We start from the raw sequence: 57,671 nt of genomic DNA, 5'->3' as shown, positions 1-57,671 counted from the left end.
GATTCACAGTCAACAGGAGGTTGCTGTCGTTTTTGGTCGAGAAGACCGTGGACTGACCAATGAAGAACTTGCACTAGCAAACTACCATGTCACAATTCCTGTGAATAGTGATTATGGCGTATTGAATGTCGCTCAAGCTATTCAGGTGATCTGCTATGAAATGCGTATGGCGACCTTGGCACTGGCAGAGAAAACTGTTGATACGCAAGCCGTGATGCAAGTAACAGACTCAACTGATATGCACTGGGATGAACCACTGGTCACACATGAACAGATGGAACAATTTTATCCACACATCGAAAAAATGTTGGCTGAAATTGAATTTTTAGACCCTAAAAACCCACGTCTTCTTCCTTTACGGTTGCGTCGATTATTTGGGCGTATACAATTAGATAAGATGGAATATCATTTATTAAGGGGCATTTTTAGCCGAGTTCAAGCCCTAAATAATGGTACATGGAAAAAGTCAAAACATGAGGATCAAAACTAATGCTAAAACAGCTTAAAGAAGACATCCAAGCTGTATTTGCGCGAGATCCTGCTGCGCGAAATACATTTGAAGTTTTAACCACATACCCAGGCATACATGCATTAATTATGCATCGTATCGCTCATGAATTATGGGAAAAAGATTGTAAAACTTCAGCCAGAATTTTGTCTTCTTTCAGTCGTTTTGCAACAGGAATTGAAATTCATCCCGGTGCTAAGATCGGCAAACGTTTCTTTATCGATCATGGCATGGGTGTGGTTATTGGTGAAACTGCTGAAATTGGAGACGATGTCACCTTGTATCATGGCGTTACGCTCGGTGGTACAACATGGAATACTGGTAAGCGCCACCCAACACTTGCCGATGGTGTAGTCGTAGGTGCCGGAGCAAAAATCCTGGGTCCATTTGTGGTAGGTAAAAATGCCAAGGTTGGTTCAAATGCGGTAGTTACTAAAGCAGTTCCTGATGGTGCAACAGCCGTAGGTAACCCTGCTCGCTTTATTACTAAAGACAAAGAAGTTATTACAACCGCAGAACTGCGTTGTCCTGAGCAAATTGCCAATACCGTTGAAAATACTGAGTTCCAAGCCTATGCAGCGACTCAAGAACAACCCGACCCAATGCTTGAAGGTATGCGTGTGTTGTTAGATCGGCTTGAACAAAACGAACAACGTATCCATAGTTTATGTACACGCCTATCGATTTTAGATCCAACATTTAACTTACAACAAACGATAGAACAACCTTTAAGCGATGAAGAAATCAAAATCATTGAAGAAGTTAGACGTGAATGTGAAGCGCAAAAAACGTCTTCAAAAGCTTAGGTATATTGATATTTTCTAATCTGTTGATGTTGGCTAAATGGTTTACGTTGTAGTCTAAAATTCAGCATAAAATAACGAAATACTAGCGTTGTTTTTAAATTTCATGACGAATTGACAACAAATCCTCATGTATAATTTTTAATAATACGAACTAAATCAAGTTGCATGTTCAGACGTCTTTTCATAGACTGATGCGCATGCAGTTTTTTTAATATAAATTAATGGAAGAAACACATGACGATTAAGCCTTTGGCATATGCATTGCTCGCAACATCATTACTTACTGCGTGTTCTATTACACCGACCAAACAAAGTAACAAAATAGATGCAAATGAGCCTTTCATTTATACTGAACCAGAATTATCACCACCCTTTTATGCATTAAATCCATTCAACTACACGCAACCACCTGTTTTTGAACTGGAATTGAAAAAAGCTGCTGCCCAACCTGTCAATAAACTAGAAGTGACTGATCCAGCGAATCCAAATCAAAAAATTGTACTGGATACCAATAAATTAATTGTACCTACAGTGAATAGCTCGCAACGTGCTATGAAATATGCTGTTTTAGCAGGTAGCAATGAAATTGACATTACGGCGATTGATGATTTCTTGCAAATGGTTGAAGGTAAAGCACGTCATTACCCACCACAATTTAGCGACCGTAAAGAACGTAAAGGTTTTGAAGGCAAATTAAAAGAAGTGTCTACTCAACTCGACCAACTTGCTGCTGCACCGAATGCTTCTTTTGATATTCTGATTCGTGCATTTAAAGCCAGTATTCTCGGGCGTAACCTTGACCTTGGTTCTTCTTATACAACCAAATCATTGGATTATGCACAACGTATCCTGAAGATCAATAAAGAAGACCCAGAGGCAAACTTATGGTTTGGTTTCTCTTTATCTGAAGGTGGCGGTCAAAAAGAAGCAATGCCATATTTAGACAAAGCAATGAAGGCTGGTGTTCAAGAGGCTTATCTATCTTCTGCCAATAATTATATTGGTATGGAACAAAAGAAAAATGCTGTCCAAACTTTGAAAAACTATAAAGTGAAGTACCCAGAAGAAGCAGAAGTTGCTGATCGCTTGATTCAAGAAATTGAAAAACAAGGTCGTTATAATGTTTGGCAAGTGATGAAAAACCCAGCACTCGCGAAATAATTTCTAGGCTGAAAAAATAGACTGAGCATTCAGTCTATTTTTTTGCTTATAAATTGAAATTCTAGAAAACTATCGTATTATTCAGAAAAGATTGATCTCGTTAATGTTTATGCAAAACTCAAAAAATAAAATTTTGCTCTATGTTTTAGCCATCAGCCCATTGATTTTCTCTGGATGTCAGGTTGTAAGTGTAAAAAATCAAAAGGTTAATGTTACGATCGCCAATGAGCGTGATAGCATTTTAACACGCTCCAAAATGAGTGAGGCAAGTTTAAATGTGCTCTCCATGACGGGTCGTGAAGCAAAATCATGTGCAGAAGAACCTGAAAAATGTGTTGCAGATTTGGCTAAAATCCCACAGATTCAAGATGAACAATTGCTGTCTACAGCCAGCGAAATCTATCTGACTAAAGCAATTAATTTAGCTGACTCATCCAATTGTAAAATCAGCGTATTTTCTAAGCATCAATCTACAGAAAAGCAGCAAAGCACCCAGAAAAATTATGAACAATGTTTAGACCAACAAATGGTCATGTTGGATAACAGCATTCGTTATAGTTATGCTTATTTATTTAAGACAGAACGCCAACCCCAAGATCGTATTTTCAATAACCGACAGGTTCAAATACGTGATTTTTACAATCAGGCATTGGCAAAGCTCATTTCCACCTATGCGACACGACATAAAAATCAGAAAGTCGCCAAACAAATCAAAGTGGGAACAAGTACATACCGCATCAATTTTAATGGCTATCCTGCAATTGCCAATACAGAGTTAGAAGATCTCGTCTCCAGTTACAATCTAAACTTTTCAGGTTTACGCTCGATCAACCGTAGAGATGGTTTCGGTGCAGAGTTTGTTGCGATTTTACCGAAAACTGATGCCCCTGAAGAAAACAAATATATTGTCAATCCGTTTGAATACCAATATAAACATGGCATAAATCCCAATATTCACCAACCACGTTATTTATCGGTGAGCATTGCAGCTCAACCTGAAAATGCCAATGAATCATTGCAGAACATCTTGCATAGCCCAAATTTCCAGTTAAATATTTATGATCCATATAGTGTCGAAAATATTAAAATTGGTGGTAAACAATACCCGCTTGCAGCTAATTTTTCTGCACCATATGGTTTATGGCTTGCACAAAATAATTTAGGAATCGCTGCATATCTTAGCTTAATTGATCGCGATCAAAGCTTGACCATGCCACACTTATACATGCTTGAACCCTATAACCCCAATAAGAAAGTCATTGTATTGGTGCATGGTTTAGCCAGTAGCCCAGAAGCATGGATTCGACTAACCAACGATATTATGGGAGACAATGTCCTCCGCGAACATTATCAGGTTTGGCAAATTTTCTATTCAACCAATATGCCGATTTTAGAAAGTCGTTATCAAATCAATGCGATCATCAATCAAAGCTTTGCCTCAATTGACCAAAAATCAGCCTCAGCAAAAGATGCCGTATTGATTGGACACAGTATGGGTGGCATTATCGCACGCCTATTGGTCAGTGATGCTGATCTCACTCAGCCTGCATTAAAAATGCTGAATAACCGTAAGTTTGATAAATTCAAAGATGATCCGATCTTTAAAGCACGTTTAACCATTCAATCAGTACCTAACTTTGATCGTGCCATTTTTATTTCAGCACCTCACCGTGGTACAGCATTTGCTGACCGATGGTTTACATTGGCTGCTCGGCGTATCATCAAACTACCAGGCGCGTTTCTCGGCGCTTTAGCGGACTCGATTGATGAACGTGATCTAAATGCGAAAAACTTTCTAAAAGATGTAGGTCATGGAATTATTCAGAATGGACCAAGTGATCTAAGCCATAATTCCAAATTTACCCAATTAACTGAAAATGTAATGCCTAAAAAAGCAATGGTCTATCATTCAATCATGGGCAATATTACGGACAGTAAAGACCCCAAAGTCATGACTGATGGTGTCGTTCCTTATACCAGTTCACACCTTGATGGTGCCGCTTCTGAAGTAATCATCAAAGGTGGACATTCAATTCAAGAGACACCTGAAGCAGTATTAGAACTTCGCCGTATTTTAAGATTACATCTGATTGAACTTGGTATATATAAACCCTAAGAAACATAGTAAAACGCCAGTCAAATTGACTGGCGTTTTTAACGAGTATGCGTTTAAAATTTTCTTTGACGAAAACAAACAACAAAAAAATTATTCACCATTTCCTGTAAATAAGGCGACAACATCAGCCTCAGTCAGCTTTTTAGTTTGATTTTCAAAATTATAAAAAGCGGGTTTATTGTCGATATAAATTTCCATATCAAAATGAATATCTTGTGGTTGTTCATCTAAAGCAAAAGCATTGATATTACAGTAGCTTTGATCTTTAGTACGCCAAAATAAATTGGTCCCACAAGCATTGCAAAAACCACGCTCGCCCCATTCTGACGAATCATAAATACTTAAATGATCATTGTTAATAAAGTTTAATCCGCCCTGTTCGACATCAATGGTCATGATCACACCGCTGGTTTGTCTGCGACAAATTGAGCAATGACAAGCATGTACATCATGATTTTTTAATTCCACATTGAATGTTGTTTTCCCACAGACACATTGCCCTTTCATAGATATATCCTTGTTTTTAGAAATTTCCAGTTACGGTACTATATTTAACTGTTGATGTTATGGTGAAGCATAGATTTTTTATACAAATCTGAATTTTGTAATCTAATTATAATTGAAAACTAACATAATTAGCTCTAGATTAATAATCACTACAATTTAAATAGAATAGTTGGAAAACTATGCGTTATAAGATTATAGATGTTTATAAGCTTCATCATATTCAACGGTATATTGCAAAATGTCTAAAAACTCAATCACCACAGTTTATTGTGATTGAAAGCCATCAGACCTTGTGTAAAGAATTAGATATTATTGATGTGGATTTAAGTCAATCGGTTGCAACATGGGCAACAGGTGAAAAAATAGCGTTAAAAATACTGCACCAATCCGATCATATCGAAAAATTTTACGATATCGAATACTAAAAAATTATTCCTTTTTCCAAAAATATTTGACAGCCATCATCAAGCATTTTATTTTAATATTTAAGTTCCTTTTTAGAACTTTAATAATAGGACAAAGTGATGAAACAGCTACAAGAAATGACTGGACTAGAATTTTTACAAGCCATGGCAAATGGGGATATTCCAAGAGCATCCATCAGTGAAACAATACCGATGGATTTACATGAAATCGCCCCAGGTTATGCCTGTTTTAAAGTCAAAGCGGATCAACGCCATTTAAATCCTTTAGGTGGCGTACATGGTGGTTTTGCCGCTACCGCATTAGATTCAGCAACAGGTTGTGCGATACATACCACATTGGAGGCAGGTGTTGGTTATGGCACCATCGACTTAAATGTAAAAATGTGCCGCCCTGTCCCAAAAGACAAAGAATTACTTGCCACTGGTCAAGTCATTAATTCAAGTAAAAATCTGGCAATTTCTGAAGCAAAACTGGTTGATGAAGATGGCAAGTTATATGCACATGCCACAGCGACCTGTATGATTATTCGTCCATAAACGAATCAGTTGTGCTATTCATCATGAATAGCACTTATTCTGTATCAGCCTGCTTCTCTATCAATTGGATTTTACCCATTTTAAGTTGCTTAGATGCATCATCCCATTCTAAATTACGTTTACACATAATTGCTTCGGCTCGACTCATTTCATCCATATTTTGACCGCAATAGCCACCACCCACTTCGATTTGCACGATCGCCTTGGGTTGATGCTCTAAAACTTGATATGAAAAAACAGTGCTGTTAAAAATCTCTTGAATGCTTTTACCATCTTTAGATTGATAGATCACCAGTTGATCACCACCATGACCTCTAAATACCCCATCCTCAATACAATAAATTGAATCAGGTTCATAGATATATTCTGGTTGTTCATCCCCCATTAAATCGACTATCTTTATGATACTGTTCAAATCTTGTTTTTCAGGTGTTTGACAGCGTTGTTCTGCCTCAGTCACTTGTTTAATCAAGGCTTCTGGATAAGTAATAGTTGAAGTATTGGCGTTCTTTTTAGGCTCTGAAACAGTCGGTGGGATTTCTACTTCAGGTTCGCTTTTCACTTGGCTTGCGACTGCTCGAGAATCAATCGACTGCTGTTGTGTTTTTACATCTTCTTGAGATTGCTTATGTTTCTGACAAGCCGTCAAAAATAAGATACTGCTCAGTACAACAAGATTTAAAATTTTCAAAATATTCTCTCATTCAGTGTTTCTATATATTTGATATTGAATAAAGATGCCGAATCGCAATTTACGTTGACAATATCATTTTGATTTTTTGACATATCATTTTTTAACAATAAGCCATTATTTATAAAGATGATAAAGATTTAGATAAATTCATTTTAGCACTTTCTTCCAAATGCGCTCTAAAATATTCAGTCTGATACAAAGGTTGCATGAGATAAAAATGCTGTAGCACTTCTGCCCTTTTTACTTGATAAAGCTCTTGTTCTACCCATGCATACTCTAATCGAATCTGCTGTTCATATTGCAGAAAACGTGCCTCAGAGCTCCCCAAAATCGCCAGATCAATATCCAATAAATAATTAAGATCATCTTCTTGAGAGGGCTGATGCTTTTGAGTTGCAATAATCCATTGATACGCTTTTTCAACAACAGCCTGTTTAAACGTATTCTGACAGCGCTTTAACATAAGTTCAGCACTTTGCACTTCATTGTCTATGGCTTGAGGGTTATACACCACATCATGGAACCAAATCGCCAACTCAACAGCCGTAGGATCGTCTAAGTAAGCCTTCACTTGATGAAATAAATTCAGACATTCCACAATATGTTGCAGTGTATGATAATGCCGTTGAGGCTCAGTATAAGCACGTAATAAAACTTCATACAAAAGATTATCTTGTACTTTAGACATCTCAGCTTTTTGGGTAAACTCAAGCCAATATTTACGGAATAAATTGACGATATTTTCAGTGCTATCTATGATCATATGTATTGGATACATGCTACTTTTATCTATTAATACAACATTTTTGACTGTAATCACATGATCAATAAATCAAAATTTTCAGCACCTACACATTTAAATCATTTTGTCACTTATCAACATGAGGCTTATTTTAATGACCTAATGGAGATCGAATGGCGAGGACAAATACAATCTTCTACACAGAATAAGCGCTTTAAGATTAAATATTATGGTGAGCTGTTTGAAGAATATCAGCTCATTTGTGGGACAGATTTTGCACCTGAATTGATATACGCGGTCGATATTGAAAGCAATGAAGAAATATTACTTTTTGATGGTGCAAAACATGGTTACGATCCAATGTTTTGTGATGAATTTACATCTGAACAACTTACTCATCGCCCAGTCATTCATGAATTCATAGATCAAGATCAGCAAGACACCTTTGAAGTGATTGTAAAGGTTTATCACAATATTGACTATGAAGATGATGATGAAATGGAGAGTTTAACCAATGCAGTTGGTGAGATTGAACTCATTTCAGGGGAAATTATTTCTATTGAACAACTCAAAGCAAATGCATTTGATTTTATTCAAATCATGGTAATGAATTCTTTAGGTAATGAATATCGTATTTTTGAACGTGAATTGGCTTAATGCTAAGCCAATTCTCAAAATAAATGGTCTTTTAAGCAGCTTGCTCATCACGCTTGAATACAAGCTCACCTTTCAATGAACTTTCAGCATCAAAATAATAACCGTCCAGATTAAATGATTTTAAATCATCTAATTTTTCCAATTGATTTTGTATGATATAGCGTGCCATTAAGCCACGTGCTTTTTTGGCATAGAAGCTAATCACTTTATACTGACCATTTTTCTGATCTAAAAATACAGGTTTAATGATATCTGCCTGAATTTTTGCTTCCTTAACTGATTTATAATATTCATCAGAAGCGATATTCACCAACAACTTTGAATTACTTTGCTGCAAGTCTTCATTGATGAGTTGAGTGATGCGTTCTCCCCAAAAATCATAAAGATTATGACCACGCTCATTGGCAAGTTTAATCCCCATTTCTAAACGATATGGCATCATTAAATCCAATGGACGCAATAAACCATATAATCCTGAAAGACTACGCAAATGATCTTGTGCAAACTTTAAATCATCTTGCGACAAACTATAAGCATCTAGCCCAGTGTATACATCGCCTTTAAATGCAAAAATGGCTTGTCGTGCATTAGAAAAATCAAAATCAGCATTCCAATCACGGAAACGTTCAACATTTAAATTGGCAATCTTCTCACTAACATGCATTAAACGAGCAATATCGGATGCAGATAGTTTACGACTTAGGTCTATAAGCTGTTGAGATTGGTCTAATAGTCTTGGTAAAGTGTGGCTATCAGTCGGCAGTGCGGTTTCGTAATCGAGCGTCTTAGCAGGGGAAATTAAGGCGAGCATGGTCTTCCTGATCAAAAAATAACTAATCAAACTATAACAGTCGGAATATTTTAATTCCAATTCATGTTTTCTGTGAGCAGAATCGGTAAACTATATCACTTCCCTGCTTTATGATCGTTTAAATTATGTCCGAACAACTGTTCATTCAAGGTTCGGTTGGCAAAATCGAAGTTTTTGTTGACTATCCTGTGGGCGAAGTAAAAGGATTTGCTGTCGTTTGTCATCCTCACCCACTTCAAGGTGGTACCCCTCAACATAAAGTTCCAGCTTTACTTGCACAAATTCTCAACGAACAAGGTTGTGTCGTTTATCGTCCAAGCTTTCGAGGTTCAGGACAAAGTGATGGTGTCCATGATGAAGGTTTTGCCGAAACTGAAGACATTTTAGATGTCATCAAATACGTTAGACAATTACACAAAAGTCTACCTTTCTATGTTGGCGGATTTAGTTTTGGTGCGCATGTGATGGCAAAAGCCTATCATGCCTTACCTGACGAAATTAAACCCAAACAAGTGATTTTATGTGGTTTGCCAACCTCTACAGTTGATGGTCTACGCCATTATGTTACACCACCGATCAAAGGCGATATTCTCTTTGTTCATGGTGAGGCAGACCCGACCACTAAACTCAGTGATTTAATTGAATGGGCAAAACCACAACGCCATTTGATCACCGTACTTCCGGGCGCTAACCATTTCTTTACAGGTTATTTAAAACAATTGCGTGTTGCAATTTCACGTTTCTTATTAGTGCCTTAAAGCAGTATTACAGAAAAAATGAAATCAATAAGGTGGTTCACTCACCTTATTGATATGTTTATATCATCCCACTGTAACCCAAATTTCGCTAAATACTTTTTCACACGATCACTGTCATTGGTACTTTGCCTCTGCTCACGTGACACAGAAAATAATCGCCGCCCTGCATCTGCCATGGATTTCGACTTTTGGCATATTTCGATAACCCCTTGTAACTGAATGCGATCAAACTCGTCAATTTGCGCTATTTGTTCATGGGTTAGAATATCCGTCAATATAGATGGCTTGTTGTCCTTTTCTTGCTCAGAGATGCTCCAAATACGTTGAAGCCGTTGGATTTCAGTATTTACTTCGTTTAAGCCAATCCGCTCTCCATTTGCCAGTGTCGCCATTCGAGTCACACTTGCAGTAAGATCTCGAAAGTTGCCTTGCCAAATTGCCTCTACTGATTGAGCAAATTTTAAGTATTTTTCAAGTGCATCACTATGAAAGCGCAATTGTCGCTGATGTGCAGTAGCAAAGCGCTGTAATTCAAATGCGATATTTGGTTCAATATCTTCAACACGATCTTTTAGACTGGGTAAGAAGAATGTCCATGTATTTAAGCGTGCCCATAAATCTTCTCGAAAGCGACCTGCTCTAACTTCTTCACGTAAATCTCGATTAGTCCCAGCAATCAATTGAAAATCAGCTTGAACTTCTTTATCACTTCCCACGGGGAAGAAAGATTTATCTTCCAGTGCCTTAAGTAACATTGCTTGTTCATCCAGTCCTAATTCACCAATTTCATCGAGAAATAAGATGCCTTTATCCGCACTTTTTAAATAACCAGTACGTGCTGCAATCGCCCCGGTAAATGCGCCTTTGTGATGACCAAATAAAGTGGACATTGCACTATCACCCACCAAAGTTGCACAGTTCACGTCAATAAATCGACCAGCGAGATGAAATTTTTCCTTTTTCAGTTGATAAATTTGCTTGGCCAAATGTGATTTGCCCACACCAGTTGCACCCATAATTAAAATCGGTGCGCTTGAACGGGTGGCAACCAATTCAACCTCTTGAATGAGTTGATTAAAACCTTTATTTTTTGTCGCAATATTGGCTTTTAACTGTTGCCAATTTTCGGATTGCTCATGTTCAAAACGCTGTGTTAATGCTGCATACCGCGACAAGTCCAAATCAATGATGCGATATTCACCTTCAGGTTGCTGTTTCCCTGTGGGTGAGCTTTGAATGAGTTTTGCAGGCAAATAATGCGCATCAATCAAGAGATACCAGCAGATCTGAGCGACATGTGTACCTGTCGTAATATGCAGTAAATAATGATTATTATCGGTATCAAAAGGATAGGATTTTACAAAATCGTAGAGTGCTCCATACATATCCGAGAAATCCCAAGGATCTCGAATATTGACTTTGTGTCCTGTCATTTTGGTCTGTGGGGAAATTTCAAAGGCGTCTTGCTGTAAATGCGCAATCAAGACGGCATTACGTCGATCATGTAATAGCACCAACTCATCAACAACTAAATCATCATGCATCAACAAACTTATCGTAGGACGCCATCGTTGCCATCGTTCGGGCTTTTTTCCTTGATCTAAGGTAGAACCAACAAAACCAATTACAACTGTTTTTTTAAATTTTTGCATATTTCTATAAATCTATAAAAATTTATATATCTTGTCTAAATCATAGTTTTATTTTATCAATAAGCAAATATTATTCGCTGTATTGAGCCTAATATTTTTTAAAAATCACTATTTATTTTCATATATATGATCATGCTATACTACTGACGTACAAAGTTTTTACTTATTTTCCTCCATCTTTGTCTGATTCGACACTTCTTTTGATGGAACTGCCTTGCTTTGTCACAACAATAACCACAGATAAGACTCAGGGTCTGTTGGCATTTCATAAATAGTTTGCGTTGTAGATTAAAATTGAGCAGGCAAGGCATGAAATGAAGAAAATAGCGAGACTATTTTCAAGTTTCATAACGCAGGCTGAGATAATTTTAATCACAACCCTGAGCAAAAACAAAGCATGGCTTTGTTTGCAGCGCAAAGCGCAGCGGGGGACCAGAGTGTTTTTTATCGCTACATCATTCCCTTGCGAAACAATGTTTCTCATCATTTAAAGTGACTAAATTTTATATTTCGTGCCTCGTATCTATTAAAAAACACACCTAGTCGCAAACATAGACGAATTGTCAACAGACCCTTATTCTACAGGCATAAATTTCCCATGTTAGAATTTACTTTTTTAGGGACATCTTCAGGTGTACCCACATTAACACGCAATGTTTCAGGCTTAGCCATTCATTATGGCAAAACTAAAGATTGGATTCTTGTCGATGCCGGTGAAGGAACACAGCATAGAGTTCAACAAGCCAAACTATCCTTACAGCACTTAAAAGCAATTTGCATTACTCATGTTCACGGCGATCATTGTTATGGCTTGATGGGCTTGCTCGCAAGTGCAGGCATGAACGGACGTAAAGATCCTATCACCATCATTGCACCTAAAGAGATTCAAGACTGGTTGGAAGCAACTCGTCATTTAACTGAGTTGTTTCTACCCTACCCGCTTCATTTTATTGACTCCCATACATTCAATAGCAGTTTTGAATTGGATGAAAAACTTTCGATTGAGGTTCACTCCTTACATCATCGTGTACCTAGTTATGCTTATGCTTTTAAAGCAACATCATTTCAGCGCAAACTGGATCATCAACGATTAGTTCAATTAGAAATTCCGAAAGGTAAGCTTTGGGGCTATTTGCAACAAGGACTAACTATTGAGTGGAATGGACAACTTCTTCATGGAAAAGATTTTGTAATTGAAAATACACAGCATGTATCTGCAATTGTCAGTGGAGATAACGACCAGCCTGAATTATTGAAAGATGCGTGTAGAAATGCGGCGCTGTTAATTCATGAAACCACCTACACACAAGCGGTATTAGATAAAGTTGGTTCTGGTCCAATGCACAGCTCTGCAAAAATAGTCGCAGAATTTGCGCAAATGATGAGCTTGCCGAATTTGATTGCCACGCATCTCAGTGCGCGTTATCACGATGCTGATGGTATTCAAAAAATTCATGATGAAATTGCAGAGTATTATCATGGTCATTTTTATATTGCTGATGATTTCCATCGCTATACACTTAGTGCGAGCGGCGAACTCACGCTTATTAAATAACTTTAGCCTTGGGGAAAGTGATTTTCCCAAGACTTCTTTAATGCTATATTCGTTTTAAATATCCGTCTATAAAAGATAAATAGCTCACATTAAAAAACTTTTAGAATTCATATGTATCCTCTGGATTGTATTAAGCTTGTTATTTATTCTCATCATTGTTCTTGGTTTGATCAGCTGTGGATAGGATTCATCAAGAATTCCGAGGTGTGTAAAAAAAAGCCACTAACCATAGTCAATCTGTTGAAAAATTCATACAGTAGAATATCATTTCTGTTGATCAATAAAATTAAAGCGATCAATATATTGTTTGATGATATAAAGCTTGCACTGCCACGCTTTAGCTCTAGAGTTTAAATTGTTTTGCGTAGGCGATACTTTACTTTTCAGAGATGAAAAGTAACAAAAATCTTCTGTTGAGCGAGGGGTACATCCTAATACCCCCGCTCAACATGGCGACATCCATGTCGCCTCGTGATAGCAAGACTGTTTATGATTCAAAAGTACAAAATAAATGAATCATCCAAATCACTTTTATGAATAATCAGACGGTTTGACTATATTTATTTACCGCATGATTTGTCTTGGCTATTTGATTGGATCATCTATTTAGAAAATATGCTACACCGCTCAAAATGAATTTTTTTCTGTAGTCTTTACAATTTGGAATTTTCGACCCACTTTTTCTATATTTTTATATTCCGCGAGTAAGACTATTTTCTCTCTAGGTGCTGGTTATCTCTTTTTTTATTTACACAACATTAGAGACTCTAATTTTTAATTATAAAAAAATAGAAAAAAAGATAAAATTATATAAATAAAGATATTAAATTTATATTCTAAACCATTAAAAAGTTGAAAATTAAATTTTATAAAATAATTTTATCTTATAAAAATCAAAAATTTAAAAATATATTTCACCTTAAAAAGCAAACTTGGCACACTCTCTGCAATATAACAATCAAGATATTAAAGTTTACTTGAGGATGCTGTCATGGCGAACAAGACAATTTTTGCCTCGAAACAACAGGCAAAGCCAAAAACCATTGAATATAATGAAGCTGGTGGGCGTGCATATACATTAAAATCTCGTGCCGCATTAGCACAACTCACAGCGACAGGTACACTGAATCAGACTTTTTATCAAAATGCACAAATACAACTTGATCATATTCTCAACCTCGCACTTGAAGTAGAGCCTGCATTTGTTGCTAAAACTGCAATTTATGCACGTCAAAAAGCACAGATGAAAGATACACCTGTCGTATTATTGGCATTACTGTCTGAGCTAGATACGGACCTCTTTAAGCAAATCTTTCCATTAATTATTGATAATGGAAAACAGCTTAGAAATTTTGTACAAATCATGCGTTCAGGAATGATCGGTCGTAAGTCTTTAGGTTCATTACCAAAACGCATGGTAAACGAATGGATTCTCTCTACATCTGCTCAACAATTGCTTGCTGCCAATATTGGGAACAGCCCTTCACTTGCTGATGTACTAAAAATGACGCATCCAAAACCCAAGACTGTTGAACAAGATGCATTTTTTGCTTATGTATTAGGCAAAGAATATCAGTTTGAACAGCTCCCTGCCCAAGTACAGGCATTGGAAAAGTTTCGATCAGGTGTAAGCACAGAATTGCCCAAAGTACCTATGCAACTTTTAACCCATCTGAATCTTACTACACAGCAGTGGGCGGAAATTGCCTGTCATGGTTCTTGGCAAATGCTTCGTATGAACTTAAATACATTTTTACGTCACGATGTCTTCAAAATCAAAGGAATGACTAAAATCATTGCTGACAAATTGATGGATGAACAAGCGATTAAAAAAAGTCGTGTATTCCCCTATCAATTGATGATGGCATGGTCTGCACTTGCTGAAGGTATGCCACCTGAAATTGCCAAAGCATTAAAGTTTGCGGTGCAATGTTCAATTTCAAATGTACCTAAACTCCAAGGTAATGTTGTGATTGCGATTGATGTTTCTGGTTCGATGTCAAGTTCCATCACTGGTTACCGTCAGGGAGCAACCTCACAATTGCGTTGTGTGGATGTAGCAGCATTATTTGCGAGTGCATTTAAATATGTAAATCCAAATATTCGCTTGATGGCTTTTGATACAGAAGTACGTCAGTTATCCAATTTAAGCAAAGTGCAAGAATATTTGAAAAGAAAAAATCTGATGAAACAGCCAAATTTAGAAATTGATATTTTTGCTCTGGCAAAAAAATTTGCCAATATGTGTGGTGGAGGAACGGATTGTTCTAAGCCATTAGCACTATTGGTCAAAGAAAATGCCAAAGTCGATATGGTGATTTATTTCTCGGACAATGAATCTTGGGCAGATCAAATCCCAAGAGCGCATCGCCAAACAGGGATGATGCATTATTGGAAACAGTTAAAACAACTTAATCCTGATGCAAAACTGGTATGTGTTGATTTACAACCTTATGCGACAACTCAACTCCCCGAGCAAAAAGATGTCATGAACATTGGCGGGTTTTCAGATAACGTATTTAAATTGATTGAAAGCTTTGCCAATAATGAAATGCATGTAAATCATTGGATAAGTGAAATCGAAAACATAGACTTAACGCAAATTCAGTCACATGTTAGCTGAGTTTGCTCCCTCATTTAACATCTTGTATTCAAGTCTCTGCATCAAATGATGTAACTTGAGGCAATGATGTTAGATAAAAAGCACAAATGCCATAGGAACTACATTTTTCCAGAATGAAGTGTTTCTATATAAAGTTGTTGTGCTGAGTAAAACTGTTGCCAAATGCAGATAGAACTACATTACTTTGAATAATTGATGTTTTATCGAAAACTTGTTGGCAATATTTAATGCATAAAATGCGTTGAGGACTACATCTTTAATGCGTAGGTCGATGGTTCAAATCCATCCTTTTCATTCTTAGCTAAGATTGAAAAGTAGCTCAGCTGGATAGAGCAACGAAACGTCTTCAACATTTTGTTTATGCAATGCGGTAACCATGATTCAAGTATATCAAATGCAATGAGGACTACATTACTCGTTTGTCGGTGTTTCGATACCACCCTGTGTGGCAACACACAGTAGCTCAGTCGGTAGAGCCACGACCGTCCTCAACTCCTTGTTGATGTATACTTGATCATCATAAATCATGTTGTAATTAAGCAATTACAAATGCAGATCGGATTACATGGTAACGCTTTTGCGCAGGGTTCAAGTCCCGATCGTGATGACTCACGAAAATCTGATCAAAATTTGTTGTGATTGCGTTTTATTTAACGTAAGTTGAAAGTAACGACATCTTCAACTGATTGAAAAATAATGTTCTTAGCGGAGCCTTACTGCGCTTTTTTTTCTTTCTTTGGATCACACTCTCTCAGACAGTTACGGATAAGGTATCCAAGTATGGTATTTCACTAAGAGTTTTATCGAATGTAGGTAAACCTCATACAGATGAAACTGTATCAAGCCCGTGTTTTAAGAATATCGCTTGTGAATTGATCGACGATTTGCTAGTTTAATCGTTCAATTTAAAACCAGAGACAGGTGTCAGTCTTTAAAACGCAAAACATGTCTATTAAAGTCCTCGTGAAAGACGACAATCTCGATCTTGCTTTAGAGAAACTAAGAGTTAAAAAATACTATTTAGAAACCAACCACTGGTATAAGAAATGCCAGAATTATCATGAAAAACCGCCAAGTAAAAGTCGTAAAAAAAACGAACTGAAACTTTTACATGGGCATAGCCAAATCCTAGAAGATGATCCTCTCTCACTCAGGTTAAAAATCCATATCGAAGAACATTATCAATCCACTGATGATCATACGGTATGGGATATAAGCAAAGATTAAGAATCACAGATTTCATCAAACTCAGCTTGGGAGAAGAAATTCTCCCAAGCTAGATTTCGTACTATACTCTGCAACGTGATAGATACCCTGAATAATAACAATGCGTGCTTGGTTTGCTTTCCTCTTATTTCCTTTACTCATTTTTGTATTTTTATTTTTCTTCTATGTCGTTTTTTGGCTTTCACTCACTTTGGGTTGCGGCTTCCTTCAAGAGAACATCCCAACCTGCTCAAAAATTTATTATTTTTCAATTATATCAATCTTTCCAATTGCAATTTGGTTCGGCTATTTTACTACTAAATTTGCACCACATTGTGGAAGATATTTGCTGAGTAGTATTTATAACCTAATGTTTTCAATTACTTTATTTGCATATTTACAAGGCTCTAAAATAAACCTCATCTTTTCTATTGGTTTTAGCCTACTTTTCTTATTATGTTTAGGCATTGGTTGTTTTATATTTTATTTAAAATATAAAAATAGATAGATTGCTATCTAAAATAATATTTAAATTTGCATAATTTTTTTTGAAATATGTATTTAAAGAAAAATTTAAATACATTTATTAATTAAATATCAATATCTTATAAAATAAAATCAATTAAAAAACAAAGTTGGCACACTCTCTGCAATATATAGAACATACATCATGAGATGTATATAAATATCACCTGCCTGCAACCGCTTGGCAGGCAGGTTTTGCAAAGGATAAAGCTATGACTATGTCAGTATCAGAACAAATTGAAAAACAAGCATCCAATGAACGTGCTTATAATATTATTCAGGATAAAAAAGGTGTCCCTATAAAAATGTGGACCAAAGGTGTGCCTGTCGATGAGAAATCCAAAGAACAATTATTAAAGACAGCGCAAATGCCATTTATTTATAAATGGATGGCAGTGATGCCAGATGTACATGTCGGAATCGGAGCAACAATTGGGAGTGTCATTCCAACCAAAGGTGCAATTATTCCCGCTGCTGTTGGCGTAGATATTGGTTGTGGGATGATGGCAGCACGTACCTCACTTACTGCATCAGACTTACCCGATAATTTACATGCACTGCGTACCGAGCTTGAACGCTTGATCCCGCATGGAATGACCAAAGGTCGTGGTCGTCGAGACCGAGGGTCATGGGATACACCTACTGAACGTGTTGATCAGGCATGGGCTGAGTTAGTGACTGATTTTGAATACATTTGTACGAAGCATCCACGTTTAAAAAATACCAATAACCATAAACAGTTAGGTACTTTAGGAACTGGGAATCACTTTGTTGAAATCTGTTTAGACGAACATCAACAGGTGTGGATCATGCTACACTCAGGCTCTCGCGGTGTAGGAAATGCAATCGGTAATCACTTTATCGAACTGGCACGTAAAGATATGCAAAAGCATTTTATTAACTTGCCTGATAAAGATTTAGCTTACTTGGTAGAAGGTACGGGGCATTTTGACGACTATTGGTTTGCGGTTGGATGGGCACAACGTTTTGCCATGAAAAACCGTGAGTTAATGATGGAAGCGGCTGTGCAAGCTTTGCGTATCATTATAAATAAACCCTTTAATGCTAAGGTTGAGGCGGTTAATTGTCATCATAATTATGTGGATAAAGAAGAACACTTTGGTCAAGAAGTACTGGTAACACGTAAAGGTGCTGTACGTGCCCGTTTGGGTGAGTATGGGATTATTCCGGGTTCAATGGGTGCTAAGTCATTTATTGTCAAAGGTAAGGGAAATCAGGAATCTTTCTGCTCATGTTCGCATGGCGCTGGTCGTGTACATAGCCGTACTGCAGCGAAAAAGTTGTTTACTGTAGAAGATCAGATTGAACAGACCCAAGGTGTAGAATGCCGTAAAGATGCAGCCGTGATTGATGAGATTCCATCGGCATATAAGCCAATTGAAGATGTGATGAAAGCGCAAAGCGATTTGGTGGAAGTGGTTTACACTTTAAGTCAGGTTGTTTGTGTAAAGGGTTAGTATCATGATGACCAAATTAGAAAAATACCAAAGCTTAGAAGACATTATAAGGTTTGCCGAATCAATCCACGTTGATACATTACGTCAGCAAACCTTATATGAAATTGTGGTGTTAAATATCAATTAAAGATATAGGAAAAATAAAATGAAACTTGCAGAAGCACTTTTATTACGAAGCGATCAACAAAAGAAAATCGCTTCATTGAAACAACGTATCAATGCAAATGTATTGGTACAAGACGGTGATGAACCATCGGAAGATCCAAACGAGTTATTAAAGCAAGTATTTGCATTAACTCAAGAATCTCAAAAACTTGTTTATGCCATTCATCAAACCAATGCTTTGGCAAAATTAACTGATGGTCGTTCATTATTGGCTTTACTGACTCAACGTGATGAGCTTGTGGAGCGCCATAAAATTTTAACGTCTGCCATCAGCAACACTCAACGTGAACCAGATCGCTATAGTACACGTGAAATCAAATGGCATAAGGTAATTCCAGTATCATCTTTGCAAAAACAATCCGATGATATTAGCGCCAAATTACGTGATTTAAATGTATTAATACAAGCCACAAACTGGCAAGTTGATTTACTGGACGTTTAAAGCGATCATTTAAAAGCTTTGATCGGCTTTAGCCGATCAGATTTGGAATATATTGGGCGAGTACAAGATCTAAGGCTGTATAGATTGAAATAAAAGTCAGCATCATTTTTGGGTAATGACAGCGAAGCGGATTTAGGGCGGAAACGAACCAATCAATCCATCACTAAGCATCATTTAAACCTTTGTGAATCAAAGTGACTATTTATATAGCATTACCACGTACTGACAATATATTTCAATTTTTCTCAAATGATTCGTCATTTGCGATCACCCGAACATACTGGGCGAGTGCAAGATCCTCTACCTCCACAACACAGGATTGAAAATAGTGTAGTGGCTTGATGAGCGAGCGGGTTAGCTTAAAACCATAAGCACAAATCAACCCATCACTATAAACAAGGCAAACCTTTGTGAAAGCAAAGTCACAATGCACCTAGCATTACCATGTACTGACAGTATGTTCACCTTTTTTTGGAGTTTGAATGAATTACCCCTGTTCTTATTGTCATCATGACACTCGAGATCAGCCTCGGGGAATTTTGACTATGAAATTTGTCCCGTTTGTCTTTGGGAATATGACTGTGTAGAAAATAATGATGCAAATTCAAAAGTGGAGCGAATGCGATCTCTTTAGCTGAGGCACAGTATAACGATCCATAATATGGTGTAAGTGAATTACATTTTATAAAACATGTTCGAAAACCAAATGAATTAGCAAGAAATGATGAAATAGAAAATGAACACATTAGTAAAAAATAAAACTATCCAAATAGATGGCTCACTGGGCGAAGGCGGCGGGCAAATTTTAAGAACTGCGCTTTCCCTATCCATGCTAACTGGTATTCCTTTTGAGCTTATCAATATCCGTGCAGGTCGAAAGAAACCAGGCTTAATGCGTCAGCATTTGGTTTGTGTGCAGGCTTCACAACGTATCAGCCATGCAATTGTTGAAGGTGCTGAGTTACATTCCCAAAAACTGTATTTTCAACCTCAACAGGTTCAGCCAGGAAAATATGATTTTCATATCGGTTCCGCAGGTAGCACAATTTTGGTTTTGCAAACACTCCTTCCCGCACTCATGATGCAACCAGAAGTAAGTCAATTGAGTATTCACGGCGGAACACATAACCCTTTGGCACCCACAGCAGATTTTATTCAACATTGTTTCCTGCCTTTTATTCAAAAGCTTGGCATAAAAGTTGATTTTAAATGCGAACGCGCTGGCTTTTTTCCGATTGGTGCTGGTCAAATCAATATCACCATTCATCCATGGAACAATAAACTTGAGCAATCTATTTTAACCAAGGGTAAATTACTGGAAATACATGGTTTTGCAGCAGCCTTAAACATCCAACAAGATATTGCAGATCGAGAGTTAGATGTCTTGAATAATAAACTTGGTTTAAATCAACGTAAACGTATTAATTTTCAAGGGATCAGTCAAGGCAACACTGCATTTGTTATCTTAAATTATGAACACCATCAGCAAGTCTTTTCAGCTTTAGGTGAAAAGAAAAAATGTGCTGAAAAAGTGGCACATGATTTAGCCAAAGAGGTGAAAGCCTATTTGAACTCACATGCTGTGGTTGATGAATATTTAGCCGACCAACTTTTATTACCTTTGGCTTTAGGCAAAGGTGGTGAATTTACAGCACAAGTATTGAGCGATCACACTAAAACCCAAGCTGAAATGATTCAAAAATTTTTAGACTGTGATATTCAGATCGAAGCATTAAACGATATTTTTAAGATTCGTGTGGTGACTTAATCTTTGCCTTATGATGGCTTAACCATTAAATTGCCCACCCTTTTAATCACTTATCCTAATGTGCCAATTCATATTAATTTTCATGTTTATTGGCACATTATGTAAATATTTATTATGACTATCCATTATATAATCAATACCTTAGATCAATGTATTTTTAAATTGAACTAAAATATTCAAATAAAGGATAAGGGAAATGAAGAAAGTTTTATTTGGGGCAATGTCTATGGTACTTTTTACATCTTCAGCTTTTGCAGAGGATATCACAGGGACTTGGCGTTATATTGACGACAAAACAGGTGAAGCCAAAGGTTTGGTTAAAATCGAAAAACAAAGTAATGGAACTTATGCAGGAACAGCTTTAAAAGCAACACCACGTCCAGGCTATACACCTAAAGAATTTTGTACCAATTGCCCTGCCCCTTATACCAATAAACCGATCATTGGTTTACAAGTAATCTCTGGCTTAAAAACAGATGATCATGTGAATTACACCGATGGAAAAATCATTGATCCTGTTTCTGGAAAAATCTACCGCCTAAAAGGCAAGATCAGCCCGAATGGTAAAAAACTATTTCTTCGTGGTTATTTAGGTATTTCAGTCGTAGGTCGTAGCCAAACTTGGTTACGTGTAGAGTAATTTAACCTTTTCATTAAGACAGCTTATATAAGCTGTCTTTTTTATTTCACCCCAATAATAACGCTGAACACTTAGATTTAACTGTCTAAAGCAAGTTGATATAAAAAATCCAAATGGGTGGGAGCCCCCCCCCTTATCCAAATTCAAATCACTGGCACGACCACCTAATCGAAGTGCAGGCAGATAACAATACATTTGATCATGCGCTAATTTTCCATATTTTTCTTGTGCTTGGCTCAGTGCTGATTTTTCTAAAAACTGCTCTATGATTTCATCATCACACAACCATTCATTAAAAAAGTCATTCAATGACCAAACCGTTACTCCAATATCAGAATTGTGTGGATCCATAAATGAAATATCTTCATCGCCTGCATCGCTTAGACGCCGATAGTAGAACACTATTCCAAAAGCAGATATTGCAATAGGCAACCGCGTCATATCAGGTTCATCTTTCATTAACCATGACCACAATACATCCTGATAACGTTCAGGATCAATGATCTGAATTAGACCATTCCCATAGAAATCAAAACCATGCTCACGCCAGAGCTCTAACAACGCTTCTGGTAAATAAGATTGATATTTTTTAATAATTTCAATGTTGACTGTATTGCCCACCTGATCTACAGGAAACTTATCAATAAATGATTGTAATTGCATTGTTATTCTCTAAGCTTAAATCATTATTCTATAATTTCAATTGTTGGTCGAGCAAGGTAATCCAGACTCAGCCTTTCCATTCAAAACCACTAAATGCATTATCTTGTTTTAAAGAATTTTCCACAGCATTTGCCAATTGCTTAATCATGCTTTGAGTGGCAATTTTTTTAAACCACACCTGCTCTTCATCAGCATGTGCAGAAATCTCACAGGTCAACAAGCCTTGATCATTTAAACGACAATTCACCCCTAAACCTATCGGATGATTTTCCACACTCACTGCCAAATCTTCATGAGAAGATGTCGTTTCCGCCTTAAAACCATATTGAGAAAGTTGTTTTAACAATAAATCCGTTACATACGCCTGAGTAACATGGCATGCATTTTGACCATAATCATTGCTTTTAACATGATTTTCGCAGTTTGCAGTAAATTGTAATGTTCTCATTGCTTCATCCAAAAGGCTTTATAGTTGTATGGTTTTAGAATAAGCAATATAAACAAAACAGCCAAGCTTTTGCTTGGCTGTTTTCAATTAATTATACAAATATTAGACAAGTATTATCGAGACACGATTCCTTTTTATTCAGAAACTTGAATCTCAAGTCCAGCCTGATTCGAAAGCTGAGTGAATGTAGGGAAACTAGTGGCAACAGTTTCAGTTCCCACAATTTTAATCTCACCAGAATTACGTAAACCAGCCATTGAGAAACTCATTGCAATACGATGATCATGATGTGATTCAATTTCACCACCAGTGAAAATCGCAGACCAGTCTCCTGACTTACCTTTTCCTTCGATGATGATGCCATCATCTGTAGGCGTACAATCTATACCTAAAGTCTTTAAACCATCAGCCATCACTTGAATACGGTCAGATTCTTTGACTCTTAATTCAGCTGCACCTGTCAGAACAGTTTGCCCTTCAGCACATGCAGCAGCAATAAACAAAGATGGAAATTCATCAATCGCCAATGGCACTTGATCTTCAGGCATATGAATACCTTTCAACGTACGCGTACCACGAATACGAATATCCGCAATCGGCTCACCGCCAGCGATGCGTTCATTTTCAACAGTGAGGTCTGCACCCATTTGTTTAAGAATTTCAATCACACCTGTACGTGTTGGGTTAATCCCAACGGCTTCAAGCGTAACATCTGAACCCTCTGTAATCGCAGCACCCACCATAAAAAAGGCAGCAGAAGAAATATCTGAAGGAACTTGAATCTCAGTACCTACCAACTTTCCACCACCTTGCAGTGAAATACGATTTCCTTCTGTTTTTACTTCATAACCAAATGCACGCAACATACGTTCTGTATGGTCACGTGTTGGTTCTGGTTCAGTAACAGATGTTTCACCTTCAGCCCATAAACCCGCCAACAGAATCCCTGATTTCACCTGTGCAGAAGCCATAGGTAAATCGTAATGAATTCCTTTCAATGCTTGAGCACCCGTAATAGAAACAGGCGGTGTACCACGTTCGCCCGTAGTTTGAATCTGTGCGCCCATTTCACGCAAAGGCTTGGCTATACGCTCCATTGGACGTTTAGACAAAGAAGCATCACCCGTCATAACAGAGTCAAATTGTTGTGCAGACAACATTCCTGAGAGCAAACGCATTGAGGTGCCCGAGTTCCCCATATACAACGCTGTTTTAGGCGCTTTTAAGCCATTGATTCCCACACCATGAATGGTCACTTCACCATTTTTCGGACCTTCAATACTTACCCCCATATCACGGAACGCTTGAAGTGTTGCTAAAGCATCTTCACCTTCGAGAAAGCCCGTCACATGTGTAGTTCCTTCAGCAATCGCTCCAAACATGATGGAACGATGAGACACTGACTTGTCACCTGGTATGGTAAATTTACCCTTAAATGTCTTCTCACCCGGCAAAATGGTAAATTGTTGTGTCACCTTATTTTTCTCCATCAAAGGTTTATTGGCGAGCATATGATTGAAATGTTGGCGTGCCGCTTGTGCATGACCAAGCAATCCCATCAAGGCTTGTGAATTTTCATCTTCAATCAGTTGACGCAAAGTTGCGAGTTGCGCTTCAAATCCATCTACAGCTTTGAGTATGGCTTTTTTATTGGCAAAAAAAATGTCATGCCACATTTGTGGATCACTGGCTGCAATACGTGAGAAATCTCGAAATCCACCGGCTGCATAGCGGAAAATATCTAAATTATCTTCACGGTTTGCAAGCTGTTCAACCAGATTAAATGCCATCAAATGCGGTAAATGACTGGTATGTGCCAAAACCTCATCATGCTTTTCAACATCCATACAAATCACTTCAGCTTTAGCTGCCTGCCAAAGTTGAATCAGCTTTTCAACAGCCCATTCCGCACTACTCGGTAATGGCGTTAAAATCACTTTGTGATTGGCAAATAAATCCACCTTACCTGCATGAACACCCGTATGTTCAGCACCAGCAATAGGATGTCCGGGTACAAAACCGACCGGAATATTCTGACCATATACAGCATGTGCAGCTTCGACCACATTGCCTTTGGTACTGCCTACATCGGTAATAATCGCATTTTCAGATAGATAAGGTTTTATTGTTTCGAGAATTTTTTGCGTTGCACGAACAGGCAAAGCCAAAACAATTAAATCTGCATCTCGAACTGCATCAACTGGATCACTAAAACCTTCAGAAATAATCCCTAAAGCTTTAGCATCTGCTAAGGTTTTTTTTGAACGTGTTGCAGCAACAACATTTTCTGCAAGATGTTCTGCTGCGATCACACGCGCCAAACTTGAGCCAATCAGCCCAAGTCCAATAAAAGCAACTTTTTTAAATAAAGGTTGTGACATGACGATTTTAAACTACCCTCTTCACAACAACTTTAAAGTACAGCGATTGGATAAGAACCCAGTACTCGTACTTCTTTAACTAACGGGCGTATATCCTCAATCGCAGCTTTAACATTGTCTTGTTCCACATGACCCTCTAAGTCGATGAAGAATACATATGCCCATTTCTCAGGCAATGCTGGACGGGTTTCAATACTGGTCAGACTAATATTGTGCTTGGCAAATGGTGCAAGAATTTCCAACAAAGCACCAGCACGATCATGTGCTGAAATTAACAATGACGTTTTATCATTACCGCTTTGTGGAACTTTCTCACGCCCAATCACCAAGAAACGTGTGGTATTTTCAGGATTGTCTTCAATATTGCCGTGCAAGATTTCCAAGTCATAAATACTTGCAGCGACATCAGATGCAATTGCTGCCGAATGCCATTCATTACGAATACGACGAGCAGCTTCTGCATTAGAACTTAAAGCAACACGCTCCACACCCGGATAATGAGCATCAAGCCATTTGCGACATTGTGCTAAGGTTTGTTGATGCGCATAAATTTGTTTAATGCTGTCCTTACGTGTATTTGATGAAATCAGGAATTGATGATGAATACGTAATTCAACCTCACCAATCACATTCAAATGTGATGCTTTAAAACAATCTAATGTATGGTTAACAACCCCTTCTGATGAGTTTTCAACGGGTACTAAACCATAGTGCGCACTTCCTGCTTCAACTTCACGGAATACTTCATCTATTGTTGGCAATGGGCGAACCACAGCATCTTGACCAAAATGTTTTAAGACTGCTGAGTGAGTATACGTTCCGACTGGACCCAAGAATGCAATACTTTGTGGTGCTTCAAGTGCTAAGCATGCCGACATAATTTCACGGAATAAACGAGCCATTGTTTGATCTGACAAGGGTCCTTCATTACGCTCCATAACTTTACGTAAAACTTGTGCCTCACGTTCTGGACGATAAAACAACGGATTCTCTTCTGATGCAAATTTTGCTTTAGCAACTGCTTCCGCCAGTTTTGCACGGCGATTGATGAGTTGTTGAATTTGTTGATCTACAGAATCAATATCTTCACGGATTTGAGCAAGATCTAGAGAAGTCGTTTTTTGATCATCGTTGATCATTGTTATATCGCCCTTTGAAAGTCAAGAATTACGAAAAGTCTAAGTTTTAGACCCAAAACAGTATAACAATAGTTCAGTTAAATTTGTTGAGCAATAACGCTTTTATCGATGATTCCGTTATTGCCACCACTTTGAATAAAATATCAGCAATGTATGAGTAAACTCCGCTATCCATTACTTACAAAGTAGCTATGGAATTTTAATCATTGCCCACTATGATTAAAATTAAAAGCGGATTTCGAGACAAAGAAAATGAATAAAAAAATCGCTGTTCTCATCACCCATGATTTCGAAGATACGGAATATCATCATCCCGTAGAAGCTTTTCGTGCCGCAAGTCATTCTGTTCGAAATATAGAAAAATCCGCAGGCAACATTGTCTACAGCCAACAACGTAAATCTTCCGTCAGTATAGATTTAGGGATTGATGATATTTCAGTTAAAGATTTTGATGCCTTAATGATTCCAGGCGGGCAATCACCTTATCATTTAAAGAAAGATCCGCGTTTCATTGATTTTCTCCGCAGTTTTGCCAATGCACAAAAACCGATTTTTCTGTGTTGTTACAGCCCTCAACTCTTGATCGACGCACAGATTGCAATTGGTCGTCGTTTGACCTCGATTGATGAATTGATCAAAGAATTAAAAGATGCGGGCGCGGTTATTTTTGATCGTGAAGTTGTGAACGACAATAATCTTTATATTTCTTCACGTTCGACCTATGAATTGCCCGTTTTTATCGATGAATGTTTAAATGTACTGAGCGTTTAATTGAATTTTTATTCACTGTTCAGCATTAAACCAAAGATACATTTTAAACCTTATATTCAAATTTAACCTGATAATTTCTTGTTATTGATTAAACAGATAAAGCAATTGAGAATAAAATACTGTCGCCTAAGTAGATTTTTTCTTTGTTACGAATTTCTGCTTTAAGTGGTAGCAAATAACCTTCTGATTGCTTGTCTGGAAATATTGAAGTTTTCCATACACTTTGTCCTACTGTCACAGTAACAGATATAAGACCCCAACTTTGCCTTTGAAGTAGATAGTTTTTTATTTCCATGGCTTGTTTTTTAGGAACAATCACATAGTGCCAGCCACCAGCACCAGAATAGCGCTGAACTGTGGATTCAACTGAAAATTGTCTTTCATTGTCAATCATTTAATTTTCTCTAAAATTTAAACTTTCCTCATGATTATATGTATTCCTTTTACCCCCCTCTAAGAACAATCAATATGACTACCTGATCCTAAATTCAATATAAAATTCTTGATAAAATATCATACTCGGAAACACATCCGTAACTGTTTGAGGCAGAACTACTTTTATAAAATTCTTATTTTTAATCGTTTAATTTAAACCACTTCAAGTCTTGATCATAAAAATAAAAACTGCACATGCTCCCTAAAAAGCATGAACAGTTTAGATATTCATTTTTCTTAAAAAAAATTAACGACCAATGATTCCACGAGCGACGATTTCTTTCATAATCTCATTTGTTCCTCCATAAATACGTTGAATACGGGCATCTACAAAGAAACGAGAAATTGGATATTCCGTCATATAGCCATAACCACCAAAGAGTTGCAGCAAACTATCGATAATTTTCATTTGCATATCCGTACTGAAACTTTTCAACGCCGCCGCAGTTTCAACATCCAATTTATTTTCTTTATATAATGCTAAATTCTGATTATAAAATGCTGCAGTTGCCAATTCGTCAATTTTAGCTTGTGCTAAAACAAATCGAGTATTTTGAAAACTACCAATTTTCTGACCAAATGCTTGGCGCTCTTGCACATATTGAGTCGTTACATCAATTGCTCCACGAATCGCACCCAATGCTGTTGCAGCAATTGCAGTACGTTCACGAGGAAGTTCTTGCATCAAATAAGCAAAGCCTTGACCAGCATTGCCCAATAACTGGTTGGCAGGAACTTTCACATTATCAAAGAATAATTCCGAAGTATCTTGAGAGTGCAACCCAATTTTATCGAGATTGGTTCCCTTTTTAAAACCATCCAAGTGAGTATCGACCAATAACAATGAAACACCTTTGGCACGAGCTTGTGGATCTGTTTTTGCTGCCAATACGACTAAATCTGCATGCTGACCATTTGAAATGAAGGTTTTTGAACCATTCAATAGATAATGATCACCATTCAAAATAGCACTGCTGCGCATACCCTGTAAGTCCGAACCTGCACCAGGTTCAGTCATCCCAATAGCACCGACGACCTCACCAGCGACCATTTTAGGTAACCAGTATTGCTTCTGTTCTTCATTGGCAATATGCAAAATATAAGGCGCTGCGATTTCAGAGTGACAAGAGATTGCTGTAGATAATGCACCATAACCTGCACGCGCCGACTCTTCAACCAACATCAAAGAGTATTCCGTTGGTACGCCATAACCGCCATATTGCTCAGGAACATCGACACAAAGATAGCCATTTTCACCCAATAATGACCACACTGATCGTGGCATCAAGCCTTCTTTTTCCCATTGCTCATAAAATGGAGCAACATGTTCTGCCATAAAGCGTTTGAAGTTATCACGAAAAAGTTCTAAATCTGCATCATATGCCAACATGTTTATATTCCTTTCAACCTGAGTTTTTGATTTTATGATGTCTAGCATCCTAATCATTTTTTTTAAGCTTGTCATGATCGCATGAGGTCATTTTTTTTTGGCACTTTTGCCAATCCATAAAGCTGCTTTATAAGACTTTGTTATAAAAAAAGAGCAATTGGTTTAAACCAATTGCTCTTTGGTGATATATCGAGATTTCGATCATTTGTGTAGATTAAAACAAACGAATCAGAACTTATTGTCTCTCAGCATCGGGAGTGAAGAATTCAATTTAGTCACTTCATTGAATAATTTCCCAACAAGGGATGGAATTAAGGCATCTGCCATTTGCGCTGCTTGTAAACCAAGTTTCTCACCCAATGTCGGTTTACGACGTGTTTGAATCACATAAACATCGTGTTGTGGGAGCAAACTCAGTAAATATTCATCCGAAGTCTGTAACTTATCGACCAAATTCAAATCACGTGCATCTTCACCATACCAATGCTCGCCTGTGGCTACTTTTTCCACATTCAATTGCGGACGATATTTTTCAACAAAATGTTTAAATAATTGATGGGTTTGTTGTAGTTCTTCTTCAAATTTAGCTTTGCCTTCAGGTGTATTTTCACCAAACATTGTCACGGTACGTTTAAACTGCCCTGCGGTATATAGTTCAAAATCAACATGGTGCTCTTTTAACAGTCGATTAAAGTTAGGCACTTGCGCAACCACACCAATCGAACCCACTACAGCAAATGGCGCAGAAACAATTTCACTGGCAATACACGCCATCATATAACCGCCACTAGCAGCAACTTTGTCCACACAAATAGTCAAGTGAAAACCAGCATCACGTAAACGAACCAATTGTGCTGCTGCCAAGCCATAACCATGCACCATTCCACCTGGGCTTTCTAAACGCACGATTACTCGATCTCGCCCAGCTTTTGCTGTTGCTAAAATCAAGGTAATTTCTTCACGTAAATTCTCTACAGCAGAAGCTTGAACATCACCTTTAAAATCTAAAACATAGATTTTTTGATTATGCTTTTTACGTACACGTGCTTCTTTGACCAATTGTTGTGTCAACTGCAAAAGCTCAAGTTTAGATGCAGTTGATTGAGCAATTCTTTTTCTTTGTTCATTAATTCGTGCATTTAAATGACTAATACGAATTTCTGCGGGAACTTTAGGTAAATGAAATAACATAGAATTTATAATCTCGAATATCTGGATAAATGCTTTTCCATTAAGATGCGGACGGATTGAATAAATTTCAATACATATTTTGAAAAATTCGACTAATCTCTAGTCACTTTACGTGCCACTTATTGTTTTGCTAACACCGATTCAGGTTTAAAATACAGGTGTAAAAATTATAGATGTTTTCCAATTTGTTTAACGCAGATCAGCAATCCAAAATTTTAGTTATAAAACGTATATATTTTTTTTATAAAAAATTAACTACCTCCAAGATTAATGATACTTTTACTTAAAATAATCCACTTTTTATTAATCGTTTTTACGTCTAAATAAATGATGATTAATTCATAAAAATATAGTCATCAATGATACAAAACAGCTTTCAATGCTTTTTATATAACTTTATGCCAATCTTTGTAGGACAAATTCACAAAAAAAACATAGACATGATTTTTCCAACTACATCATACAAAAATAAAATACTAGGTATTTAATTTATTGATAATTTGATATTTATCACATTTTTTTATCTAAATAACATATTTGTTATTTTAATTTATTTATTTAAAATCAACACGTTAAAACGAGAATCACATTTTTTAATTTTATGGTTTTTTAATAATCATTTCTTTAGGAAATGTTGAATTTTATCAACATCAAGGATAAGGAATGAGTATGGATATCTCTTCACACGATGAACACCTACCACCTAAAAAGCAAAAGTTTTATCAAATCCTGTATGTTCAAGTCATTTTTGCAATCGTACTTGGTATCCTTTTAGGGCACTTTTGGCCTGATATTGGTGCGAGTTTAAAACCTTTAGGTGATGCCTTCATCAAATTGGTTAAAATGATTATTGCGCCGGTAATTTTTCTGACAGTGGTCACAGGAATTTCAGGCATGAAACATATGGGAACAGTAGGTCGTGTTACTGGTAAAGCGATGCTTTACTTCATAACATTTTCTACACTGGCATTAATTGTCGGTATGATTGTTGCCAATATTATTCAACCTGGACATGGTTTAAATATTGATCCAACAACATTAAAATCAGACAAAGTGGCTGAATACGCTGAGAAAGCACACGATGCTTCTATCGTTGATTTCTTAATGAATATCCTTCCTACCACCATCCTTAGCCCGCTAACCAGTGGTGACATTCTGCAAGTCCTTTTTGTTGCTGTACTATTTGGTTTGTCTCTTGCTGCGGTGGGTGAAAAAGGTCAGCCTATTGTTGATTTTTTAAATAACTTAACAGCACCAGTATTTCACTTGGTGGGAATGCTGATGAAATTTGCTCCGATTGGTGCATTCGGTGCTATGGCATTTACAATTGGTAAATATGGTATTGAAAGTATTGGTAATCTTTTACTTTTAATCATGACTTTCTACATTACTGCATTGTTGTTTATTCTGGTTATTTTAGGCGCTGTTGCACGCTATAATGGATTTAGAATTACAGACCTGATTCGTTATATCAAAGATGAATTGTGGCTGGTGCTTGGAACGAGTTCTTCTGAAGCAGCACTTCCATCACTAATGCGTAAAATGGAAAAAGCAGGTTGTGAAAAATCTGTGGTCGGACTCGTGGTTCCAACAGGTTACTCATTCAATCTCGATGGTACCAATATCTACATGACGATGGCTGCCCTATTTATCGCACAGGCATGTAATATTGATTTGAGCATTCAAGATCAAGTTCTTTTGTTACTTGTAGCAATGCTCAGCTCTAAAGGTGCTGCTGGTGTAACTGGCGCAGGTTTTATTACTTTGGCTGCAACACTTTCTGTCGTTCCTGCTGTGCCTGTTGCGGGTATGGCTTTAATCCTTGGTATTGACCGTTTTATGTCAGAGTGTCGCGCACTAACCAATTTAGTCGGTAATGCTTGCGCAACAATCGTTGTAGCGCGTTGGGACAATGCATTAGACAAAGATAAATTGGCTGCCGCATTCGCTCACCCACCAAAGTCACATTATGATGAAAAAGCAGTAGAACAACATCGTGAAGACCCAATGGACTAGTTAAAAATTGAGTATAAAAAAGAGCCATCAGGCTCTTTTTTTATTGATCTAAATTTAATGACCACACAATTGATTGGATTAAACTGCACCGATACAGATGCTTAAATCATGCATCTACCCCCAATATACTCATCTGATTTTGAAATCAGTCGGTGTCCTAAATAAAAATATTCCTTTTTCATTCAATGATGATCATTCATGCCAATTAGATTGATTTATTTCCTTACTCAAACAGTCAGGATTGATCTATTTCACAGCATTATTTAATAGGTATTGATTATTCATCTGCGGATCAAAACAATATTTTTTAAATATAAAAAAGAGCCTTTCGGCTCTTTAATTTTAATACTTCGCTGAACTTAACCAAAACGACCTGTAATATAAGCTTCAGTCAATTGATGATCTGGTTGTGTAAATACTTTCTCTGTGGAATTCACTTCAATCAAATCACCCAAGTGGAAGTATGCAGTTCGATCAGATACACGCGCTGCCTGTTGCATTGAGTGGGTCACGATTGCAATGGTGTATTGAGTAGAAAGTTCAGAAATCAGCTCTTCGACTTTTGCAGTTGCAATTGGGTCCAAAGCTGAGCACGGCTCGTCCATTAAAATCACTTCAGGACTTACAGCTATGGTACGTGCGATACACAAACGTTGTTGTTGACCACCAGAAAGACCCGTACCCGGTTGGCTTAGTCGATCTTTAACCTCATCCCACAGACCTGCTTTACGCAAACTGTTTTCAACAATTTCCTCTAAATCGTACTTATCTTTTGCCAAACCGTGTAGTTTTGGACCATAAGCAACATTATCAAAAATTGATTTCGGAAATGGATTTGGCTTTTGGAAAACCATACCGACTTGTGCACGTAACAGCACCACATCAAGATTTGGGTCATAGATATCTTGGTTATCTAAACGTACTTTACCCGTCACACGACAGCTATCAATCGTATCATTCATACGATTCAAAGTACGTAAAAATGTTGATTTACCACAACCTGATGGACCAATAAATGCAATCACTTCATTTTCATAAACTTGAAGATCAATACCTTTAATCGCTTCTGATTCACCATAGTAAACATGTACATCTTCAGCACTAAGTTTGACTGTCGTATTTTTTTCTTTCTTCGGTGTTGAAGATTCAAACTGAGAGACAAAAGATGTATTTGCTTGCTTTTGTTGATGCTCAGTGGATGTAAATTGAGATTGTTCAGAATTCACGGTTGTATCCTGTTTTAAGGAATTTTTAGTTTCTACAGTATTCATCTATTCTGCCCTCTTTTACCAACGAACTTCAAATTTCTTACGTAACCAAATTGCAAAGCTGTTTAAACCCACCATTAGTGCCAATAACACAATGATTGCAGCAGCTGTACGACCTTCAAAGAAGTTACGCAATTCATTACCTTGCCATAAGTAAACTTGAACAGGTAAAGCTGTAGATTGATCGAGTGGAGATACTGGAATATTCGCAACGAAAGCACTCATACCAATTAACAGCAACGGTGCTGTTTCACCCAGTGCATGAGCAATACCAATAATCGCACCTGTCATAATTCCCGGTAATGCCAAAGGAAGTACATGATGAAATACGGTTTGCAAACGCGAAGCGCCTATACCAAGTGCCGCTTGGCGAATTGATGGGGGTACTGCTTTAAGTGAAGCACGTGTAGTAATAATGACCGTTGGTAAAGTCATTAAACTGAGCACCAAACCACCGACCAGCGGTGCTGATATAGGCAGATGCATCCAACCAATAAAGATCGCTGCACCCAGCAGACCAAATACAATCGATGGAACTGCTGCAAGGTTATTGATGTTGACTTCAATAATGTCTGTAATAAAGTTCTTTGGTGCAAATTCCTCTAGGTAAATCGCACTTGCAACACCCAATGGAATAGAAATCACAATCACAATCAACATCATGAATAATGAACCCATGAATGCACCCGCCAAACCAGCCGTTGCTGGTGAACTACGTGAATCTGGGTTGGTAAACATTTGCGTGTTGAACGTACGATTGATAATGCCTTTCGCAGCCAAATCATCTGAAAGCTTACGTACTTCAGGGCTTAACTGTTGCTGATCATCTGGTAATGAACGATCGATATGTCCTGCTAACCAAACATCAATGTTTGCGTCTGCAAGGAAATTTAATTCAACTTTTTTACCCACTAAAGATGGATCTTTAAACACCATATCACGAATACGATATGCTTCAGAGCTAGTATAAAGGCTAGAAAGGTCGTCACGACGACTTTCAAGTGATGGATCTTTAGAAATAATGCCGTTTACAATCAACGCATCCCAATCCACCATACCCATTTTAGTTTGCCAGTCTACATAGCGCTCTTGAAACACAGCTGGAGACTCGCCGACTTTTTGTGTTGGTTTTGGACCCGCATCAATCACAGTTGGATCAAAATAGACAGGTACGGTCATACTTGCTTGCCAAAATGCAGGAAGCCCCTTGTATAAGATACTTCCAAACAAAATCGCGACAAATGCCAGTCCCATAATCACGGCAGAAAAGCCAACAAAACGGAATGTCTTTTCTTTACGATGACGTTTTGATAATGAACTTGCGATTTTAGCTTTACGCTTTTCACGTAGTTCTGCGGCAACTTGAGGATCAAATACATTTTGATCCACTGGAGATGTATTTGATGTACTCATTCGTATTGCTCACGGTATTTACGCACAATGTAAAGTGCGACAATGTTTAAACACAATGTAATAGTGAATAGCGTCAGACCCAATGCAAATGCAACCAATGCCTGTGGGCTTGCAAAGTCGGTATCGCCAGTTAACTGTTTTACAATCGTTACGGTTACCGTAGAAACAGCTTCAAGTGGATTGATATGTAGTAAAGGACTGTTTCCGGCCGCAAGTACAACAATCATGGTTTCACCAATAGCACGTGATACAGCAAGCAAGAATGCGCCAGTAATCCCCGGCAAAGCCGCAGGAAGTACCACTTGGCGTATTGTTTCAGACTTGGTCGCTCCCAAACCCAAAGAACCATCACGTAATGATCTAGGGACTTGAGTGATAATGTCATCAGAAAGTGAAGATACAAATGGGATAATCATGATTCCCATTGCAAAACCAGCAGTAAGTGCGCTGGTTGCATTTACTTCAATACCAATTGAATCACCAATTGATTTAAAGATTGGACCAATCACCATCATGGCAAATACACCATAAACGATGGTTGGGATACCTGCCAAAACCTCAATCGTTGGTTTAGCCCATGAACGGAATCTAGGTGATGCATACTCAGCGAGATAAATTGCAATCATTAAGCCCAATGGAACAGCAACCAATAAAGCAATACCACTGACCATGAGTGTTCCCCATAGTAATGGCAGTAAACCATAACTACCTTCAGCATTTCCTGAAGTGCTAAAACCTGGATTCCACTCTGTACCAAAGAAGAAGTCAATTGGACTGACAAAATGGAAAAAGTGCATCGCTTCGCTGAACATCGACATCACAATTCCTACTGTAGTAAGAATTGCAACGCCAGAACATAAAATCAAAACTACGTTAATGGTTTTTTCAACTTCATTACGTGCACGGAATTGTTGGCTAATTCTTTTTCTTGCCCACACTAATCCCAAGATTGCTGCACAGACCACAACAGCAAATTTGGCAAAAGAACTGATTCTTTCAAACTTTGCTAATTGTTCTGCAGCGGCTACCTCATAAGCTGCAGGCGTATCTGTTACACCAAAACCAGAAGCAATTGCCTTGATGCGATCTACAAGTACATCTACTCCAGCCGTATCAAGAGATGCAGCAACATTTGCTGGAACATTCTTTAGAATTAAATGTTGTAAAACACTTGGTTCTACCAAATTCCAAACAATTAAAATTAAAAAAGCTGGGATTCCACACCACAACGCCACCAAAGAACCATAATAGCCTGGACGTGAATGTAAAACTGCAGTGTTATTTCCCTTACCTGCTAGGCTTCGGCTTTTTCGTAGCCCAATTTGATATGCGATAGCAATTAAAGCTAATAACACGCCAATGAGTAGCAGATTCATGTATTCTCCACCGTTTTTTCAATCCTAATTATTTGAAAAAACTCTGCTTAGCAATGAAAGCCGATGGTAGTCTCCCACCATCAGCTCCATGATTACGGTTTTATTATTTACCAGCTTTGAAACCAGCAAGTACTTTTGCACGCTCAGAGTCTGACAATGAGATCAAGCCAGCTTTGTCTAATTTAGAACCTTTACCAGATACTTTTTTGTTTAAGAAGTATTCAGTATATTCTTTTAAGCCTTTGATAGATTGTAAGTGTTCACCTTTAACATAGAAGTATAAAGGACGCGATACTGGGTAAGTACCATTAAGAACAGTTTGTTCTGAAGGGACTACATTGTTTACTGTCGCAACACGTAATTTATCTTTGTTTTGGTCATAGAAACCTAAACCAAATACACCTACCGCACTTGGAGATGTTTTTAAACGTGCTAGAGTTTCAGTATAGTCACCCGCGATTTCGATCACTTTACCGTCTTTACGGAAAGCAGAACATGCTTTTTTCTGAGCATCTTTATCTAACTTTTTGAAGTAATCGTAGCTTTCACAACCTGCTTCAACCATTTTCTCTTGGAATACTTCACGAGTACCGTGGTTAGATGCTGGAACCACTAAAGTAATGGGTTCGTTTGGAAGAGATTTATCAATTTGGTTCCAACGTGTATACGGGTTTGGTACCAATTTACCATTTGATGGTAATTCAGCTGCTAAAGCTGCAAATACGTGTTGTGGACGTAACTTATAAGCTGCTTTGCTTGCATTTGATGCAAAAACGATACCATCATAACCAATTTTAATTTCTTGGATTTTATTTACGCCTGCTTTTTTACAAGCTGCAATTTCAGTATCTTTGATTTTACGAGAAGCATTCGCGATATCGATTGTATTATCGCCAACACCAGAACAGAACTGTTTAAGACCAGCAGAACTACCGCCTGAACCCACTACAGGTGCTTTAAATTGAGGGAAAGTATTACCAAATTCTTCAGCAACAATACTTGCATAAGGAAGTACAGTAGAAGAACCAGCGATTTGGATGGTATCACGAGCGTTTGCTGCCACTGCTGCCCCTGAAACTGCTAATGCAAGTGCGATATGGTTAATGCGCATTCTTTTCTCTCTTAAATAAACTGCAATTTGAAGTACGCCACTTCTTTTTGTGTTGTACTTTTCGGATAACTGCATTTTGATTTTAAAATATGACAAATAAGTTACAGCTTTATGACGCTTTTATGATAATTGATGATTCGCATTTGATTTTATTAAAAATCTTTAAAATTCAATATGTAATAAACTGTATTTTATTTTTATAAATTTAGAATAATGCCCTTCAAATTGTAATATTTCATGTGAATGTCACAAAACTTCTATTATCCCCCTATTGATACCGCGACATTTCATGTCGTAGTAAGCTTAATTTTTAATGCAAAAAGTTTTAAAATTAATAAAAAAAGAGCAACTAAAATGACTTCATTAAACCGAAAAGAATGGCATGAGACTTTTCTGAAAATGGTCGCTTCGGCAAGTATGATCACCTTCATTATCTATATGAGCTGTTTGATTATCTACATATTATTGTCACAAATTAGTCAATATTTTATCGTTCAAAACCTAGTGAGTAGCTTTAGTTTTATCAGCTTGTTTATCTTAACCATGCAAACATTACGTTCAATGTACCATGTCTATTATTTACCTTTAATGAATAGTTGTGCGCATACTTATCAAAAATTAATTTTCTTTTGTAGTAGCTTTTCTATTGCTCTCATTGTATTAAGTTCTTTTTTCTTCAATTTTACCCAAATGTTAAAAACCTATTACAACTAGCATATTTTTGAACAACTGATTGTTTTTAACTTGATCTACAGTACTGTTCTAATTTTTGCAAATATTGATCGCGATAATTGAAATTTCTAAGAACACTGGATTCTTTTATATTCAAATCAATTCTAAACAGAAGATTTGTATATGAATAGTCGCACAGAATACTTGTTTCATTCCGAATTTCCTGTCCATATGACTTTTTCGCAACAGGATTGGTTGTTATTGGCACAGTATTGGTATCCAATTGCTTTAGCACGTGATATATCAGAACAACCTCAAGCTACCATGTTATTGGATATGCCTTTGGTCATCTACAAATTTAATCATGAGATTATTGTTGCAAAGGATGCCTGCCCACATCGAGGCGTACCGTTAAGTCTTGGTACACATGATGGTCAAGGGGTTGTTTGTCGTTATCATGGTTTACGCTTTGGTGAGAAAGGTAAATGCAATCGAATTCCTGCCCACCCAAACCATAAAATATCTGATCGTTTTCACTTGAGAACTTATCCAACCATTGAACGATATGGATTAATCTGGTGCTGTTTATTGGCAGATGAACAAGATAGCCCAAATATTCCCGATATGCCTTATTGGGATCAAACCGAATATCAACAATTGGTTTGTCCTTGGGTTGATTTAAAGTGTTTTGCGGGTAGACAATTGGAAGGATTTATTGACGTCGCTCATTTTGCTTGGGTTCATGCTGATACATTTGGAGATCCAGAACATCCTGAGGTAGCTGACTATACAACTCAAGAAACCCATTATGGCTTCAGTGCAGATTATCTTAGTCATGTTGGACGTTATCCAATTGGCTTAGATCAATTCGGACAAGAAGGGTTCCAATGGTTACGTCATTTTGAGGTTCATTTACCATTTACAGCAACGCTCACAATACATTTTCCCAATGATTGCAAACAAGTCATCATGAATGCTGCCTCACCAATGACGGCACGAAGCACACGATTATTTGCCCCAATTTGTCGTAACTACGATAAAGATTTACCCATAGAAGAAGCCTATGAATACAACCTTAAGATTTTTGAAGAAGACCGCTTGATTGTTGAAACGCAGAAACCAGAATATTTACCTTTAGACCTGTCCATGGAAGCACACTTTCCTGCTGATCGCAGCTCAAGCATGTATAGAAAGCTGCTTAGAAAAGCTGGATTTAGTCAAATACTCGCTGCCTAGCTCAATTAAATATTAACTTTAAGAAAGAGGTCTTGATGACTTCTTTTAACTTTATATAAGTAGATTTCACCTTCTTTCATATTTAGAACTGAATAGAAGCGCTATTGAGAATGCTTAAATTTAATCCAAAAGCTTTTATTAAAATTGCACTCTTCTTTTAAACGATTAAAATGCATCTAACACAGATCCAATGAGGTGGTAGAACATGCAACAAATGTGGTCAGACATCGATGCTTATATCGAATCACATTTAATTCCTGAAGATCCGATCCTCACACAAACATTAAAAAATACTGCGGATAAAGGCTTTCCAGACCATCTCGCTGTTGCTGCAAATCAAGGCATGCTGTTGCAAATGCTGATTCAAATGAACAAATGTAAACGTGTTTTAGAGTTAGGAACTTTTGCAGCATATAGCACCATGTGGTTAGCGCGTGCCTTACCTGAAGATGGTTATATTTTAACAATTGAAGGACGTGATACGCATGCAGCTTTAGGTCAAGAAAATATTGACCTCGCAAAACTTAAACAAACTGTTGAATTAAAGTGTGGGCGTGCTGCTGATATTTTAAAGGCTTTGCCTGAAGATACCGCACCTTTTGACTTTATTTTTGTCGATGCAGATAAACAAAGTTATCCTGAATATTTAGAATTAAGCTTAAAACGATCACATTCAGGTACAGTGATTGTTTTGGATAATGTGATCCGCGCAGGAGATATTCTTGATCCAAATAACATTAAACCAAGCATTGAAGGCATTCGAGATATGTATAAAGCGATGCAGAATCACCCCCAAATTTTATCATGCACAGCTTTACAAACAGTAGGCAGTAAAGGGCATGATGGATTTGCAATTGCGATCGTCAAATAAATATTCAAATACCCTGCTAAATACAGATGTAATGACAAAAGACCGCCAGTTCAAAATGGTGGTTTTTTATTGCCTAATTTTCTACTAAAATTTAGATCATAATTTTTTTCTTAAAGTTATCCCCTGAACTTGTTTGTAGAATTGTGGATAACTTATGTATTACCAAATAACTCAATGAAAAATAATATATTTTAATGATAGATTAATTTTCAACCAGTTAAATTCATTACAGTTTCAAAAGCACTTGCTTTTAGAAATGCAAGATTTATTCAAAATTTTTTAATAGAAAAAAGCCATAAGTTCTCTGATTTATGGCTTTTTTCTATGTTGATAATCACAGGAACTTGGATAGAGAAAAATGTAATCAATATTCAAAAAAAGCTAATTTCATGATCACATTTTTCAGTCTCATTATTTAGTCACCAACAACGGAACAGCCGAATTCCTAAAAATTGTCGTTGTCACGCTGCCCAAGAAAAATTGATGTATTTTACTGTGGCTAAATGCGCCTAATACAATTAATTGGATTTGATGTTGATTTTGATAATCCAAAATATTTTCAGCAACATCCCCGTAACGATATTCAACAACAACGTCTAAGCCTGCATCTTTTAACCGTTGTGCGGGTTCATTGAGGATTTCAGGATGATCTCCCACATAAAGTAAATGGCATTGTAAAAGTTTTAATAAGTCACTTTTTTCTACACGTTTCAGCATTTTTTGGCATGCTTCAGAAAGTTCATAAGCAAAAATAAAACGTGTTGGTGGTTTAAAAGTTTGACCTACTGTCAATACCGTACTTTTAGCACCACGAATGAAATTCTCTACATTACTTCCCAGTGTTTTATTTTTTTCAGCTGAACGCTCGCCAACTCGACCAATGACTGCAATATCATCCTCAGTCAACTCATTAAAGCTTTGCTCAAGAAAATCACCTTTCGCCTGAATTCGCCCAGGGGTAATACCATACTTTTCCTGAATCATTTCAGAAATATGTTCAAGAAGATTATTACTATAATCGAGTGCTAATTCACTTTGTTTTTGCTCAAGTTCTGCAAGCTCTTTGAGTAACATTGCATTACTTTCAAAACCGATTACCCCACTAATTTCCCCTAAATGATAACTTGCAGGGTAATAGTCTAATACTTGCAATAAAACCAGTTGTCGACCAGTTTTCTGAGCAATCCAAGCTGCTGCTTCTGCCAATGCATTAATACAAGGAGAAGAGTCAATACAAGCAACTACTCTATTCATTTTTAACCTCACTTTGGCGATATCGCCTTGGGTCTATTTGATTTTAAATTAGCATAAGTTTCTATAAAATTGGACAGCTTTATGTAATTAATTCCATAATTTAATTATGTATTTGTACAAATTGTGCGGTTATTCACGGTAACGAATCAATTGCGCTGGATTGCCTGCGACGATTTCTCGTTCAGCAATATTTTTAGTTACCATACTATTCATACCCACTACAGCATGTGAGGCAATTTTAATTCCATCCTTGATGCCGACATGTGCACCCAACCAAACATCTTGACCAATTTCAATGCCCTTAGAACTTACTGCTTGTTGATAAATTGGTTGGTCCAACGCCATACCGTGATCAAATGCGTAGAGATGACAATAGGCTGCGATTCGTACTTGGTCATGTAATTTAATCCCTGCACGACCTCCATCTAAAATACAGTGATGATTAATCGCAACCTCACTGCCAATTTCTAAAGGACCATGTAAGGTACAATCAGCTGCAATAAAGGTATTGTCTCCAATACTAATTTTTCGTCCTGGCTCAGCAAAGATATGTGCAAGCGGAGATATAAAGCAATTTTCTCCGATTTCGACAGTTTCCATTTCCATTAAATATGTTTGATATTCTTGTTGCCACTGTTCAGCCCAAATTCGATTTTTCGGCTTAAGTGAATAATATAGCCAAGGCATATAATTTAAACGGTGTTTATGCTGTTCTCGATATTTTAATAATGGATCTTGTTCAGTCATCGCTTTCATCCATTAATTTAAGCTGTTCACGTCCGCGTGTCACATCTTGAATTTTTAAACGTAATGGATCGAGTTGATGTATTTGCAACAATGCTTCAACCTCGACACCTTCAGCAGTGTATTGTTCATTGTATTCAATATGTTGTGTGTTTAATTCATACTGAAATATTGCCCACTCATTGAATTGACATTGAAAATATATTTTTTTCTTTTCAATCAGTTCTATTTTTTCTGCCGAGAGCAAACATTGCCCTGCACAGCCACCATAAGCACGAACCAAGCCACCTGTACCTAACTTGATACCACCGTACCATCGATTGACCAATACAATTGAATTGGTTAAATCATTTCCTTCAATGGTTGCAAGAATCGGGCGACCTGCTGTACCTGAAGGTTCACCATCATCATTAAAACGTACATTATGTCCTATTTTCCATGCCCAGCACTGATGAGTGGTTGTAGGATCTAAATGCTTTTCTAAAAACATTTTAACCTGTTGTTCATTTTCAACTGGCGCTGCAATGGCTTGAAATCGACTTTTTTTGATCTCTTCTTCAAAAAACGTTTCGGATGCAAGTGTAAAAACCATAATGAAAATAAAACATTCAAACTCAATATGTTCTAATTATAACGTGGATTTTAAAAACATTGGGCAATAAAAAACCCTAAGCGAACTTAGGGTTTAAGCACAACTGGATGATTAGAGAACAAGTTGATGATTTTGAAGCAGGAGTTTCAAGATATCATCCTCTGTCTTGCCGTTAAATGCAGCACCTGATTGCGCCAAATTATCCAATTGAAGCAAATCAGTTTTTCCAGTGTAGGTAGTTCCTGCACCATCACGATCTAGGGTGAGTGTGACATTATTGCCATCAACTCTTACACCAAGATAGTTTTTCAAATAGTTTGCAGATGCTGTTAAATCAGTGGTGATATTTGCACTGTTAAAACCAATGAGCAAATCAGAGATATCAATGACATCTGCATTCGTATCAGTATTCACATTTCCAGCATGGAAATCTGTCCAGTGATCCGTACCATTTCCACCCGTTGCACTTGCATTTTCTAGTACATGATAAACAAGTACATCGGAGCCACCATTACCAGTGAAACTATCATTCAGCTCACCACTAATGAGCGTATTACGTAGAGCATCACCAGTCGTAACTGCATCAATCGTCACAGTAAGTGAAGCAATATGATCTTGACCGAAAACTGTCAGCTTATAATCAAATACCTCTTGACGACCAATTTCACCAGCCTTCGGTGTATAAACATAGCTTCCATCACTTTTCACGAATAGGCTGCCATAATCACCTTGTATGGTAATACCGTTGTACCCAACTTCGGTAAACTGACCATTCCCCGTATCTATGCTAAATTTAGCATAAGCATGATTATAGGTATCGTCAGTTAACATATTACCAGTGATAGGAGCAGCAGTTACTGGACCAATTTCATTATAGTGAGTAATGTCTTGCGCTAAGCTCACTGATGCCGTAAAACCTAGACCAATATTAGCTGAAGCAGATGCTTCGATTGTATATGTTCCTGGACCTAAATTAGGAATATCTACAGTAATAGAACTTCCAAGTGCGTTGAGAATAGGCTTCCCTGTTACAGTGCCAACAACCGTACCATTCTGATCTTTTACAGTGAGAACAACCGTTGGCAATATCGAAACTGAAAGTGCTGGAATATTAACTTTTACTACTACATGTGAAGAGTCTGTATTTGCGACGTTAAATGTTGTTGGGACATAAGTACCACCTCCACCACCTAATGTACCTGCAACTGCAAATGAACCTTGATTGGCTGCATTAACTGTTTGAACTGTATTTGTGACAGTACCAATTACCGCATGATCTGAATTATCAAGCACTACTGGAGCAGGAAGTGTGACATCATTTTGCGGATTTGTATTATCCCAAACTACACCAGAGTTATCACCATCGATACGAATATTCAAATTCGCTGTTGCTTCACTACCATTGAAGTCTCTAATCGTATAGGTGAATGTATCTACCTTACCAATATCCGCAGGATCACCATTACTTACATATTTATAATGTCCGTTTGGTGAAATATAAAGTGTTCCGTAAGCACCAACCACGACCGTGTTTGCACCAGATAATGTAACTGCAGGATCACCAACCTCATTGGCCACTTTAGTGACAAATGTTGTCGTATTTACTTCATCCGCACCGTCAGCGCTTGAAATAACATTTCCTTCTATGCTGCCTGAACCCAAATACTTGTTGGTTTGTGCTTGCATAGTCAACTCAACACCACCGAACAATTGTGCTGATAAGGTTGAATCCAAAAGATTTAATAGCTGTTGCAATAAACCTGCATCTGATGGTTTTTCTTGCAAAGCAATGGTATAAACACCTGGAGGTAAGTTATCTACATTAATCTGACCAGAATAATTAAATACAATACCCAACAAGCCTGGAGGAGTTAATTTCACTGCATCCTCTACAATGAAATACTCTTTTTGTGCTACACCATTCTCATCCAAATATTGGCGCTCAAGTACAGCATTGAAATATTTATCTGCTGTTCCTAATAAAGTACCAACAATCCCTCCAATTGCAGCGCTTACTACACTGCCACTTACATTGACATTAATACTGGAAGTGCTGTTCTCTTCAACTTCAAAATTAAACGGAACTGTATTACCTAAAGAAATATTTAGTCCGAGTAAATTTACGCCTAATAATTGAGAAGCTCGTCCTTCTACTCCTACATCATCACCCGCAGTTTCTTGATAATTTTTAACAGTAGCAAGATCATCATTTGCAACAACTTGATCAACATAATCTGGTGGTGTTAATTCACCTGGATCTGCTGGTGTTCCTGCAATATTTATAATGATTTGAGCCGTATCAGATGTTGCTCCATTAGACAGCTTATAATCAAATATTTCAGTTTTTCCAACAGCCGATTCTCCTGCTGTCACAGTATAAGTAAAGGCTCCTGTTAGTGTGTTAATTTCAAGACTTCCATACTCTCCTTGAATTGTAACACTACCTTGTGCAACAGGTGCACCATCTATTTCAGTGATTGAACCACCACCAATTACATCTTGACCATTTCCATTATCAGCAAAAACATTACCTGTCACTGCATAGTTCGCAAAAACCTCTTCAGTTCCAGTTACGCTAATATTTGTTTTTTCGTAAATCGTTAATAAGTTTGACAATAGAGGAGCAACAGCTGCATCAACAATGTAATCAACTACGCTAATTGGCAATACATTTAATAGTTGGTTAACGACACTTGAAAGCGGTAAACCGAGTGTATTTACAGGAATTAAAATTGTATTGACTAAAGCGAGAACTGGAGCACCTAATGGACCAAGTACTGCATTAATTGCTGCCTCGATAGCTGCCGCATTTGAAGCACCCAGAATTTCTCCTTCGCCACCAAGGTCAGTAATAGCAACGTCTTTGAGTAAAGTTGTTAGAGCACTATCATCAGCCTGAACTGCAACCGTATAATTACCCTCAGGTAAATTAGTGAAATCAAGCTTAATTGAGTCGTTACTATTCACGACACCAATGATTCCAATACCACCCACAGTGACAATACCACCTTGACTCGTACCACGTGCAACTTCCACTGGTCCATTGCTAGTTTGCTGATAAATAACAATCTGAACAGCCTCACCGACCGAAATCAGGTCTTGTTGTGAAACTGTGACAGAAATATTACCTGTCGCTCCCTTACCTGCACTTCCTGGTGTTTGTGGAATTGAGAAATTTAAACCAGTAGCATTATTCCCCAAGATATCAACAACTGCGATATCTGAACCTGCAACTTCAGTACGGTTTACTCGGACTTCCTGACCTAGATTTAATGCAAATTCATCATTTACAGCATTAAGTGGCGGAAGAACAATCGAACCATTGCTTACTGAAGTTGGTGGTAGTGTTGCTGCATCATTACCCGCAATGTCCTGAATCGCATTCGGATCATTAGCTGCTGTTGGATCGGTATAACCTACTTGCACCGCTTGACCTGCTGTCACTGGCGCACCCAAGGTTAACACCACACTACTGCCCACCACTAATACATTCGTGATCGCAACCACTTGACCATCCGCAGTCACTGCGAAGTCGCCTGCAACTGGTGGATTTAATGGATCAAGCGCTTCACTGTAGTTCAGCGTTAAGGTCGTACCCAATGGATCAACTGTCGCATTGACAAAGCTCGGTGCTGTGGTATCTCCGCCTGGAATCACCGAACCATTGCTTACTGAAGTTGGTGGTAGTGTTGCTGCATCATTACCCGCAATGTCCTGAATCGCATTCGGATCATTACCTGCCGTTGGATCGGTATAACCTACTTGCACCGCTTGACCTGCTGTCACTGGCGCACCCAAGGTTAACACCACACTACTGCCCACCACTAATACATTCGTGATCGCAACCACTTGACCATCCGCAGTCACTGCGAAGTCGCCTGCAACTGGTGGATTTAATGGATCAAGCGCTTCATTGTAGTTCAGCGTTAAGGTCGTACCCAATGGATCAACTGTCGCATTGACAAAGGTTGGTGCTGTGGTATCTCCGCCTGGAATCACCGAACCATTGCTTACTGAAGTTGGTGGTAGTGTTGCTGCATCATTGCCCGCAATGTCCTGAATCGCATTCGGATCATTACCTGCTGTTGGATCGGTATAACCTACTTCAACCGCTTGACCTGCTGTCACTGGTGTACCTAAAGTAAGCACAACCGTTGAACCATTCACACTCACACCAGTCACTGCAACAATCTGACCATCTGCTGTTACAGCAAAGCTGTTGATCAAAGGTAAATTAGCACTATCCAGATCTTTATTATAAGTTAAAACTAATTGAGTTCCTGTATTGTCCACTGTAGCACTAACAAAAATAGGGGGTGTAGTGTCTGTACCTGGAACTGTCGAATCATTGGTCACTGTTGTTGCAGGTAAGCTCGCTGCATCATTGCCAGCTACATCTTGAATCGCGTTGGTATCATTGCCTGTCGTTGGGTCGGTATAAGCTATTTGAACACTTTGCCCTGTTGTAATTGGTGGAGCTAAAGTCAATATAACGTTATTGCCATTAATTGATACGCCAGTAACAGTTACGGATTGCCCCCCCGCAGTTACAACAAAACTATCTGGTGTTGGTAAATTTGTCGAATCAAGAGCTTCACTATAGGTCAGCGTTAACTGTGTCCCACTATTATCAACATTTGCAGATTCAAATTGCGGGTTTGTTACATCCCCAGCAGTAATATCAAGAGCTTTAGGATTGCCCGCAGCATCTGTCACTGTCACTGTGACCGTTTCACCATCAGCCAATGGACGAGTCAGTTGAATATCATCAACCACGTTGTTCCCAGTAATCGTGCCTGTACCAATCACATTACCGTTGCTGTCAGTAATTTTTACTTGACCAGCTTCATTTGACGAGACTTCGATATGCGTCGCATCTTGAACCGTAGAAGTGATTGTTGGCGCAGTTACATCCCCAGCAGTAATATCAAGAGCTTTAGGATTGCCCGCAGCATCTGTCACTGTCACTGTGACCTTTTCACCATCAGCCAATGGACGAGTCAGTTGAATATCATCAACCACGTTGTTCCCAGTGATCGTGCCTGTACCAATCACATTGCCATTGCTATCGGTAATTTTTACTTGCCCTGATTCATTTGAGGTAACTTCGATATGCGTCGCATCTTGAACCGTAGAAGTGATGATTGGCGCGGTTACATCTCCAGCTGTGATTTCAATCGTTTTTGGATTACCTCCTCCATCTGTCACTGTCACTGTGACCTTTTCACCATCAGCCAAGGGACGAGTCAGTTGAATATCATCAACCACGTTATTCCCAGTGATCGTTCCCGTACCAATCACATTGCCATTGCTGTCGGTAATTTTTACTTGCCCTGGTTCATTTGAGGTAACTTCTATATGAGTTGCGTCTTTAATATTTGATTCAATAATCGGTGGTGTTACATCTCCTACCGTTATTACTTTTTCTGTTTGATTACCTGAAGTATCAATAACATCTACAATAATTTTGCTGCCATCAGTTAATGTAGTATTTAAATCAACATTTAGCTCCCCATTAGAACCAATTACTCCCTCTCCAATTGTTTGACCAGCTTCATTTTTTATAATAACTTTGCTACCTGGTTCATTTGAAACAATATGAACAGTGTTATTATCAACAATATTTACTTCAACTTCTGGTTTTGTAACATCCCCAACATTTATTGTTTCTGTTGTTTTATTTCCAGCATTATCAATTGCTGTAATTGTAATTTTTTCATTATCGACCAATGGTCTTGTCAAAGTAATATCCAGCGAACCCGCCTGATTTAATTGACCACTACCAATTGTTTTTCCAGTAGAATCAACTATGGTTATCTTACTTGCTTCATCCGCAGTTATTTTAATTTTTTGATTATCTAAAATCTGATGTGTTATTTTAGGAGCAGTCTTATCACCATTTCCAGAATGATTTGAACTTCCACCACTACTTCCTGCAGCTGCGGCTATACCTATAATTCCTGCTGCACCTGCAACCCATGCCCATACTGGTACTGCTGCATGCTCACCAACCAAATATTCATGAAAATCATTAATACCCAGATAATCAATTTTAGTCACAGTGCCATTTGCATCAAATTCAAGGAATTCAAGTAAATAATGTTTTCCATCTGAAGTTTCTATAGTAAATTCTTTTGGTTTTTCTCCAATAAAAAAGTCTTCAATAACAACTTTTTCTGCGCTTTGTAAATACACCTCCAGATTATTATTAACTTTAACAATTTTGGCTATTTCAGCACTATCTAAATTGACTTTATAAACAGCGTGATGTTTATTCACTAAATCCTGAGTCAGAATTTTAGCCGTTCCTTTTTCATAAATTGTGATGTTTTTCATAATAGTTCTTCCGTCTTATAATTCACTCTTATGCAAAAAAGATAAATAAGTGCGACAAAATTCACAAGTGTATAGTTTTAATAATAAAAATGAATAACATTATAAAAAATATTAGTTGTCTATAATAACTAATCTATTTAAAAGAATTTCGTGATGTGCTTATCATTTATTTATTTTTATTCAATATTTTTAGACTGTCTATACGCAATTAAATTTAATTATCTCTTTATATTCATCATTTGCTGCTGCTTTCATCATTTTTACAAATTTATTAATCTTTTATTAATAATCTTACATTCTGATAAAAACCATCTACAGCGTAAGCTGATTAACCATGATTTTTATAGACAAGTGATTTCCATTTAAAATTTACGGGTATTATTGAAACTTAAAAATTATTGATAAATTAAATTTTATATAAAAAATGTAATTTTTTTTATCAATGTAAATAATATTGCAAAAAAAACATATTATGCAAATTTAATAAATTAAGAATTTATTTTTATTTAACCAATAGTTTGTATTAAACAAAAAAAATGGAGTATAAAACTCCATTCTTTTAATAATATTAATTAAACAGTAAAATCATCACCCAAATAAACTTGACGTACTGTTTCATTTGCCAATACTTCTTCAGGAGTACCTTCTGCAATGACTGCTCCCTCACTCACAATATAAGCATGCTCACAAATTGCTAAAGTTTCACGAACATTGTGATCTGTTATCAAAACACCGATACCCCGGTCCTTTAACTGCCGAATAATATCTTTAATATCACCAACAGAAATTGGATCTACTCCTGCAAAAGGCTCATCCAATAGCATAAACTTGGGATCTGCTGCCAAAGCTCTTGCGATCTCAGCACGGCGACGTTCCCCCCCCGAAACACTCATGCCTAATGAATCTTTGATGTGGGTAATTTTAAAGTCTTCCAACAATTCTTTTAGACGTTGTTGTCGCTGTTGTTTATTGAGATCTTTTCGAGTCTCAAGAATTGCCATAATATTATCAGCGATCGTGAGCTTTCTAAAAATAGAAGCTTCCTGTGGCAGATAACCAATTCCTTTACGTGCACGTTGATGCATGGCTAAGTCGGAAATATCTTCATTATCTAAATGAATTTCGCCTTTATCCATACGAACCAAACCAACAACCATATAGAAGCTTGTTGTTTTACCAGCACCATTTGGACCAAGCAATCCGACTATTTGCCCGCTTTGCATACTAAAAGAAACATCTTTTACCACCCAGCGTTTACTATAAACTTTGGCTAAGTGTTTAATACACAGTGTTTGGCTTTGATTCGAAGCTGTCATTAATCACGTGCTCCAGGGAAAGACTTAGCACTGTTTGGTGGAATAATAATTTGCACACGTCCTTTAGATGAACCTGTTGTATTCGATGAACCCGAAGCTTCAACATCACCTTTGTTCATACTATATTTTAAAGTGCTGCTTCGAATACTTGCTCCATCTTGGTACAAATAAGCATTTCCAATCAGGTTGATAATACCAGTCTCAGCATTGTAAACAATTTTTTGTGCTTCACCGCGCGCCACGCCTTTTGCACTGTCTACCTGCTGTTGAAATTTTGCTGGTCCACCTGTCGCAGTAATAGTGCTAATTTGTTTACTTTTATTCAATTGAGCAACAATTGAAGACGCTTGTAGCTTCATTGTACCTTGTTCAATAATGACATTGCCGGTATAGGTTGTCACACCTGTCGCTTCACTATACGTTGCTTTATCAGCAACAAGTGAAATAGGCTGATTACGGTCTGATGGTAATGCAAATGCCGTTGCTGACAAGCTCAACATACTGATCGTACAGATCGCTTTTCTCAGGAAAGATTGTTTCAGTGAAAAGATCTTAATTAGGTACATACTTTCCTCGAATATTTGCAAATTCATATTGACCTTGGTTTAAATCAGCTTTTAAACCCTGACTAATAAATTCTGCATCAGGTGCATTGACATTAACTTGGTGAGTTGTTTCGAACTGACGAGTTTTAGGATAGCCTGTTAATTCATCTGTTTGAAATTCCATCGTCCCACGTTCACCAAGTTTAGTTGCTTTAACCTGTCCAGATAAAACAACCTTCTCATTGTCATTAAATCCTCTTGCTTCTTTGGCAAAAAAAGTTGAATCAACTTGATTTTGATTAAACATTGAAGCATTGAGATTGCTGAGTTTAGACGTTTTTCTTTGTAAATCTTGTTCTAGATGATCAACTTGAGCACGAACATAAAGATTGCCCTTTTCATCGGTCTGGACCAACTGAATACCTTCAGCAGAATAGGTCATGCTTTGTGCTGAATTTCCATCCAGCTTTTTACCTTTCCCGCTGTAATAGTAATAGCCACCACTAATTGCCGCAATGACAACAGCGGTCACATATAGAACCTTAGTATCCATAAATTATATTCAACATTTGATCAATCTGAATTTAAGCTATTAATGCGGTATAGCTGTATATTTTTCAAGTAGTTCTTGGTAAGTGCCTTTAGCCATCAGCAACATATCGCAAACTTCCCGTACCGCCCCACGCCCACCCATTGCTTGTGTGACTAAATCTGCTCGACGGCGAACTTCAACATGACCATTAGGTACTGTAACTTTCATTCCAGCCAGTGCAAATGCTGAAAGATCAGGCCAGTCATCGCCCATGTATAAACAATCTTCAGGATCTAAATTAAGTTGTGCACATGCTTCTCTAAGCGCAACACCCTTATCTTCTCGACCTTGGAAAATCAAATCGACACCGAGATCAGACATACGTTTTTCTACGATGTGACTTTTACGTCCAGTAATGATAATGACTTTAATCCCAGATTTTTGGACCAATTTCATGCCCAATCCATCACGAATATCAAATGATTTGATTTCGTCTCCAGAATTGGTCAAAGTCACAAAACCATCACTCAAAATTCCATCTACATCTAAAACCAATGCTTCAATATGACGCGCTTGTTCTAATAAAACATAAGAAGCCATTGATTAATTTACTCCAGCTTGAATCAAATCATGCATACTAATAACACCAATCACTTTATGCATCTCATCGACAACCACAAATTGACTAATTTTCTTTTCATTCATTTTTTCCAAAGCTTCCACAGCTCGTGCTTCTTTAGAAATCGTTGATGGGTTTTTAATCATCACCTCAGACACAGCTAAATTCACATCAAAACCTTGTTGCTTATCAATTAAACGACGCAAGTCACCATCTGTAAAGATACCCAATAAGGTGTCATTTTCATCGACAATCGTGGTTAAACCCAAACGTTTATTAGAAATTTCATACAGTACTTTATTCATAGGTGTATTGGGTAATACTTTGGGTAAGTCATTGCCTGTGTGCATTAAATGTTTCACATGCAATAACAGACGCTTACCCAACGCTCCAGCGGGATGAGACATCGCAAAATCATCCGCAGTAAAACCACGTGCATCTAACAATGCCACTGCTAAAGCATCACCTAATGCCAATGTTGCAGTTGTACTCGATGTCGGTGCTAAGCCCAATGGACAAGCTTCTTTAATATTTCCGAGCGTTAGCGCCACATCGGCATTTTGTGGCATCGGACCTTTATCATCACCACTGATGGTAATTAATGGAACTTCCAAATATTTAATGAGTGGCATCAGCATCATAATTTCATCACTCTTTCCAGAGTTTGAAATCGCAATCAGTACATCACCTTTAACCAACATACCCAAATCACCATGACCAGCTTCGCCAGGATGCATAAAAAATGAAGGCGTTCCTGTAGAGGCAAAAGTTGCAGCCATTTTCCGTCCAATATGCCCTGATTTTCCCATCCCAGTAATCACTAGACGACCTTGGCATTGCAAAATAATTTCGCAGGCGCGGGTAAAACGCTCATCGATTTGGGTCGCTAAAATTTCTAAGGCATGCTCTTCAATGCGCAAGGTTTCAAGCGCAACTTTTTGAAAATCAACATGATTTGACTTATTTTCAGAATTCAAAATGGACTTACCTTAACTCTAGACGAGTTTTGAATATCAAACGGAATATTTTTGCTATTTTAGCATAGCAATACAATAGCCTGCTTTCCTAAATGTATAAATTTCATTTTCTTAGAAAATTAACGTATAAATCTTTATGAAATATGGAGCTTAGGTTAAGATAAATCACCCTTTTGTTGAAACATTTAGAAAACCTATGCAACCATTTGTTCTTTACAACTCTGAGCAACGTAAAAAAGTTGAATTTGTTCCCCGTAAAGAAGGACATATCGACATGTATGTGTGCGGTATGACAGTTTATGATTACTGTCATATTGGACATGCTCGAGTGATGGTTGCTTTTGACTACATCATTCGTTTTCTACGCAGCCAAGGCTGGAATGTAAAATATGTTCGAAATATCACCGATATTGATGACAAGATCATTGCACGTGCCAACGAGAATGGTGAAAGTATTACGGCATTAACAGACCGTTTTATTCAAGCGATGAATGAAGATGCAGAAAATCTGGGCTGTCTACATCCAGATGAAGCACCCCGTGCGACCGATTATATTGATCAGATGCAAAATATGATTGGTCATTTAGTCAATAAAGGTGCTGCTTACCCTTCTGCAAATGGTGATGTGTATTTTGAAGTTGAGAAATTTGCCAAATACGGTCGCCTTTCTGGACGTAAACTGGATGATATGCAAGCTGGCGCTTCTGAGCGTGTCGATGTAGACGTTGAGAAAAAACATCCATTTGATTTCGTGCTTTGGAAACATGCCAAAGAAAATGAACCTTCATGGGCTTCACCATGGGGCAATGGACGCCCTGGTTGGCATATTGAATGTTCAGCAATGTCGACCTGCTGCTTAGGCAATCATTTCGATATTCATGGTGGTGGTTCAGACCTTTTATTCCCACACCATGAAAATGAAATTGCACAATCAGAAGCTTCTACAGATGAACAATATGTGAATTACTGGATGCATGTTGGTTTTATCAATGTAGATGGTGAGAAAATGTCCAAATCATTAGGCAACTTCTTTACCATTCGTGATGTGATGGAGAAGTTCCACCCAGAAGTGATTCGCTATTTTATTGTCTCTTCACACTATCGCAGCCCGGTGAACTTTTCTGACTTTGCATTAAAAGAAGCAAAAACAACACTTTCTCGTTTCTATCATGCATTTAAGGCATATCAGCAAGTGTATGCTGATCTATCTACAGATGTACTTGATGAAACATTTGTGGAACGCTTTAATATCGCGATGCGGGATGATTTCAATACTTCAGAAGCAATTGCAGTATTGTTCGAAATCATTAAAGAACTGAATCGTGCAGTTAAAGAAGAAAATGCAGAGCAAGCAACGCTTTATTATTCGACTTTACGCCATTTGACCAATATTCTAGGTTTAGTTCAGTACAATGTTGATGAGTTTTTAAAGTCTGATATTGGGCAAGAAGCATTAGGCTTATCTGAAGCTGATATTACAGATTTTATCCAGCAACGTGTAGATGCCAAAAAAAATAAGGACTTTGCGCGTGCTGATGAAATTCGCCAGTCTTTACTTGCTCAAGGAGTGGTACTCGAAGATACTCGTCAAGGTACAATTTGGCGTCGCGCTGATTAATTCAGTCATGTAGTATTTTCCAATAAAAACCTGATTAAGATCAGGTTTTTTATTGGCTTTATGTTTTTAAACAGATTTCATCGTTCCTGTTTCTTCAAACTGCGCATGCCAAGACAAAGCCTCACGTAAAAGATGTGGTGTTTGCCCACCTAATACACATGCCCGTTCAAAATAATCCGTCAATTCATTCCGATAAGATGGATGTGCACAGCATTGTATAATTTTAAGCGCACGCTCCCGAGGAGCTAATCCTCTTAAATCAGCCAATCCTTGTTCTGTCACTAAAACATCAATATCGTGTTCTGCGTGATCACAATGACTGACCATAGGTACAACTGAAGAAATTGCACCATCTTTGGCAATCGACTTGCTCACAAAAATAGCCAAATGGGCATGGCGAGTAAAGTCCCCTGATCCCCCAATACCATTCATCATTTTGCTACCTCCCACATGTGTTGAATTTACATTTCCATAAATATCAAACTCTAATGCGGTATTGATTGCAATGATTCCCAAGCGCCGAATGATTTCAGGATGATTCGACAGCTCCTGTGGACGTAACACGATTTTATCTTTATAGCGTTCAAAATTTGTCATCACATGCTTGGCACATTCATCAGACAAAGTCATTGAACAACCTGAAGCAAACTTCATTTTGCCAGAGTCAATTAATTCAAATGTACAATCTTGCAAAACTTCTGAATACATTTCTAAATCATGAAAGTTTGAATGTGCAAAACCAGCAAAAACAGCATTTGCAATTGAACCAACGCCAGACTGTAATGGACCTAAGTTTTCAGGTAAACGCCCAAGTGCTACTTCATTTTCAAAGAAGTGTATCAAGTGCTGTGCGATAGCAAGTGTTTCATCGTCTGCTTGATCCATCTTAAATGAAGTATCTGGAATATCATTCAAAACAATGGCTGAGATTTTACTAGGATCGATATGAATACCAAAAGTTCCAATGCGATCACTCACTTGAGTAAGAGGAATTGGATCGCGATAAGGTCGCTTCTTTGGAAGATAAATATCATGCACCCCTTCCAGTATCGTATGAATAGTTGTGTCAATTTCAACAATTACCTGATCTGCCATTTCAACAAAATTTGCAGCATTTCCACATGAACCTGTCGGAATGATTTGTCCATCTTCAGTAATCGCAGTGGCTGCAATAATCGCCACATTGGTTTTTGCTAAATTATGATGGCGAATATTATCTGCAACTTCAGATAGATGTTGATCAATATACATGACCTCGCCTGCATTAATTGCTTTGCGTAAAATAGGATCAGCCTGATAAGGGTAACGGCGTGCCAAAGCATGCGCTTCAGTTAAGCGACCATCTATACGGTTACCTAAACTTGCACCAGTCGCCAAAGTAATTTTCAAAGGATGCAGTTGCGCATAATCTGCCAATGCTAAAGGGACTGCTTTTGCCTCGCCTGCACCGCCAAAACCACTTACACCGACCACTGAACCATCTTTGATTAAATTCACAGCCTGTTCAGCAGACATTATTTTACTGTGCAGGCAATTTAAGCGTACACGTTCCAAACCATTAATCATTTAAATAAATCTCAAAAATATAAAAATAAAGCATGAAAGCGCCCACCATCCCTGCGAACAAGGATAGAGGAGATTTTGAATTATTCGTTTATGAAAGGGATAGGATTAAATTAATTCAATGGCAATTGCTGTAGCTTCACCACCACCAATACATAGTGCTGCAATACCTTTCTTACCACCAGTGCGTTTTAAAGCATGAATAAGCGTGACAATAATGCGTGAACCAGAAGAACCTAACGGATGCCCTAATGCACAAGCACCACCATGGATGTTGACTTTATTTGCATCCAGTTGGAAAGCATCTATCGCCAACATGGCAACCATTGCAAAAGCTTCATTCACTTCCCATAAATCAACATCTTCAACATTCCAGCCTGTTTTCTTTAATACTTTTTCAATCGCACCGACCGGTGCAATCGTAAATTCAGAGGGGTGCTGAGAATGTGTCGCATATGCTGATATTTGTGCCAGTGGCTTTAAACCACGTTGTTTGGCTTCTTCACTTGAGGTAATCACCAATGCCGAAGCACCATCAGAAATTGAACTTGAATTCGCGGCGGTAATGGTACCGTCTTTCTTAAATGCTGGACGTAAAGTTGGAATTTTATCTGCTTTGGCATTCAATGGCTGCTCATCTTGCTCGACCACAACTTCGCCTTTGCGAGATGATACTGTAACAGGCACAATTTCAGCTTTAAAATAACCATTATTAATCGCCGTTACCGCTTTATTCAAAGAACCTATTGCATAAGCATCTTGCTGTTCACGTGTATAGCCCTTTTGATCTGCCATTTCTTGCGCCAGAATACCCATGGACAACCCTGTTTCAGCATCTTCCAAACCTTCCTGAAACATATGATCAATGACTTTACCATGCCCCATTCGATAACCAGCACGTGCTTTTTCAAGCAAGTATGGTGCATTTGTCATAGACTCCATACCGCCCGCAACAACAATATTCGCCGAACCTGCCTTAATTGCATCAGCAGCTTGCATGACTGCTTTCATACCTGAGCCACAAATTTTATTGATCGTGGTTGCACCCGTTGAATCTGGCAATCCGGCTTGGCGCATGGCTTGACGTGCAGGACCCTGTTTTAGACCCGCAGGAAGCACACAACCATAAATCACTTCATCAATATCTGTAGGCTGTAAACCTGCACGGACAATTGCTTCTTTAATGGTAACTGCGCCTAAATCCGGGGCTGTACAAGCTGATAAAGCACCTTGAAATCCCCCCATTGCTGTACGTACTGCTTCAACAATTACGATCATTTTTATCTCCCTGTCCATTGATTTTAAATCTTGTTTTAAACCACAAAGAAGTTAACAACCTTATGGTTTGCCATTGTCAATCTCAAATTTTAAGCCTGTGCTGTAAAATAATCTTCGGGCAGTTGCATAATGAGATCAGC

50 protein-coding genes (2 of these 50 cut by a window edge) are annotated in these 57,671 nt (G+C 37.8%); 22 read left to right on the top strand and 28 right to left on the bottom strand.

What is annotated here, in order from left to right; all coding sequences use genetic code 11:
• The 4 genes from AC1Z3T_RS02060 to AC1Z3T_RS02045 all read left to right on the top strand — a co-directional run.
• Positions 1 to 490, top strand: the 3' portion of a protein-coding gene (locus tag AC1Z3T_RS02060; protein ID WP_004824483.1) for an RNA methyltransferase. Its footprint begins 344 nt before the window's first position; only the last 490 of its 834 coding nucleotides appear in the window; its start codon lies beyond the left edge, outside the window; the stop codon is at positions 488 to 490.
• A complete protein-coding gene (cysE, locus tag AC1Z3T_RS02055; protein ID WP_199959395.1) occupies positions 490 to 1,314 on the top strand; it encodes a serine O-acetyltransferase in 825 nt (274 codons plus the stop codon). Before AC1Z3T_RS02060 ends, cysE begins: the two co-directional genes overlap by 1 nt.
• 234 nt (positions 1,315 to 1,548) lie before the next feature.
• Complete coding sequence (locus AC1Z3T_RS02050; protein ID WP_004824487.1) at positions 1,549 to 2,475, top strand: ABUW_2363 family tetratricopeptide repeat lipoprotein; 927 nt, start codon at positions 1,549 to 1,551, stop codon at positions 2,473 to 2,475.
• A 103-nt stretch (positions 2,476 to 2,578) separates the two neighbouring features.
• The gene (locus tag AC1Z3T_RS02045; protein ID WP_042089641.1) at positions 2,579 to 4,591 is read left to right on the top strand and encodes a lipase family alpha/beta hydrolase; all 2,013 of its coding nucleotides are present in this window, start codon (positions 2,579 to 2,581) and stop codon (positions 4,589 to 4,591) included.
• A gap of 90 nt (positions 4,592 to 4,681) precedes the next feature.
• Here the strand turns inward: AC1Z3T_RS02045 and AC1Z3T_RS02040 are convergent, their stop codons facing one another.
• On the bottom strand, positions 4,682 to 5,098 hold the full coding sequence (locus AC1Z3T_RS02040) for a GFA family protein (protein WP_004824489.1): 417 nt from the start codon (positions 5,096 to 5,098) through the stop codon (positions 4,682 to 4,684).
• 179 nt (positions 5,099 to 5,277) lie between these two features.
• On the opposite strand from AC1Z3T_RS02040, the gene AC1Z3T_RS02035 reads away from it, so the two are divergent.
• Together AC1Z3T_RS02035 and AC1Z3T_RS02030 are read left to right on the top strand one after the other, a co-directional pair.
• The gene (locus AC1Z3T_RS02035; protein ID WP_005032253.1) at positions 5,278 to 5,523 is read left to right on the top strand and encodes a hypothetical protein; all 246 of its coding nucleotides are present in this window, start codon (positions 5,278 to 5,280) and stop codon (positions 5,521 to 5,523) included.
• A 99-nt stretch (positions 5,524 to 5,622) separates the two neighbouring features.
• Entirely contained in the window at positions 5,623 to 6,060 is a 438-nt protein-coding gene (locus AC1Z3T_RS02030) for a PaaI family thioesterase (RefSeq protein WP_005032254.1), read from the top strand.
• 34 nt (positions 6,061 to 6,094) lie between these two features.
• Here the strand turns inward: AC1Z3T_RS02030 and AC1Z3T_RS02025 are convergent, their stop codons facing one another.
• Entirely contained in the window at positions 6,095 to 6,751 is a 657-nt protein-coding gene (locus AC1Z3T_RS02025) for a hypothetical protein (RefSeq protein ID WP_100885502.1), read from the bottom strand.
• A gap of 121 nt (positions 6,752 to 6,872) precedes the next feature.
• Positions 6,873 to 7,517, bottom strand: coding sequence for an HD domain-containing protein (locus tag AC1Z3T_RS02020; protein ID WP_004824493.1), 645 nt, complete (start codon positions 7,515 to 7,517; stop codon positions 6,873 to 6,875).
• 57 nt (positions 7,518 to 7,574) lie between these two features.
• On the opposite strand from AC1Z3T_RS02020, the gene AC1Z3T_RS02015 reads away from it, so the two are divergent.
• Positions 7,575 to 8,153, top strand: coding sequence for a hypothetical protein (locus tag AC1Z3T_RS02015; RefSeq protein WP_004824494.1), 579 nt, complete (start codon positions 7,575 to 7,577; stop codon positions 8,151 to 8,153).
• 31 nt (positions 8,154 to 8,184) lie between these two features.
• Here AC1Z3T_RS02015 and yaaA read toward each other — a convergent pair whose 3' ends face one another.
• A complete protein-coding gene (gene yaaA / locus AC1Z3T_RS02010; RefSeq protein WP_004824497.1) occupies positions 8,185 to 8,964 on the bottom strand; it encodes a peroxide stress protein YaaA in 780 nt (259 codons plus the stop codon).
• A 125-nt stretch (positions 8,965 to 9,089) separates the two neighbouring features.
• Here yaaA and AC1Z3T_RS02005 point away from each other — a divergent pair, with 125 nt between their 5' ends.
• Positions 9,090 to 9,722: an alpha/beta hydrolase gene (locus AC1Z3T_RS02005; RefSeq protein ID WP_004824499.1), complete on the top strand. Its 633-nt coding sequence runs from the start codon at positions 9,090 to 9,092 to the stop codon at positions 9,720 to 9,722.
• Positions 9,723 to 9,763: 41 nt separating this feature from the next.
• Here the strand turns inward: AC1Z3T_RS02005 and rtcR are convergent, their stop codons facing one another.
• Complete coding sequence (rtcR, locus tag AC1Z3T_RS02000; RefSeq protein ID WP_100885503.1) at positions 9,764 to 11,374, bottom strand: RNA repair transcriptional activator RtcR; 1,611 nt, start codon at positions 11,372 to 11,374, stop codon at positions 9,764 to 9,766.
• A 598-nt stretch (positions 11,375 to 11,972) separates the two neighbouring features.
• Here rtcR and AC1Z3T_RS01995 point away from each other — a divergent pair.
• The 9 genes from AC1Z3T_RS01995 (at position 11,973) to AC1Z3T_RS01955 (ending at position 21,776) form a co-directional block, all read left to right on the top strand.
• A complete protein-coding gene (locus AC1Z3T_RS01995) occupies positions 11,973 to 12,929 on the top strand; it encodes a ribonuclease Z (RefSeq protein WP_004824502.1) in 957 nt (318 codons plus the stop codon).
• Between the two features lie 991 nt (positions 12,930 to 13,920).
• Positions 13,921 to 15,552: a TROVE domain-containing protein gene (locus AC1Z3T_RS01990; protein ID WP_100885504.1), complete on the top strand. Its 1,632-nt coding sequence runs from the start codon at positions 13,921 to 13,923 to the stop codon at positions 15,550 to 15,552.
• Positions 15,553 to 16,497: 945 nt separating this feature from the next.
• Positions 16,498 to 16,779 carry a hypothetical protein gene (locus AC1Z3T_RS01985; protein ID WP_100885505.1) on the top strand — a complete coding sequence of 94 codons (282 nt, stop codon included), beginning with the start codon at positions 16,498 to 16,500 and terminating at the stop codon, positions 16,777 to 16,779.
• Between the two features lie 722 nt (positions 16,780 to 17,501).
• Positions 17,502 to 18,761: an RtcB family protein gene (locus tag AC1Z3T_RS01980; protein ID WP_010591562.1), complete on the top strand. Its 1,260-nt coding sequence runs from the start codon at positions 17,502 to 17,504 to the stop codon at positions 18,759 to 18,761.
• Positions 18,762 to 18,765: 4 nt separating this feature from the next.
• Positions 18,766 to 18,888 (top strand): hypothetical protein, encoded by a 123-nt coding sequence (locus AC1Z3T_RS01975; protein ID WP_005032269.1) that lies wholly within the window; start codon positions 18,766 to 18,768, stop codon positions 18,886 to 18,888.
• Between the two features lie 18 nt (positions 18,889 to 18,906).
• Entirely contained in the window at positions 18,907 to 19,368 is a 462-nt protein-coding gene (locus AC1Z3T_RS01970; RefSeq protein ID WP_005032272.1) for a DIP1984 family protein, read from the top strand.
• A 550-nt stretch (positions 19,369 to 19,918) separates the two neighbouring features.
• The gene (locus AC1Z3T_RS01965) at positions 19,919 to 20,002 is read left to right on the top strand and encodes a hypothetical protein (RefSeq protein ID WP_227510902.1); all 84 of its coding nucleotides are present in this window, start codon (positions 19,919 to 19,921) and stop codon (positions 20,000 to 20,002) included.
• A gap of 102 nt (positions 20,003 to 20,104) precedes the next feature.
• Positions 20,105 to 21,136 carry an RNA 3'-terminal phosphate cyclase gene (gene rtcA, locus AC1Z3T_RS01960; RefSeq protein WP_004824515.1) on the top strand — a complete coding sequence of 344 codons (1,032 nt, stop codon included), beginning with the start codon at positions 20,105 to 20,107 and terminating at the stop codon, positions 21,134 to 21,136.
• A gap of 196 nt (positions 21,137 to 21,332) precedes the next feature.
• Complete coding sequence (locus AC1Z3T_RS01955) at positions 21,333 to 21,776, top strand: DUF2147 domain-containing protein (protein WP_005032276.1); 444 nt, start codon at positions 21,333 to 21,335, stop codon at positions 21,774 to 21,776.
• Here the strand turns inward: AC1Z3T_RS01955 and AC1Z3T_RS01950 are convergent.
• The 4 genes from AC1Z3T_RS01950 to pheA form a co-directional block, all read right to left on the bottom strand.
• Positions 21,762 to 22,439, bottom strand: a complete 678-nt coding sequence (locus AC1Z3T_RS01950) for a GAD-like domain-containing protein (protein ID WP_228153599.1) — start codon at positions 22,437 to 22,439, stop codon at positions 21,762 to 21,764. The two genes, AC1Z3T_RS01955 and AC1Z3T_RS01950, sit on opposite strands and share 15 nt — an antisense overlap.
• A 67-nt stretch (positions 22,440 to 22,506) precedes the next feature.
• Positions 22,507 to 22,887 carry a hypothetical protein gene (locus tag AC1Z3T_RS01945; protein ID WP_100885507.1) on the bottom strand — a complete coding sequence of 127 codons (381 nt, stop codon included), beginning with the start codon at positions 22,885 to 22,887 and terminating at the stop codon, positions 22,507 to 22,509.
• Positions 22,888 to 23,021: 134 nt separating this feature from the next.
• On the bottom strand, positions 23,022 to 25,268 hold the full coding sequence (locus AC1Z3T_RS01940; protein WP_174761706.1) for a bifunctional prephenate dehydrogenase/3-phosphoshikimate 1-carboxyvinyltransferase: 2,247 nt from the start codon (positions 25,266 to 25,268) through the stop codon (positions 23,022 to 23,024).
• A gap of 32 nt (positions 25,269 to 25,300) precedes the next feature.
• Positions 25,301 to 26,407 carry a prephenate dehydratase gene (pheA, locus tag AC1Z3T_RS01935; RefSeq protein ID WP_004824524.1) on the bottom strand — a complete coding sequence of 369 codons (1,107 nt, stop codon included), beginning with the start codon at positions 26,405 to 26,407 and terminating at the stop codon, positions 25,301 to 25,303.
• A gap of 252 nt (positions 26,408 to 26,659) precedes the next feature.
• Between pheA and AC1Z3T_RS01930 the strand changes: the two genes are divergently transcribed.
• Positions 26,660 to 27,178, top strand: coding sequence for a DJ-1/PfpI/YhbO family deglycase/protease (locus tag AC1Z3T_RS01930; protein WP_005032287.1), 519 nt, complete (start codon positions 26,660 to 26,662; stop codon positions 27,176 to 27,178).
• 88 nt (positions 27,179 to 27,266) lie between these two features.
• Here AC1Z3T_RS01930 and AC1Z3T_RS01925 read toward each other — a convergent pair whose 3' ends face one another.
• From AC1Z3T_RS01925 to sohB, 3 genes are all read right to left on the bottom strand, one after another.
• Positions 27,267 to 27,572, bottom strand: coding sequence for a DUF1905 domain-containing protein (locus AC1Z3T_RS01925; RefSeq protein ID WP_005032289.1), 306 nt, complete (start codon positions 27,570 to 27,572; stop codon positions 27,267 to 27,269).
• A gap of 288 nt (positions 27,573 to 27,860) precedes the next feature.
• On the bottom strand, positions 27,861 to 29,003 hold the full coding sequence (locus AC1Z3T_RS01920; protein WP_005032291.1) for an acyl-CoA dehydrogenase family protein: 1,143 nt from the start codon (positions 29,001 to 29,003) through the stop codon (positions 27,861 to 27,863).
• Between the two features lie 228 nt (positions 29,004 to 29,231).
• Positions 29,232 to 30,203: a protease SohB gene (gene sohB / locus AC1Z3T_RS01915; protein ID WP_257790589.1), complete on the bottom strand. Its 972-nt coding sequence runs from the start codon at positions 30,201 to 30,203 to the stop codon at positions 29,232 to 29,234.
• Between the two features lie 660 nt (positions 30,204 to 30,863).
• Between sohB and AC1Z3T_RS01910 the strand changes: the two genes are divergently transcribed.
• A complete protein-coding gene (locus AC1Z3T_RS01910) occupies positions 30,864 to 32,210 on the top strand; it encodes a dicarboxylate/amino acid:cation symporter (protein WP_010591372.1) in 1,347 nt (448 codons plus the stop codon).
• A gap of 359 nt (positions 32,211 to 32,569) precedes the next feature.
• Here AC1Z3T_RS01910 and pstB read toward each other — a convergent pair whose 3' ends face one another.
• The 4 genes from pstB to AC1Z3T_RS01890 all read right to left on the bottom strand — a co-directional run bounded on the left by pstB (position 32,570) and on the right by AC1Z3T_RS01890 (position 37,378).
• Entirely contained in the window at positions 32,570 to 33,481 is a 912-nt protein-coding gene (pstB, locus tag AC1Z3T_RS01905) for a phosphate ABC transporter ATP-binding protein PstB (RefSeq protein ID WP_004824538.1), read from the bottom strand.
• A 15-nt stretch (positions 33,482 to 33,496) separates the two neighbouring features.
• Positions 33,497 to 34,891 carry a phosphate ABC transporter permease PstA gene (pstA, locus tag AC1Z3T_RS01900; RefSeq protein ID WP_004824541.1) on the bottom strand — a complete coding sequence of 465 codons (1,395 nt, stop codon included), beginning with the start codon at positions 34,889 to 34,891 and terminating at the stop codon, positions 33,497 to 33,499.
• Positions 34,888 to 36,267: a phosphate ABC transporter permease subunit PstC gene (gene pstC, locus AC1Z3T_RS01895; RefSeq protein WP_004824542.1), complete on the bottom strand. Its 1,380-nt coding sequence runs from the start codon at positions 36,265 to 36,267 to the stop codon at positions 34,888 to 34,890. Before pstC ends, pstA begins: the two co-directional genes overlap by 4 nt.
• A 103-nt stretch (positions 36,268 to 36,370) precedes the next feature.
• Positions 36,371 to 37,378 carry a substrate-binding domain-containing protein gene (locus AC1Z3T_RS01890; RefSeq protein ID WP_004824544.1) on the bottom strand — a complete coding sequence of 336 codons (1,008 nt, stop codon included), beginning with the start codon at positions 37,376 to 37,378 and terminating at the stop codon, positions 36,371 to 36,373.
• Between the two features lie 855 nt (positions 37,379 to 38,233).
• Between AC1Z3T_RS01890 and AC1Z3T_RS01885 the strand changes: the two genes are divergently transcribed.
• Both AC1Z3T_RS01885 and AC1Z3T_RS01880 read left to right on the top strand, forming a co-directional pair.
• On the top strand, positions 38,234 to 39,286 hold the full coding sequence (locus AC1Z3T_RS01885; RefSeq protein WP_100885509.1) for a Rieske 2Fe-2S domain-containing protein: 1,053 nt from the start codon (positions 38,234 to 38,236) through the stop codon (positions 39,284 to 39,286).
• Between the two features lie 205 nt (positions 39,287 to 39,491).
• Positions 39,492 to 40,157 (top strand): O-methyltransferase, encoded by a 666-nt coding sequence (locus AC1Z3T_RS01880; RefSeq protein WP_004824548.1) that lies wholly within the window; start codon positions 39,492 to 39,494, stop codon positions 40,155 to 40,157.
• Positions 40,158 to 40,568: 411 nt separating this feature from the next.
• Here the strand turns inward: AC1Z3T_RS01880 and AC1Z3T_RS01875 are convergent, their stop codons facing one another.
• The 9 genes from AC1Z3T_RS01875 to AC1Z3T_RS01835 form a co-directional block, all read right to left on the bottom strand.
• The gene (locus AC1Z3T_RS01875) at positions 40,569 to 41,411 is read right to left on the bottom strand and encodes a universal stress protein (RefSeq protein ID WP_004824550.1); all 843 of its coding nucleotides are present in this window, start codon (positions 41,409 to 41,411) and stop codon (positions 40,569 to 40,571) included.
• 129 nt (positions 41,412 to 41,540) lie between these two features.
• Complete coding sequence (locus tag AC1Z3T_RS01870; RefSeq protein ID WP_004824551.1) at positions 41,541 to 42,158, bottom strand: acyltransferase; 618 nt, start codon at positions 42,156 to 42,158, stop codon at positions 41,541 to 41,543.
• A complete protein-coding gene (locus tag AC1Z3T_RS01865) occupies positions 42,151 to 42,747 on the bottom strand; it encodes an IMPACT family protein (RefSeq protein ID WP_100885510.1) in 597 nt (198 codons plus the stop codon). The genes AC1Z3T_RS01870 and AC1Z3T_RS01865 overlap by 8 nt, the downstream gene beginning before the upstream one ends.
• Before the next feature lie 111 nt (positions 42,748 to 42,858).
• Positions 42,859 to 49,083: a BapA/Bap/LapF family large adhesin gene (locus AC1Z3T_RS01860; RefSeq protein ID WP_483396449.1), complete on the bottom strand. Its 6,225-nt coding sequence runs from the start codon at positions 49,081 to 49,083 to the stop codon at positions 42,859 to 42,861.
• Between the two features lie 572 nt (positions 49,084 to 49,655).
• Positions 49,656 to 50,399 (bottom strand): LPS export ABC transporter ATP-binding protein, encoded by a 744-nt coding sequence (gene lptB / locus AC1Z3T_RS01855; protein ID WP_004824561.1) that lies wholly within the window; start codon positions 50,397 to 50,399, stop codon positions 49,656 to 49,658.
• Positions 50,399 to 50,965, bottom strand: coding sequence for a lipopolysaccharide transport periplasmic protein LptA (gene lptA, locus AC1Z3T_RS01850; protein ID WP_004824563.1), 567 nt, complete (start codon positions 50,963 to 50,965; stop codon positions 50,399 to 50,401). The genes lptB and lptA overlap by 1 nt, the downstream gene beginning before the upstream one ends.
• Positions 50,952 to 51,497: an LPS export ABC transporter periplasmic protein LptC gene (lptC, locus tag AC1Z3T_RS01845; RefSeq protein ID WP_100885512.1), complete on the bottom strand. Its 546-nt coding sequence runs from the start codon at positions 51,495 to 51,497 to the stop codon at positions 50,952 to 50,954. The genes lptA and lptC overlap by 14 nt, the downstream gene beginning before the upstream one ends.
• 39 nt (positions 51,498 to 51,536) lie before the next feature.
• Positions 51,537 to 52,076 carry a KdsC family phosphatase gene (locus AC1Z3T_RS01840; RefSeq protein ID WP_004824568.1) on the bottom strand — a complete coding sequence of 180 codons (540 nt, stop codon included), beginning with the start codon at positions 52,074 to 52,076 and terminating at the stop codon, positions 51,537 to 51,539.
• 3 nt (positions 52,077 to 52,079) lie between these two features.
• Positions 52,080 to 53,072 (bottom strand): KpsF/GutQ family sugar-phosphate isomerase, encoded by a 993-nt coding sequence (locus AC1Z3T_RS01835; protein WP_005032317.1) that lies wholly within the window; start codon positions 53,070 to 53,072, stop codon positions 52,080 to 52,082.
• Between the two features lie 196 nt (positions 53,073 to 53,268).
• Between AC1Z3T_RS01835 and cysS the strand changes: the two genes are divergently transcribed.
• Positions 53,269 to 54,690, top strand: a complete 1,422-nt coding sequence (cysS, locus tag AC1Z3T_RS01830; RefSeq protein WP_009584517.1) for a cysteine--tRNA ligase — start codon at positions 53,269 to 53,271, stop codon at positions 54,688 to 54,690.
• Between the two features lie 66 nt (positions 54,691 to 54,756).
• Here cysS and scpC read toward each other — a convergent pair whose 3' ends face one another.
• From scpC to AC1Z3T_RS01815, 3 genes are all read right to left on the bottom strand, one after another.
• Positions 54,757 to 56,256, bottom strand: a complete 1,500-nt coding sequence (gene scpC / locus AC1Z3T_RS01825) for a succinyl-CoA:acetate CoA-transferase ScpC (RefSeq protein ID WP_100885513.1) — start codon at positions 56,254 to 56,256, stop codon at positions 54,757 to 54,759.
• Between the two features lie 105 nt (positions 56,257 to 56,361).
• Positions 56,362 to 57,537, bottom strand: a complete 1,176-nt coding sequence (locus tag AC1Z3T_RS01820; protein ID WP_171067112.1) for a thiolase family protein — start codon at positions 57,535 to 57,537, stop codon at positions 56,362 to 56,364.
• 83 nt (positions 57,538 to 57,620) lie between these two features.
• Positions 57,621 to 57,671: the 3' end of an acyl-CoA dehydrogenase C-terminal domain-containing protein gene (locus AC1Z3T_RS01815; protein ID WP_100885514.1), read on the bottom strand. The gene runs 1,731 nt beyond the window's last position; the window shows 51 of its 1,782 coding nt (coding positions 1,732-1,782); its start codon lies beyond the right edge, outside the window; it ends in the stop codon at positions 57,621 to 57,623.

Source organism: Acinetobacter sp. B-6, from assembly GCF_056930735.1.
Note: the sequence above shows the minus strand (reverse complement) of the source record. Positions and strands in the feature narration are given on the sequence as shown.

Coding starts and splice junctions, on each gene's coding strand:
- cysE (WP_199959395.1), top strand. CDS start 490: ATGCTAAAACAGCTTAAAGAAGACATCCAAGCTGTATTTGCGCGAGAT.
- AC1Z3T_RS02050 (WP_004824487.1), top strand. CDS start 1,549: ATGACGATTAAGCCTTTGGCATATGCATTGCTCGCAACATCATTACTT.
- AC1Z3T_RS02045 (WP_042089641.1), top strand. CDS start 2,579: ATGTTTATGCAAAACTCAAAAAATAAAATTTTGCTCTATGTTTTAGCC.
- AC1Z3T_RS02040 (WP_004824489.1), bottom strand. CDS start 5,098: ATGAAAGGGCAATGTGTCTGTGGGAAAACAACATTCAATGTGGAATTA.
- AC1Z3T_RS02035 (WP_005032253.1), top strand. CDS start 5,278: ATGCGTTATAAGATTATAGATGTTTATAAGCTTCATCATATTCAACGG.
- AC1Z3T_RS02030 (WP_005032254.1), top strand. CDS start 5,623: ATGAAACAGCTACAAGAAATGACTGGACTAGAATTTTTACAAGCCATG.
- AC1Z3T_RS02020 (WP_004824493.1), bottom strand. CDS start 7,517: ATGATCATAGATAGCACTGAAAATATCGTCAATTTATTCCGTAAATAT.
- AC1Z3T_RS02015 (WP_004824494.1), top strand. CDS start 7,575: ATGATCAATAAATCAAAATTTTCAGCACCTACACATTTAAATCATTTT.
- yaaA (WP_004824497.1), bottom strand. CDS start 8,964: ATGCTCGCCTTAATTTCCCCTGCTAAGACGCTCGATTACGAAACCGCA.
- AC1Z3T_RS02005 (WP_004824499.1), top strand. CDS start 9,090: ATGTCCGAACAACTGTTCATTCAAGGTTCGGTTGGCAAAATCGAAGTT.
- rtcR (WP_100885503.1), bottom strand. CDS start 11,374: ATGCAAAAATTTAAAAAAACAGTTGTAATTGGTTTTGTTGGTTCTACC.
- AC1Z3T_RS01995 (WP_004824502.1), top strand. CDS start 11,973: ATGTTAGAATTTACTTTTTTAGGGACATCTTCAGGTGTACCCACATTA.
- AC1Z3T_RS01990 (WP_100885504.1), top strand. CDS start 13,921: ATGGCGAACAAGACAATTTTTGCCTCGAAACAACAGGCAAAGCCAAAA.
- AC1Z3T_RS01985 (WP_100885505.1), top strand. CDS start 16,498: ATGTCTATTAAAGTCCTCGTGAAAGACGACAATCTCGATCTTGCTTTA.
- AC1Z3T_RS01980 (WP_010591562.1), top strand. CDS start 17,502: ATGTCAGTATCAGAACAAATTGAAAAACAAGCATCCAATGAACGTGCT.
- AC1Z3T_RS01975 (WP_005032269.1), top strand. CDS start 18,766: ATGATGACCAAATTAGAAAAATACCAAAGCTTAGAAGACATTATAAGG.
- AC1Z3T_RS01970 (WP_005032272.1), top strand. CDS start 18,907: ATGAAACTTGCAGAAGCACTTTTATTACGAAGCGATCAACAAAAGAAA.
- rtcA (WP_004824515.1), top strand. CDS start 20,105: ATGAACACATTAGTAAAAAATAAAACTATCCAAATAGATGGCTCACTG.
- AC1Z3T_RS01955 (WP_005032276.1), top strand. CDS start 21,333: ATGAAGAAAGTTTTATTTGGGGCAATGTCTATGGTACTTTTTACATCT.
- AC1Z3T_RS01950 (WP_228153599.1), bottom strand. CDS start 22,439: ATGCAATTACAATCATTTATTGATAAGTTTCCTGTAGATCAGGTGGGC.
- AC1Z3T_RS01945 (WP_100885507.1), bottom strand. CDS start 22,887: ATGAGAACATTACAATTTACTGCAAACTGCGAAAATCATGTTAAAAGC.
- AC1Z3T_RS01940 (WP_174761706.1), bottom strand. CDS start 25,268: ATGTCACAACCTTTATTTAAAAAAGTTGCTTTTATTGGACTTGGGCTG.
- pheA (WP_004824524.1), bottom strand. CDS start 26,407: ATGATCAACGATGATCAAAAAACGACTTCTCTAGATCTTGCTCAAATC.
- AC1Z3T_RS01930 (WP_005032287.1), top strand. CDS start 26,660: ATGAATAAAAAAATCGCTGTTCTCATCACCCATGATTTCGAAGATACG.
- AC1Z3T_RS01925 (WP_005032289.1), bottom strand. CDS start 27,572: ATGATTGACAATGAAAGACAATTTTCAGTTGAATCCACAGTTCAGCGC.
- AC1Z3T_RS01920 (WP_005032291.1), bottom strand. CDS start 29,003: ATGTTGGCATATGATGCAGATTTAGAACTTTTTCGTGATAACTTCAAA.
- AC1Z3T_RS01910 (WP_010591372.1), top strand. CDS start 30,864: ATGGATATCTCTTCACACGATGAACACCTACCACCTAAAAAGCAAAAG.
- pstB (WP_004824538.1), bottom strand. CDS start 33,481: ATGAATACTGTAGAAACTAAAAATTCCTTAAAACAGGATACAACCGTG.
- pstA (WP_004824541.1), bottom strand. CDS start 34,891: ATGAGTACATCAAATACATCTCCAGTGGATCAAAATGTATTTGATCCT.
- pstC (WP_004824542.1), bottom strand. CDS start 36,267: ATGAATCTGCTACTCATTGGCGTGTTATTAGCTTTAATTGCTATCGCA.
- AC1Z3T_RS01890 (WP_004824544.1), bottom strand. CDS start 37,378: ATGCGCATTAACCATATCGCACTTGCATTAGCAGTTTCAGGGGCAGCA.
- AC1Z3T_RS01885 (WP_100885509.1), top strand. CDS start 38,234: ATGAATAGTCGCACAGAATACTTGTTTCATTCCGAATTTCCTGTCCAT.
- AC1Z3T_RS01880 (WP_004824548.1), top strand. CDS start 39,492: ATGCAACAAATGTGGTCAGACATCGATGCTTATATCGAATCACATTTA.
- AC1Z3T_RS01875 (WP_004824550.1), bottom strand. CDS start 41,411: ATGAATAGAGTAGTTGCTTGTATTGACTCTTCTCCTTGTATTAATGCA.
- AC1Z3T_RS01870 (WP_004824551.1), bottom strand. CDS start 42,158: ATGACTGAACAAGATCCATTATTAAAATATCGAGAACAGCATAAACAC.
- AC1Z3T_RS01865 (WP_100885510.1), bottom strand. CDS start 42,747: ATGGTTTTTACACTTGCATCCGAAACGTTTTTTGAAGAAGAGATCAAA.
- AC1Z3T_RS01860 (WP_483396449.1), bottom strand. CDS start 49,083: ATGAAAAACATCACAATTTATGAAAAAGGAACGGCTAAAATTCTGACT.
- lptB (WP_004824561.1), bottom strand. CDS start 50,399: ATGACAGCTTCGAATCAAAGCCAAACACTGTGTATTAAACACTTAGCC.
- lptA (WP_004824563.1), bottom strand. CDS start 50,965: ATGTACCTAATTAAGATCTTTTCACTGAAACAATCTTTCCTGAGAAAA.
- lptC (WP_100885512.1), bottom strand. CDS start 51,497: ATGGATACTAAGGTTCTATATGTGACCGCTGTTGTCATTGCGGCAATT.
- AC1Z3T_RS01840 (WP_004824568.1), bottom strand. CDS start 52,076: ATGGCTTCTTATGTTTTATTAGAACAAGCGCGTCATATTGAAGCATTG.
- cysS (WP_009584517.1), top strand. CDS start 53,269: ATGCAACCATTTGTTCTTTACAACTCTGAGCAACGTAAAAAAGTTGAA.
- scpC (WP_100885513.1), bottom strand. CDS start 56,256: ATGATTAATGGTTTGGAACGTGTACGCTTAAATTGCCTGCACAGTAAA.